The sequence below is a fragment of the Desulfosporosinus sp. BICA1-9 genome (assembly GCF_000802135.1).
This window is the reverse complement of the sequence record NZ_JUEE01000133.1, coordinates 1-54,500: the sequence shown is the minus strand read 5'-3', so window position 1 is coordinate 54,500 and position 54,500 is coordinate 1. Positions and strand designations below refer to the sequence as shown.

53 protein-coding genes, 2 pseudogenes and 1 riboswitch are annotated in these 54,500 nt (G+C 42.8%); of the genes and pseudogenes, 50 read left to right on the top strand and 5 right to left on the bottom strand.

Annotated elements, in window-relative coordinates; translation table 11 throughout:
• From JL57_RS16005 to JL57_RS15995, 3 genes are all read left to right on the top strand, one after another.
• A partial coding sequence (locus tag JL57_RS16005) for a C40 family peptidase (RefSeq protein ID WP_291300163.1) occupies window positions 1-605 on the top strand: 605 nt, incomplete at its 5' end.
• A gap of 348 nt (window positions 606-953) precedes the next feature.
• Window positions 954-1,217, top strand: a complete 264-nt coding sequence (locus JL57_RS16000) for a heavy-metal-associated domain-containing protein (protein WP_034142806.1) — start codon at window positions 954-956, stop codon at window positions 1,215-1,217.
• A 363-nt stretch (window positions 1,218-1,580) separates the two neighbouring features.
• Entirely contained in the window at window positions 1,581-2,057 is a 477-nt protein-coding gene (locus tag JL57_RS15995) for a hypothetical protein (protein WP_034142807.1), read from the top strand.
• 50 nt (window positions 2,058-2,107) lie between these two features.
• On the opposite strand, the gene JL57_RS15990 is transcribed toward JL57_RS15995, so the two are convergent.
• The 3 genes and pseudogenes from JL57_RS15990 to JL57_RS34620 form a co-directional block, all read right to left on the bottom strand.
• A complete protein-coding gene (locus JL57_RS15990) occupies window positions 2,108-3,514 on the bottom strand; it encodes a cell wall metabolism sensor histidine kinase WalK (RefSeq protein ID WP_034143010.1) in 1,407 nt (468 codons plus the stop codon).
• Window positions 3,515-3,516: 2 nt separating this feature from the next.
• Complete coding sequence (locus JL57_RS15985) at window positions 3,517-4,209, bottom strand: response regulator transcription factor (RefSeq protein WP_034143009.1); 693 nt, start codon at window positions 4,207-4,209, stop codon at window positions 3,517-3,519.
• Between the two features lie 407 nt (window positions 4,210-4,616).
• Window positions 4,617-4,892, bottom strand: a pseudogene (locus JL57_RS34620) (cytochrome c biogenesis protein CcdA); the annotation flags it as partial.
• Window positions 4,893-5,092: 200 nt separating this feature from the next.
• Between JL57_RS34620 and JL57_RS15980 the strand changes: the two are divergent.
• The 38 genes and pseudogenes from JL57_RS15980 to JL57_RS15815 all read left to right on the top strand — a co-directional run bounded on the left by JL57_RS15980 (window position 5,093) and on the right by JL57_RS15815 (window position 39,722).
• Complete coding sequence (locus JL57_RS15980) at window positions 5,093-6,454, top strand: sigma-54 dependent transcriptional regulator (RefSeq protein WP_034143008.1); 1,362 nt, start codon at window positions 5,093-5,095, stop codon at window positions 6,452-6,454.
• A gap of 59 nt (window positions 6,455-6,513) precedes the next feature.
• Window positions 6,514-6,759 (top strand): hypothetical protein, encoded by a 246-nt coding sequence (locus JL57_RS15975; protein ID WP_034143007.1) that lies wholly within the window; start codon window positions 6,514-6,516, stop codon window positions 6,757-6,759.
• A 5-nt stretch (window positions 6,760-6,764) separates the two neighbouring features.
• Window positions 6,765-7,286, top strand: coding sequence for a histidine kinase dimerization/phospho-acceptor domain-containing protein (locus JL57_RS34615; protein ID WP_291300162.1), 522 nt, complete (start codon window positions 6,765-6,767; stop codon window positions 7,284-7,286).
• 42 nt (window positions 7,287-7,328) lie between these two features.
• A complete protein-coding gene (locus JL57_RS34610) occupies window positions 7,329-7,766 on the top strand; it encodes an ATP-binding protein (RefSeq protein WP_291300161.1) in 438 nt (145 codons plus the stop codon).
• Window positions 7,767-7,867: 101 nt separating this feature from the next.
• On the top strand, window positions 7,868-9,205 hold the full coding sequence (locus JL57_RS15965) for a hypothetical protein (protein WP_034143006.1): 1,338 nt from the start codon (window positions 7,868-7,870) through the stop codon (window positions 9,203-9,205).
• Between the two features lie 567 nt (window positions 9,206-9,772).
• A pseudogene (locus JL57_RS34605) lies at window positions 9,773-9,964 on the top strand (BlaI/MecI/CopY family transcriptional regulator); the annotation flags it as partial.
• Between the two features lie 190 nt (window positions 9,965-10,154).
• The gene (locus JL57_RS15960; protein ID WP_034143005.1) at window positions 10,155-10,454 is read left to right on the top strand and encodes a hypothetical protein; all 300 of its coding nucleotides are present in this window, start codon (window positions 10,155-10,157) and stop codon (window positions 10,452-10,454) included.
• On the top strand, window positions 10,451-10,528 hold the full coding sequence (locus JL57_RS36465; RefSeq protein ID WP_366557040.1) for a hypothetical protein: 78 nt from the start codon (window positions 10,451-10,453) through the stop codon (window positions 10,526-10,528). Before JL57_RS15960 ends, JL57_RS36465 begins: the two co-directional genes overlap by 4 nt.
• Window positions 10,529-10,760: 232 nt before the next feature.
• Window positions 10,761-11,321, top strand: coding sequence for an RNA polymerase sigma factor (locus JL57_RS15955; RefSeq protein WP_034143004.1), 561 nt, complete (start codon window positions 10,761-10,763; stop codon window positions 11,319-11,321).
• The gene (locus JL57_RS15950; protein WP_034143003.1) at window positions 11,314-12,063 is read left to right on the top strand and encodes a DUF4367 domain-containing protein; all 750 of its coding nucleotides are present in this window, start codon (window positions 11,314-11,316) and stop codon (window positions 12,061-12,063) included. The genes JL57_RS15955 and JL57_RS15950 overlap by 8 nt, the downstream gene beginning before the upstream one ends.
• Before the next feature lie 86 nt (window positions 12,064-12,149).
• Window positions 12,150-12,578 (top strand): DUF6147 family protein, encoded by a 429-nt coding sequence (locus JL57_RS15945; protein WP_034143002.1) that lies wholly within the window; start codon window positions 12,150-12,152, stop codon window positions 12,576-12,578.
• A gap of 49 nt (window positions 12,579-12,627) precedes the next feature.
• A riboswitch (cyclic di-GMP riboswitch) is annotated at window positions 12,628-12,717 on the top strand.
• A gap of 512 nt (window positions 12,718-13,229) precedes the next feature.
• On the top strand, window positions 13,230-13,643 hold the full coding sequence (locus JL57_RS15940; protein ID WP_034143001.1) for an RNA polymerase sigma factor: 414 nt from the start codon (window positions 13,230-13,232) through the stop codon (window positions 13,641-13,643).
• Between the two features lie 574 nt (window positions 13,644-14,217).
• On the top strand, window positions 14,218-16,512 hold the full coding sequence (locus JL57_RS15935; RefSeq protein WP_034143000.1) for an ATP-dependent DNA helicase: 2,295 nt from the start codon (window positions 14,218-14,220) through the stop codon (window positions 16,510-16,512).
• A gap of 51 nt (window positions 16,513-16,563) precedes the next feature.
• Entirely contained in the window at window positions 16,564-17,283 is a 720-nt protein-coding gene (gene cpaB / locus JL57_RS15930; protein ID WP_034142999.1) for a Flp pilus assembly protein CpaB, read from the top strand.
• Window positions 17,273-18,007 carry a cobalamin biosynthesis protein CobQ gene (locus JL57_RS15925; RefSeq protein ID WP_034142998.1) on the top strand — a complete coding sequence of 245 codons (735 nt, stop codon included), beginning with the start codon at window positions 17,273-17,275 and terminating at the stop codon, window positions 18,005-18,007. Before cpaB ends, JL57_RS15925 begins: the two co-directional genes overlap by 11 nt.
• Entirely contained in the window at window positions 18,004-19,419 is a 1,416-nt protein-coding gene (locus tag JL57_RS15920; protein ID WP_291300160.1) for an ATPase, T2SS/T4P/T4SS family, read from the top strand. Before JL57_RS15925 ends, JL57_RS15920 begins: the two co-directional genes overlap by 4 nt.
• Complete coding sequence (locus JL57_RS15915) at window positions 19,412-20,326, top strand: hypothetical protein (protein WP_034142997.1); 915 nt, start codon at window positions 19,412-19,414, stop codon at window positions 20,324-20,326. Before JL57_RS15920 ends, JL57_RS15915 begins: the two co-directional genes overlap by 8 nt.
• Before the next feature lie 11 nt (window positions 20,327-20,337).
• Window positions 20,338-21,243, top strand: a complete 906-nt coding sequence (locus tag JL57_RS34600; RefSeq protein WP_242833766.1) for a hypothetical protein — start codon at window positions 20,338-20,340, stop codon at window positions 21,241-21,243.
• Window positions 21,244-21,431: 188 nt separating this feature from the next.
• Window positions 21,432-21,683: a hypothetical protein gene (locus tag JL57_RS15905; RefSeq protein WP_291300159.1), complete on the top strand. Its 252-nt coding sequence runs from the start codon at window positions 21,432-21,434 to the stop codon at window positions 21,681-21,683.
• Between the two features lie 104 nt (window positions 21,684-21,787).
• Window positions 21,788-21,997, top strand: a complete 210-nt coding sequence (locus tag JL57_RS15900) for a hypothetical protein (protein WP_034142996.1) — start codon at window positions 21,788-21,790, stop codon at window positions 21,995-21,997.
• A gap of 106 nt (window positions 21,998-22,103) precedes the next feature.
• Window positions 22,104-22,313 carry a hypothetical protein gene (locus JL57_RS15895; protein ID WP_034142996.1) on the top strand — a complete coding sequence of 70 codons (210 nt, stop codon included), beginning with the start codon at window positions 22,104-22,106 and terminating at the stop codon, window positions 22,311-22,313.
• 50 nt (window positions 22,314-22,363) lie between these two features.
• Window positions 22,364-22,840, top strand: coding sequence for a DUF4320 family protein (locus JL57_RS15890; RefSeq protein ID WP_034142995.1), 477 nt, complete (start codon window positions 22,364-22,366; stop codon window positions 22,838-22,840).
• A gap of 32 nt (window positions 22,841-22,872) precedes the next feature.
• On the top strand, window positions 22,873-23,343 hold the full coding sequence (locus tag JL57_RS15885) for a hypothetical protein (protein WP_034142994.1): 471 nt from the start codon (window positions 22,873-22,875) through the stop codon (window positions 23,341-23,343).
• Between the two features lie 11 nt (window positions 23,344-23,354).
• Window positions 23,355-26,519, top strand: coding sequence for a hypothetical protein (locus JL57_RS15880; protein WP_034142993.1), 3,165 nt, complete (start codon window positions 23,355-23,357; stop codon window positions 26,517-26,519).
• Window positions 26,519-26,929: an A24 family peptidase gene (locus JL57_RS15875; protein WP_291300158.1), complete on the top strand. Its 411-nt coding sequence runs from the start codon at window positions 26,519-26,521 to the stop codon at window positions 26,927-26,929. The genes JL57_RS15880 and JL57_RS15875 overlap by 1 nt, the downstream gene beginning before the upstream one ends.
• A gap of 61 nt (window positions 26,930-26,990) precedes the next feature.
• Complete coding sequence (locus tag JL57_RS15870) at window positions 26,991-27,431, top strand: DUF6075 family protein (RefSeq protein WP_034142991.1); 441 nt, start codon at window positions 26,991-26,993, stop codon at window positions 27,429-27,431.
• 67 nt (window positions 27,432-27,498) lie between these two features.
• Entirely contained in the window at window positions 27,499-27,756 is a 258-nt protein-coding gene (locus tag JL57_RS15865; RefSeq protein ID WP_034142990.1) for a DUF6870 family protein, read from the top strand.
• 166 nt (window positions 27,757-27,922) lie between these two features.
• Window positions 27,923-29,590, top strand: coding sequence for a recombinase family protein (locus tag JL57_RS15860; RefSeq protein WP_034142989.1), 1,668 nt, complete (start codon window positions 27,923-27,925; stop codon window positions 29,588-29,590).
• Window positions 29,591-31,285, top strand: coding sequence for a recombinase family protein (locus JL57_RS15855; RefSeq protein ID WP_034142988.1), 1,695 nt, complete (start codon window positions 29,591-29,593; stop codon window positions 31,283-31,285).
• The gene (locus JL57_RS15850; protein ID WP_034142987.1) at window positions 31,285-32,862 is read left to right on the top strand and encodes a recombinase family protein; all 1,578 of its coding nucleotides are present in this window, start codon (window positions 31,285-31,287) and stop codon (window positions 32,860-32,862) included. Before JL57_RS15855 ends, JL57_RS15850 begins: the two co-directional genes overlap by 1 nt.
• Before the next feature lie 31 nt (window positions 32,863-32,893).
• Window positions 32,894-33,283 carry a recombinase family protein gene (locus JL57_RS15845; protein ID WP_291300157.1) on the top strand — a complete coding sequence of 130 codons (390 nt, stop codon included), beginning with the start codon at window positions 32,894-32,896 and terminating at the stop codon, window positions 33,281-33,283.
• Window positions 33,284-33,503: 220 nt separating this feature from the next.
• Complete coding sequence (locus JL57_RS34595; protein WP_291300156.1) at window positions 33,504-33,665, top strand: DNA-binding protein; 162 nt, start codon at window positions 33,504-33,506, stop codon at window positions 33,663-33,665.
• 133 nt (window positions 33,666-33,798) lie between these two features.
• Window positions 33,799-33,999: a hypothetical protein gene (locus JL57_RS15840; protein ID WP_034142986.1), complete on the top strand. Its 201-nt coding sequence runs from the start codon at window positions 33,799-33,801 to the stop codon at window positions 33,997-33,999.
• A 7-nt stretch (window positions 34,000-34,006) separates the two neighbouring features.
• A complete protein-coding gene (locus JL57_RS15835; protein WP_034142985.1) occupies window positions 34,007-34,966 on the top strand; it encodes a hypothetical protein in 960 nt (319 codons plus the stop codon).
• A 5-nt stretch (window positions 34,967-34,971) separates the two neighbouring features.
• Window positions 34,972-35,451, top strand: a complete 480-nt coding sequence (locus tag JL57_RS15830) for a hypothetical protein (RefSeq protein WP_034142984.1) — start codon at window positions 34,972-34,974, stop codon at window positions 35,449-35,451.
• A complete protein-coding gene (locus JL57_RS15825) occupies window positions 35,444-37,501 on the top strand; it encodes a hypothetical protein (RefSeq protein WP_034142983.1) in 2,058 nt (685 codons plus the stop codon). The genes JL57_RS15830 and JL57_RS15825 overlap by 8 nt, the downstream gene beginning before the upstream one ends.
• A 424-nt stretch (window positions 37,502-37,925) precedes the next feature.
• Entirely contained in the window at window positions 37,926-39,176 is a 1,251-nt protein-coding gene (locus tag JL57_RS15820; protein ID WP_034142982.1) for a hypothetical protein, read from the top strand.
• A 3-nt stretch (window positions 39,177-39,179) separates the two neighbouring features.
• Window positions 39,180-39,722: a hypothetical protein gene (locus JL57_RS15815; protein WP_034142981.1), complete on the top strand. Its 543-nt coding sequence runs from the start codon at window positions 39,180-39,182 to the stop codon at window positions 39,720-39,722.
• An 81-nt stretch (window positions 39,723-39,803) separates the two neighbouring features.
• Here the strand turns inward: JL57_RS15815 and JL57_RS15810 are convergent, their stop codons facing one another.
• Together JL57_RS15810 and JL57_RS15805 are read right to left on the bottom strand one after the other, a co-directional pair.
• Window positions 39,804-40,358, bottom strand: a complete 555-nt coding sequence (locus tag JL57_RS15810) for a transposase (protein ID WP_291300155.1) — start codon at window positions 40,356-40,358, stop codon at window positions 39,804-39,806.
• Between the two features lie 38 nt (window positions 40,359-40,396).
• On the bottom strand, window positions 40,397-41,389 hold the full coding sequence (locus tag JL57_RS15805) for a transposase (RefSeq protein ID WP_034142980.1): 993 nt from the start codon (window positions 41,387-41,389) through the stop codon (window positions 40,397-40,399).
• Between the two features lie 288 nt (window positions 41,390-41,677).
• Between JL57_RS15805 and JL57_RS15800 the strand changes: the two genes are divergently transcribed.
• The 9 genes from JL57_RS15800 to JL57_RS15765 form a co-directional block, all read left to right on the top strand.
• Window positions 41,678-43,393: a phosphoadenosine phosphosulfate reductase family protein gene (locus tag JL57_RS15800; RefSeq protein WP_034142979.1), complete on the top strand. Its 1,716-nt coding sequence runs from the start codon at window positions 41,678-41,680 to the stop codon at window positions 43,391-43,393.
• Window positions 43,394-43,410: 17 nt separating this feature from the next.
• The gene (locus JL57_RS15795; RefSeq protein ID WP_034142978.1) at window positions 43,411-44,289 is read left to right on the top strand and encodes a DUF4007 family protein; all 879 of its coding nucleotides are present in this window, start codon (window positions 43,411-43,413) and stop codon (window positions 44,287-44,289) included.
• A gap of 31 nt (window positions 44,290-44,320) precedes the next feature.
• On the top strand, window positions 44,321-47,956 hold the full coding sequence (locus JL57_RS15790) for a hypothetical protein (RefSeq protein ID WP_034142977.1): 3,636 nt from the start codon (window positions 44,321-44,323) through the stop codon (window positions 47,954-47,956).
• 13 nt (window positions 47,957-47,969) lie between these two features.
• Window positions 47,970-49,127 carry an aminotransferase class V-fold PLP-dependent enzyme gene (locus tag JL57_RS15785; RefSeq protein WP_366557039.1) on the top strand — a complete coding sequence of 386 codons (1,158 nt, stop codon included), beginning with the start codon at window positions 47,970-47,972 and terminating at the stop codon, window positions 49,125-49,127.
• A gap of 12 nt (window positions 49,128-49,139) precedes the next feature.
• Window positions 49,140-50,177 carry a DUF262 domain-containing protein gene (locus JL57_RS15780; protein WP_045691812.1) on the top strand — a complete coding sequence of 346 codons (1,038 nt, stop codon included), beginning with the start codon at window positions 49,140-49,142 and terminating at the stop codon, window positions 50,175-50,177.
• Window positions 50,174-51,022, top strand: coding sequence for a protein kinase family protein (locus tag JL57_RS15775; protein WP_034142976.1), 849 nt, complete (start codon window positions 50,174-50,176; stop codon window positions 51,020-51,022). The genes JL57_RS15780 and JL57_RS15775 overlap by 4 nt, the downstream gene beginning before the upstream one ends.
• Window positions 51,023-51,173: 151 nt before the next feature.
• On the top strand, window positions 51,174-53,369 hold the full coding sequence (locus JL57_RS15770; protein ID WP_045691811.1) for a DEAD/DEAH box helicase family protein: 2,196 nt from the start codon (window positions 51,174-51,176) through the stop codon (window positions 53,367-53,369).
• 2 nt (window positions 53,370-53,371) lie between these two features.
• Window positions 53,372-53,533: a hypothetical protein gene (locus JL57_RS34590; RefSeq protein ID WP_291300154.1), complete on the top strand. Its 162-nt coding sequence runs from the start codon at window positions 53,372-53,374 to the stop codon at window positions 53,531-53,533.
• Window positions 53,524-54,500 (top strand): AAA family ATPase (locus JL57_RS15765; protein ID WP_034142975.1); only part of this gene is annotated, 977 nt, incomplete at its 3' end. The genes JL57_RS34590 and JL57_RS15765, both read left to right, overlap by 10 nt.

Here is a 54,500-nt window from a genome sequence, read left to right as displayed (position 1 = left end):
AGAGAATGCGTGAGGCATTTAATTGGACACCTAAGATCGAGGTCAAAACGAACGTGTCACAACCTGAAAGTAATAATCTTCCTGACGAAAAGCAAACGTCAACTCCTGTTGAAACGAAAACTCCAGCGACCGTGGACAAGACGACTCAAAAACCTCAGACCGTTAAAAAGCCTAGCGCTTCTTCGCTGAAGGTGGCCTCTGGGACTAAACAGGTTCCAGTATCCCAAGTGTCTAGGGGAAGTTTAGATGTTGACAAGCTCATTAGCCGTGCCCTAAGTTTACAAGGGATTCCTTATGTTTGGGGCGGAACGAGTCTAAAAGGATTTGATTGTTCCGGATTTGTGCAATATGTGTTCAAAGCTTCCGGGATTACTCTACCTCGAGTTGCCGCCGATCAGTACAAACTTGGCACACCTGTCAGCCGTAATGAGTTAAGACCTGGAGATCTCGTTTTTTTCCAAACCTATGCCCCTGGTGCTACGGATGTGAGGATATATATTGGTGGAGGGCGTACAATCGGAGCTGCTAGTAAAGGAGTAGATATTCAGAGCTTGTCGGATAGCTATTGGGCAAAACGTTATCTAGGCGCTCGACGGATTCGATAAGAAAATGTAGACTAGTAATGCCGGACAGTTGGATGCGTTGCATATAAGAAGGGATCCTGAACATCAATCAGGGTCCTTTCTTCATGAGAAATTTACGGTTTTTTTGAACATAATTTTATCAAACGTTAGCAAGAAGACCCCGACTTCAAGACTCCGTTGTGTTTAAGTTGGCAATGAATTGTGTTCCTTACAAAATTAAATTGTGTTAATTCAAGTTCTAACTTTAAATAAGGATATTTTGAGCTGATTTTTGGAATCATAACACCAGTTTGTACGATATATTTGGTTCATTGCAAAGGGAGATAACAAGCCAAAGATTTTACCTTTTAAAAAAGGAGAGATGTTGAAATGAGTGGTTGCTGTGGACATTCGAATAAAGGTCATTCTGGAGGGAATGCGTTGAATCCACAAGATGGTACTGTATTAAAAATTGAGGGAATGACTTGTGGTCACTGCAAGAGTTCAGTTGAAAAAGCGTTATCAAATGTACCTGGTGTTACTCAAGCAGAAGTCGATTTAGCTAGTAAACAAGCAGTAGTTTTAGGAACGACTGAACGTTCATTACTTATTAAGGCCGTAGAAGATGCTGGTTATAAAGTCATAAACAGTTAATAGACTAAACATCTGGAGTAACAATATGCTGAGATCCATATATATTCTAAGGCAGAATCAACTGAGGCGACAGATTTTTGTCCATGAGTTGGTGAATCTGATATCGCATATGTTCTAAATAAAAGTGGCTGAGGAGCTATTCCTCAGCCACTTTGATCTCTTATGGAAGCTGGACGATGAATTCAGTCTCATGCCTGACTTTTAAAAAATTTTTTCAACCTACCCCTTGATAATTAAACAGGTGTACGAATACTTTAGCGACTACAGGAGGTGACAGCCAGACTGAAGATCACAAATTGCTTCAAGTATTAGAGTTACAAAGTAAACACCAAGTTACGAATTATGAAAGGATTTGAATGAATTATGAAGAAGAGAGTTTTAATGGTTTCATTATCAATGGTTATGGTACTTGGATTGGCAGGGATCGTAAACGCTACTACAATTGGCAAAAATACCACGGATATGCAGCCAAAAGCTTCGACTGCACAGGCCTATATGAACAACAATGATGTCACAAGCACCGAAGTTGAGCAGGTAGAAACCACTCAGCCTGATCAAACAGTTCCATCCAAGACAGATGTCAACGATCAAATGAGGAGTTCCGCCGTGTCCATGAATGATCAAATGCAAAACATGCCAGTAAATACTCAGATGCAAAACATGCCGATAAATACTCAAATGCAAAATATGCCTATGAACACTCAAATGAATGACCAGATGAATAGTTCCCAACACACGCAAGGAATGACTGGAACGAACAAACCGAACAATTCTAACGCTTCTCAACAGCCAGCCCAAAAATCAAGCGGCAACAATATGATGGGATCCATGGGAAGATAAGTCCTAAGAAGTGGCATAAATGGAAACATAAAAGTAGTGGCTGAGGAAATCTAATCCTCAGCCACTACTTTTATCTCTTTAGGAAGCTGGACGATGAATTCAGTCTCATGCCCGACTTCACTCTGTACGGTGATCGTGCCTTGATGGAGGTCTATAATTTGGCGGACCAGCGCCAGACCAATTCCAGTTCCCCCTGTCTCACGGGTTCGAGATTTGTCAGCTCGGTAAAAACGCTCGAATATTAAAGGAAGGTCGTCTTCCGAGATGCCTATACCTGTGTTTGTAATCTTAATTTCAGCAAAATCCGGTGTTTCTGTAAGCACGACGGTAACCTGACCGCCTGCGTTAGAGTACCGATAAGCATTATGCACCAGATTGTAGAAGAGCCGGGTCAGAAGGCGCTCGTCTCCGGACGTAGTCACGGATTCTTCCGAGACGTTCCAATTTAGAGTTAATTCCTTTTCCTGGATGAGGGGATAAAGGCTGCGAATGATTTTTTCAAGAAGAAGCTTTAAGTCCACAGGTTCGAGGATTAGCTTTAAAGCACCGATTTCTGCTATATTTAAGTCTTTTAGATCGCTGGACAAGTCTACTAATCGGTCAATCTCCTCATGAATGGAGGAGAGATTTTCTTGATTAGCTGGAAGGACGTTATCTTGAAAGGCTTCAATATAGCTTTTGATCGAGGTCAAGGGAGTGCGCAGTTCGTGGGCGATATCGGCGGTAAACTGTTTGCGGAGGGTTTCTTGGCGATCCAAATTGTCGGCCATCATATTAAAAGCGTTCGCTAGTTGCCCTACCTCGTCTTTGGAGCGAACGGAAACGCGTTCGTCAAGGTGCCCATGACCAATACGATCAGCAGCTTTCGTTAATCGTTTGAGTGGAGCGACGAGTTGACGGCTTGTAAAGTAACTGAGAATAATCCCAAATAGAAGCGCCAATCCTCCAGCGAAGAGTAGAGAGCGAAAGACTGAGGATTGGAAGCGGACATCTTGGGGATTGAGAATTTGTGCGGTTGCAGGGTAGCGGACCTGTGCGATGGCTAAAGTCCCGAGGGGTCCTGACACCGTAAGGGTTTTTGTTTTCCAACTTGTCGTGGAATAGGAGGACATACCCATACCCATACCCATGCCCATGCCCATTTCGCCTTGTCCATGCATCATATCTTCCATGGTGTAGCTTAACGTGGCGATGAGCTTGCCGTTCGGATCTGTCAGAGTAACAACTGTACCCATTGGGAGGGAGTGAGTAACTTCGTCCAGAGACGTAGGATCCCAAGTACCCTTGGTCTGATAAAGGGCACTTAGACGAGAGGGTAACTGTTCTAAGATTGTTTCATTCGCCTGGGTTAAATAAACACTAAACTGTTGGTTGAAGACAAGTTTCACGGAAAGCATGCTAAAGGTTAGAGTAATTATCGCGATGATCAGGGTGGAAAGAAACAATTTAGTACGCATTCTTATCCCCCCGCACTTGGATAGAATTTGTAGCCGATACCGTAAACGGTCATAATAATTTGTGGGTTGCTGGGAGTCGTTTCGATCTTTTGCCGAATCTTCTTAATATGGGCATCAATCACGCGGTCATCTCCGTCAAAGTCGTGCCCTTGGACAATTTCCACCAATTGACCTCGAGATAACACCCGTCCAGGGTGTTTCGCTAAGGCACCAAGGATCTTAAACTCGGTTGGAGTTAACAAGATTTCTTGATCGTTAAGCCGGATTTCATGCTGTATGTTATCGATGGTGAGGCCATTATCATAGGAAATTACGTCAGCAAGGGGTGAAGTTTCGTTATTGGTCCGTCGTAGAACGGCCCGAACACGGGCAACCACTTCTCGTGGGCTAAAGGGTTTCGTAATGTAATCATCCGCACCGATACTTAATCCTTGGATGCGGTCCTCTTCTTCGACTTTTGCGGTGAGCATGATAATAGGAACAGAGGAAATTTTGCGAATCTCGCTACAAATTTTTGTCCCAGACATGCCTGGAAGCATTAGATCAAGGATGAGTAGATCAAAAGGATTTTCTTTAAACATGGTTAAAGCGATTAGGCCGTTAATGGCCGTACTTACCTGAAATCCTTCCTGTTGAAGATAGGCTTTGAGTACGGTCGTGATTTTTTTTTCATCATCGACTAGTAAAATTCTCATTAGTTTTCAAGCTCCCATCAAAAATGTATTTAGATCATTATACAAGAGGACGGCTATCTTCGGCAATTTCGCTGAGGCCCGTAATAGTTGGCTGAACTGTTTTTACCACGCTGATGCGCGACGTGTACCAATAGATTATCAAGATATGTTATTTATTAGCTCTGCGGCATTTTAGTCTCGAATTGCTTGACCAATATGTTTCTTATATCGTTAGCATAAACATTGTGGCTCTTGTTTGTCCTTTTAGCAATTCTGGACTAAGGAACTAAGTCTTGGAACATGATAGAGGTATGGAACACATACATTGCTCAAAATGGGTGTTTATAACATTCTTCATGAAGGTAAAAGAGTACGAAGCTAAGAAGGTTTTAGAATTCTTATACCGTCACAGGGGACGGATTTTCAAATTATTGAAAGGAAAAATGAATCTGTCCAGGGAAAGATCGATATCTTAAGAAGTATAAACCCAACACTATGAGTAGTCCAACGCTTAGATACGTAATATAGTGACCCCATTTTTGTAAGCGAGGAAGACTTTTTACAACGGCTGTAAAGGTACCCGCAATAATTAACGGTATTCCGTGGCTAAGCCCATAGACAAAGAGCAACAAAGCGCCATACCAAAGGACACCTTGACCTGTCACATAATTCATTAAAACCGCTAAAACTTGAGTGAATGAACATCACTTAATGTGTACATTCGAGTTATTCCATTCGAGAATAGTCCTAAACTTTGAATAAAACTTAAAATTTAATTTAAGGGAAATTTTCAATAAGAATATAGAGGGCTTATGATGAAATGAAATAAATTAGTTTTAGGTTAAAAAACTGCGGGATTTCCCGCACTATGGTGTAGGAAATCCCGCAATCGAGGAGAGTGACTATGCGAAAGGTTTTAATTGCGGATGATAAAGAGAATTTGCGCTGGGTTCTGGAACGGGCATTAAGTAAAGCCGGCTATGATGTGGAGACAGTGGAGGACGGGCAACTCGCCTTAGATCGGGCCTTGGCTGAACGACCAGATCTAGTTATTGTGGATTTGAAAATGCCAAAGGTGGATGGTCTAAGTCTTCTTAAGAAGCTGAAAGAGCATTATCCGGATTTAATGATTGTCATGATGACTGCGCTCGGAAGTACCGCAACCGTGGTCGAGGCCATGAAGGCCGGAGCCCACGATTATTTGATAAAACCCTTTGATATTGAAGAACTTCTCATTACAGTCTCTAAGGCCTTTGTAGTGGAAAGCCTACGTGAGCAGGTGGATTATTTAAAGGGAGAGGTTCAAAGTGATGGATGGCAACTGGTGAGGAGTAGTGAATCAATGCAAGAGGTTAAACACTTAGTGGAGCGAGTCGCCAATACTCCTGCAACGGTTATTATTCAAGGGGAATCGGGGACGGGAAAGGAATTGGTGGCTCACGCTATACATACCTTAAGTCCACGCGTTAATGGACCGTTTATTCGAGTGAATTGCGCTGCATTGACGGAAACATTGCTGGAAAGTGAACTGTTTGGACATGAAAAAGGAGCGTTTACAGGAGCTCATGCTCGAAAAACAGGCCGGTTCGAGTTAGCCGATGGTGGTACACTCTTTCTCGATGAGATCGGTGAACTGTCCTTTAACGTTCAAGCTAAGTTGTTAAGGGTTCTTCAAGAGCGGACGTTTGAGCGGGTAGGCGGTGAGAAAACCATCAAGGTGGACGTGCGGATTATTACGGCGACGAACAGGGATTTACTGAAAGAGGCCCAGGAAGGGCGCTTTCGGGAGGATCTTTACTATCGTCTCAGTGTCTTTCCTATTTCTATTCCTCCTTTACGGGAACGTCGGGAGGATATCCCTTACCTTACTGAACATTTCTTAAAGAAACTTAGAACGTATGGGCAAAGCAAGACTCTTGGTCCGGGAGTCCTTACTCAACTCATGGCGTATGACTGGCCGGGAAACGTGCGTGAACTGGAAAATGTGGTGGAACGTATGGTGATTATTTCCCAAGGAGCGGTGATTGGGTCGGATGGGTTGCCCGTTTTTAAAACCATCTCAAAAGAGGAGAAGGGCCGCCCCGGACTCTTTGAGCTACCTCCAGAGGGGGTTTCCCTCGAAGAACTAGAGAAATCCTTTCTCCAGCAGGCCATGGAACAAACGGGAGGTAACCAAAGCAAGGCTGCCAAACAGTTAGGACTATCTCGGCATGCCTTTATATACCGTTTAGAGAAATACGGAATAGATCCTCACTGGGGGATTTAGGGAAATATTCGAGAGAGTACATTTGGTTCAAGGAAACAAGGATAGGTGGAGGTTTTCTTTTGCTGAATCTCATGCTTGAGCCCCCGCCCCCTGCACAAAACCGTGCCCGGGCTCTCTTTGACCTCATTGCTATTGGGCTTGTCATCGCGGTTCTGACTACTATTCATTACACGAATTATCATTACGAAGTGGATTATCACATTCTTCTGCAATTCGCCTATTATCTCCCAGTGATTTATGTGGCAATGCGTTTTGGACCTGCAGGTGGGATCATATCAAGTTTTGTCATTACGCTGCTTTTCTAGCGCTCATGACGCATTTTCAACATACTTTAACGCCGGCCGCTAAGTATACACAGTGGTTAGAAGTCGGATTAATTAACGTTATCGGTTGGTTAACAGGCTTCTTGACTGAAGAGGAGCGGAAGGCGAAACGCAAATATCAGCTTTCTCTAACAGTTCAAAAAGAGTTGGTGGAGAAGCTAAAGCGAGAAGGGCAGGAACGCGAACGATTAGAAGGTGAAATCCGGCAGACGGAACGAGTAACGGCGCTTGGGCATATGAGTGCCGGGTTAGCTCATGAAATACGTAATCCCTTGGGGATTATGAAAGTGAGCATCCAAATGTTGGTCCAAGAAAAAAGCAACGATGGAGTTGTTTCGGAATACTGTCGGGTGCTTCTGGAAGAGTGTGAACGGTTAAATCGCTTAGTGAGTGAGTTCCTGAGCTTTGCTCGGCCCAAAGAACCAGTACGGGGAAGGATTACGTTGGGGAAACTTTTGGATGAAGGAGTCACGTTGATTCAGCCTGCTCTACGGCAAAGCCATATTTAGTTAGAACAAGCTCGAGATCCTATTAACGACCAAGAGGTTGAGGTGGACCCGGATCAAATTAAGCAAGTCTTTTTAAATATCTTACTTAATGCCATTGATGCTCAGGGTGAGGGCGGTGTGATTCATTTAGAGGGAGTTCAGCAAGACGGCTTTGTAGGCTTCGCCGTCAGTGACGAGGGACCTGGGATTTCGCCAGACGACCTGCCCTATATATATGATCCTTTTTTTACGCTGAAAGAGAAAGGGACTGGATTAGGATTATCCGTTGTCCACCGTATCCTTGATCAACACGGGGGGAGGATTTGGAAGTTAAGTATTTGTGTTATAAGTTCTCGATTATATTTAGAGTTTTTTGAAATAATCTTTATTATTAAAGGGATTCTGGAAACTTATATAGAAGGTTTTAAAAGAAAAACTTACCATTGGCATTGTTCTGGGCATAGTTTTATTTTTTATGGCGGTTTTGATTTTTTATATTAGTGGGTATAGATTTACACCATTGGATGCGGCTAAGGCGCATTTCGACGTTGGCGAAAATTCAGTGTCTTTCGAAGATGTTGATTTCGGTTGGGGTAAAGTAAATGGCAAATAAGAAGTCTAATATCAAAAGGGGAATTAGAATGATAACGATGTTCAGTAAAAATTCGTGGAAATGGTCTGCTGTCGCGATTATCTTATTTGTTGTGGTTGGCATTACAGGCCTAACGAGTTCTAAGGGAACTGTAAGCACTGCTAACCTCAACGAAGCAAATACAGATAACAGGGTTCAGCAACAACAAGGAGATTCACGTCCAATTGAGATAGATGAAGTAAGGCAGGTCATACCTGGAACTCTGGAAGTAACCAAAACTATTAGTGATTACGCCCATGGGCAACACATTATTTGGGTGGAAGGCCGATACAAACTGGCAGAAGGTGATTTGTACCTCTCGTTCCTCGACGATAAGGGGAACCAATTGGAACTAGGTGATAGAAAGGCTGACGAGGTAAAACCGATTGATGGCGATTGGTCAACTTTCCGTCATAAACTTATCGAAGAAACAGGCAAAATAATCGAAACTTCAACGGCAACTATTGTCTTCACTTTACAAGGGAAAGGCAAGGGACAAAAAGGCTTGCTAGCTGTACCTACATTAAAGCCTGGGGGAATTTTCAACCAGGATAAGTACAAATCACAGAACAACGTAAACGCAACCGGAAATACAGGCAACAAGAATTGGCAAGTGGTTGCCAGAACGCGGAGGGTGCAAGGTACTATACTTAAACTTGCGGTGACTTCGGATGAGCTGAAATCTATCGTTCTCCAAGTGACAAAAAATATCCAGCTACCGAATGACCCAGTAGATAGCTACTACGAGGCAGGACAAACCCTGGAAATCGTATTTAATGAATCCCTGAAAAACGCAGGCAGTTTCCAAGATAGGCTCAAGCAAGGCTCGGATTTCGTAGTTACCGTCGCTCAGTACGCTATCCCTCCTGACGGCAAGGTTGTACTTGGAGCCTATTTAAAAGATACACTTTATATGCAAAACGACAAGTACTACGATTCACAAGGCCAGGAACAGGACCTTCTGCCATCGTCAGACCTACAGTTCCTTACGAAACCACAAGATGTTGTTCCTGTTGACTTGGAAATCACCAAAAATGACCAAAATAGTGTTGACGAAGGGCATTCTCCCTGGCAACTAGACCCTGTCCAAGTAACGATGACATATGTCAGCTTAAGGATTTCTCCGAACGGAGTTAAAGGTGAATTTCCAGTCAAGTGGGAAAACCTGAGGGTTATCCAAAATACTCAGAAGGTAGCCATTGTTGAGGTGGTGGGAGATAGCACCCCAATACGAAAAGTGTACCTGAAACGTTTGGTGAAACAAGACAATACAGGTATTTGGTCGGTAGTAGGTTACGACCCAGCCTAAAGCGAGCAGATTTCGGTAAATAACTGCAACCAACCTGTCATTAACTCAATCCTGGGCTTTTCTTTTACGGCCTGGTTTTTTTTTTGTCAGCACTAGGCGTAGTGTAGATGTAAGGGTACGGCATTTCTTGCAACAGGGTGAGTAGTTTTTTAAAATTATGCCACAAACAAGAAGTAGTGGAGTAAACAGTTTAGACTCCTATCAATTATATCAATGACATTTAAACTGAATGATACCCGCAGCAGGGCATCAGTTATCCTGAACGGAGGATATTTCAGAGGACCTCATGAACTGGTAAAAAAGGAAGACAAATGGTATGTTACAGGATTTTCCACTTGGCCGGAAAGCAAAGAACGAAATGATGTTTGTTGATACAGTGCAGTAGGAAGAGCGGTCGGTGTTAAAGGGCTCACGTTCCCTTTGAGGTGGAAATTTAGGGACTAAAAGGTTGGGAGGGAGAAGTGTGAATAGAAAAAGTCTGCTTATATGGAGCATGTTCGTTATTCTTCTAGCTGGACCGCCTCAAAACCATGCCTTGGGCTGTTGGGTTAAAATGTACCCCCAAAGACCGCAAATGAGATCGTTAAGGCTTTAGAACAATCGACAGATTGGGAACCAAACACAATCAAGACTTTAATCGGGAGATTAGTGAAAAAGGGGGCACTCGGTTTCCAAGAAGAAGGAAGGGCTTTTCATTACGATGCGTTAGTGACAGAGGAAGAGTGTATCAAAGCAGAGAGTAAGTTCTTTCTTACTCGATCTTCATCGTCTTTCTGCTGAGAGTAAGGTGAAATTAAAGTATGAACCTGTTTGGAGGAGGTTTAGGAAAAGGACCAATGGTTATTTTTATCCTGGTGCTGGTCATGAGCTTCACTGTTCCCTTCATCCGGTGTAGAGTGTAGACAATGGCGAAAGCAATTCTCAGGGTGTAACACTGGCGGAAAATTGTTTGCCTTCAGCCAGCAATGCCGGAGCAAAGGGTATCCAGGTTCAATTTGACGCCCAGGTAAAGAATGAAGAAAGTATTATCAAAATCGAATCGGCCCAAACAAAGAAAGGAAGTTCGGAGTCTTTGAACCTGATCGTACCCAAAGAAGCAGAAGCGAAAAAGCCCGTTACAGATCTATTAAAGACAACACTGGATATAACCCCGGAAAATGATGCGCTCAAGCTGGATTTCTCGCTACAGAATATCGCAGAGCAAGACCTGTCCTATCCTTCAGTTCCAGTCAGAAATTCGATATCTTGATTACGAACCAAAATGGAGAAGAAGTGTACAGGTGGTCCCATGACAAAGCCTTTTATGGTCATTGTGGATGCTAAGTTAAAAAAATATGAAAAGGCTTTCATTTTCGGAAATCTGGGACTACAAGGATAATGAAGGCAACAGAGTTCTACCCGGGAAATACACCATTACCGGAAAATTCCGGCCAAACTTAAGGACATAGGAACCATTAACCTGGGTGAATTAAAGGCGGCAAGAGATATTGAAGTAAAAATGACAATGATATTCGCAACCGCTAATGTAAAGTAAATGGCAAGAGGAGAAAAGTGCATGTTAATTATTTTACTGCGAACACAAAAAATAGAAAACCGCAGCATCCTAGAAGCTTTGTATGAAGAACATGCTTCTAGGATGTATAAGGTAGCATATAGGATTTTAAATGATGAACATTTGGCTCAGGACGCTGTTCAGGAAGCTTTTATTAATATTTCCAATAATCTCGAAAAGATCATTGGAACTGACTGTAATAAAATAAAGGCTTTATTCGTTATTATTGTTAGAAACGTTTCCATTGATATCTATCGAGTGAGGAAAAAGCAATACAGCGTTTCAATTGAAGAGATTAAAGAAGATTTACCCGAATCGGGACCAAGTGTTGAAGAAATTCTCATGAATAATGAAACATTTACCAGAGTGGCAGAAAAAATTAAGGAATTACATCCGTCTTATGCCGATATTCTTTCGCTTAAATTTTTTTATCACTATAAAGATGAGGAAATATCCCGGATTATAAATATTACACCGGAAAACATCCGAACACGGCTTCACCGGGCCAGAAAGAGTCTGATCAAATTATTATCTCAGGAACAGGAGGCGACAAATCATGAGTGAACAAGAATCAGCGAAGGTGCAAGCAAAGGAAAAAATGCTGGAAGCACTCTTCGAATATGCTGCTGCCTGTCATGTCGAAAACATAATCGCTGAGAATCCGATTGAGGATGATTCTGCTCCTGATTTTGCCCTTCCGCCCGAATTTGACCGAAAAATGAAGAGGCTGATTGCCAGGCATGACAGAAAAGAAACTTTTAACAAAATAAGAAAAAGGACCGTCAGGTTCCTGCCAAAAGCAGCGATCTTCTTGCTGGTCTTGTTAGGGAGTTTTACTATAGTCGTGGCTAGTGTTCAAGCTTTAAGAGTGAAAGCATTAAATATCATTCTGAATATCCAGAATCAATACACCAGCATCCAAACGAAAGACGAAAATAACGGTCAAACAAAACAGGCTACCGAGCAAATCCCGCCGAACTGGAGTGGATATGTTCCCAACTACATTTCCCATGGTTTTAAAGTTGTTAAAACAGAAGAACGTGATATGTTAAATGCTATTTATTATTCAAATGAGCAAGGCCAAACCATTCGATTCACCCAGTATCGAAGTAGCGATATAGACCTAAGAGTAGATACAGAAGATGCCACTGTACAAAATATTTCGATACACAACAGCGATGCACTTTTAGCCGAGAAACAAGGACTTGTCAGTATTGTCTGGAAGGAAGAATTTCTGTTTTCTCTTATAGGAGAAGCAGATAAAGCAGAGATGATTAAAATGGCTGAAAGTATAAGTAAAAAATAATGGAAATTTTCCCAATAAAAGTGTAACAAAAAGCCACCTTCTTTCGTTTATTTGTATGAAGGGATAAATGAAGGGAGGTGATTTTTATGAGAAAGAGAGCAGCAGTACTCGTCCTGTCACTTTTAATTCTTTGCGTGGCTCCCATGCAGGCGTTTGCCCTCGGGACAAATCAAGTAACCAACTTAGAAATAGGACCATTATGGGTCAGCATTACGGAATTCACAAATTCCTTTGAAATTTCCGGCAGCGGACTAGCTCAATTTGATACAAGCCTCTATGCACGTAGCAATATAAACAAAGTAGTCATTAATGCCAGCATTCAACAATACATCAATGGAAGCTGGCAGACAGTCAATAGCTGGACAAGCACTTCTTACAGCAACAGCGGCTATCTGAATCAAAAGTGGTATGTAATGAGCGGTTATTATTACCGCCTAGTTTCAACCGGAGCAGTTTATCAGGATGATGTCCTGGTAGAACAGACTTCTTACACGGGTTCAAGTTATTGGTATTAGGTAAATTTACATGCTTCAATTTCATGCAAATAGCTTATAAATGAATTACCAGCGCTAAGGGCAAACCTGTTAAAAGACAGGGACGCAAAGCCATAGGGTCTAAGGTGCTTACCAGCACTATGATAGCCTGGCTACCGCAGAGACTACGTGTCTAAACCTGCCCTTAGTGGCAGGCTTTTTGCGTTTTAGACGCAACGAGGGAATTCCATAATTTGATGCCAGTAATACAATGACATATTTCAATAAAATATGACCGTTATAGCCTTATTTATCATTTCATGTGAGTGAGGTGCTGGCAAATGGCAAATGGAATTTTAATAATAATAGAAAGGCTAGAGTAGCTAAACTAAAAAGATATAAAGGCACTTATCATGCAGAGATTAATTTCTCCGACACGGATATGTACCTTAGACCTATGCGGAATTCCACGCAGACCCCAATAAGTTTACAATTCAATACACCTCATACAAGCCGTAAAACCGCAATTTGTAAGCCACAAATTGCGGTTTTTTATTTGACAAAAAATCTGAATTTTCGACCGCAGGTTGCAATTAAATACTTTGACACCCTTGTCAAGTCGGTAGGGTGCCGCTCTCCTCCCTCCATTTCTGATTTTGAGAAATTCAAAAATCAGAAACGGAGGGAATCAAAATGCAGGAGGACAAAACATACACCCTGCTTGTCAATAAGAAGCGAATCCCGGTAACCGAGGAAGTTTACAAGGCATATTATCACAATAAAGAACGCGAAATCTATCTGGACAAGCTTTCCGAGCGAAATAATCTATCCTATGAAGAATGCGAGGAAAAAGGCATTCAGATAGATTACTTATTATCGCAGACACAGGAATCCGCGGAGGACAAGCTTATCAAGGCCGAGATGCTTTCCCGGCTGTCCGCGGCGATGGAAAAGCTGACGGAGCAGGAACGGCTGCTGATCTATACGCTGTTTTTCAAGGGCAAAAGCGAAAGAGAACTGTGCGCTATGCTCGGAATTGCAAAGACGACCCTGCATGATAGAAAAACGAAGATACTCGGCAAGCTAAAAAAGATACTACAAACTTAAAAATAATTCCGACCACCCCCTCACTTTTTTCCTTAAAGAAGTGAGGGGTTATTTTCATTATCTCCCTCGCTGTTCCTTGACAAGTGCATATACGGTGTATCGGGAAAACCACCTTTCCCGCCGCTTAGAAGCGGCAAGCCACATAAGCGGGAACGCCATGACCATTCCGCATGGAATGCGAGCGATTACACCCGGCTTTGAATCAGTCTGTTGCGGGCTGAATGGCGATGACGGGGAAAGGGATACACAATGATACTTCTGCCTTGAACGCCTCACCGCATTGGGCAGCCTGCGATGAATGACGGGATCATGTTGGTTTGGGTTGGAAACTGATACCCATGCCGGCTGATATGTTGCTCTCTAGCAAGGAGCAGACCGGTACATACCCTTGTATCAGGGACGTTGTGAACAAGTATGATACATATACTTTTGCCATTTTTGTTTGACGGCAGAACTATTGCGCCGGGACACAAAGCGATTGACGCCTTTATGTTTTTCGAAACCGTTGGTGCTCCGGCGCACCATTCTGTCGTTAGGCATTTTCATATTTTCGTAAATTCAAGGGAGATAAAAAATGTTTGATATAACTACGAGAGACTATTCCATTCTGGAAAAGTACATCCTGGCCGGAAGGATAAAGGCTGACAGCAGTTATTTCTTTACCCTGGACGGCAGATATATTGTTTATTTCCGATTTTCGGGAAAAAGATTTACATACTCCGTGCTGAACTACGCCACCGAGAAGTCAGTCGTGCTGGCAATCAGCCGAACTGTGCTCTCCGAAGCAGACTATCCAGGCCTTGTTAAAAAGTTACTCCACTGCAAGGTATATCAGTTTGTGCTGCCACCACAGCCCCAAATTCTGATTGAAGCCATATTCAGGCAGCTCCTGCCGGAATACGGCTATGTGGTGCGGGACAAGCAGATCGAACTGTCGGTGATGATGTTCGAGAGCATGAGGCATAAAAAGGTCGCCCTGTGCGAAGCCGAGGTGGGTACGGGCAAAACCCTTGCCTACCTTGTGGCTGCCATTGTCTACGGTCTGTACGAGGGGAAGGAAAGACGGGCGAGCCCCTATGTTTTTGCCAGTCCGATGAACCCGACACCCATTATCATTACCACCTCCAGCATTGATTTACAGCAGTCCATCATAAGGAAGTTTATCCCGGATCTTTCAAGGATACTGATGGAGTATAAAATCATCACAAGCCCCGTTACCGCCGTACTTCGAAAGGGAAAGGAGCATTATCTTTGTGAGGAACGCTACGCGGATTTCATGGGCTATCTAGCAAACAGCGATATTTCAATGGATGTAAGGCTTTATCAAAAGTTAAAAGCAAAGACACTGGAGCAGTGCGATATTGACCTGGACGCCTACCCCGACATCAAACAGCATGTGGTCCGCAAAATCAACGTGCCCAGGGACTGCGACCGCAAGTGCCCCTACTACAAAAGGTGCCGGTATATCGACCATATCAGCCGCGCCAGATCAGACGGCTATACCTTTCAGGTGACAAACCACAATTACTATCTTGCCAATGTGCAACGGGAGTATTCGGGACTTGCACCTCTGATACCGAAATGCGGCGTTCATATCATAGACGAGGCACATAAACTCTTGGACGCCGCCTATCAGATATTGGGAGAAACCTTTTCAAGCAGTCTGACGGGTGAGTTTATCCGAATCCTCCACAACCACACCACCGGCAACAAGGCCTATCACAAAAAAGCCTATCTGTTAACCGATGACCTGGCCTTTCATAACCAAAGGCTGTTTATGGAGCTTGAGAAAACCCTGCCCACGGATGAAACGGAGGAAAACCGGCGGAAAAACGTGAAGTTCAATGCCGCCGTCAAACAAGCTATGCGGGATTTGCAGACCAGCCTTGACGAGATATATCGGACCTGCTTTCAGGATATCTGCTGTCGGCAGCTTGGGCACTTGCACCGGGAAATCAGCGGCGGAATTGAAACCTTTCTGGCGCCGAAGGATATCATCTACTGGCTGGAGAAGGGCGGAGACGGATTATGGCAGCTTGCCGCCATCCCCACCAACATGGAAGCTCTGCTCTATGAGGTGCTGTGGAAAGGCATGGCCTCCAAAATACTGACCTCGGCCACCCTGACCGACGACACAGGCTACGGCTTTTTCAAGGAGCAGACAGGCATCGGTAAACTGTCCTCCTGGCTGCTGGCGGAGATACGGACGCCTTCACCCTTTGACTATAAGAGCAACACAAGGCTCTATCTCTCCGAGAAAATACCCTTTCCGGATAAAAACGACGAGCGGTACATAGCCGCCGTTTCGGATGAAATTGAAAAGCTGGTGGAGGCCACCTACGGCCATACCGCCATTTTGTTCACCTCCTACAAATTGCTATCGGCTGTGCATGAGCTATTGAAGGACAGAATCACCCATTTCCCCCTTATTACCATGCACAAGGGGACAAAGAACACTGCCGAGGCGTTTAGAAAAAGCCGGAACGGTGTCCTTTTCGCTTCCGGCTCCTTCTGGGAGGGCGTGGACTTCCCCGGCGATATCCTGTCCTCAATCATCGTGATCAATCTGCCCTTTCCCGTACCGTCACCCATCATGGAGTACAAGAAGAAGGACTTTTCCTCTCTTTCCCAATTTATTGACAGGTATGCCTTCCCGGTGATGATTGCCAGGCTCCGGCAGGGTCTTGGACGGCTGATCCGCAGCGAAACCGATACGGGAGTGGTCGCCATTTTGGATTATCGCGCGAGCAGGTACGGCAAATACCATCGCAGGGTGCTGGCTTCCATCCTCGGATATACCCTGGTCGGGTCCATTGACGAGGTTGGGGAGTTTGTGAAAAGCGTCAAGGCTGCGGAGTATTTTGAATAAATAATTAAGCTTTTTACCTGCCACATACCTTTAGGAAAGGATGAAGATGACTTGAGAATTCTTAAAAACCGGATATTTTTAAGTGCCCTCTGCATTATCCTGGCAGCAGCCATTTCCTTTGTGCTGCTGCCAAAGCTTTACGCGGACAAGGGCGCGACCGTGACGGTGCTCCGGGCGGCGGAGGATATCCCCGCAGGAACCAGGATAGAGGACAAACAACTGGCTGCGGTGGAGGTGGGAAGCTTCGGCCTGCCCGACGGCATTGTCGAAGACAAGACCTTGATTGTGGGGAAGATCGCACAGACCGATATTGCTAAAGGGGATTACCTGTTTTTCCAAAAGCTCGGTGAGTTTATCGCGGATGAAAAGCTGGACCGTATTGCCGTGGAGAATAAGCGCCTGGTTACTGTGAGTGTGCCGAGTATTGCCGCAGGACTTTCCTCCCACCTGCAAAGCGGCGACATTGTGACGGTGGCCGTGTTTTCAAGCCAAAAGAATGAAGGGACTACAAGTCAAAGTGCTTCTTCACAGGTAATCCTTTACCCCGAACTGAAAGGGCTAGAGGTTTACAGCGTAGAAAATTCCCGCACGCAGAGCACTGCCCAGGTCCGGGAGCAGCAAGCAGAAAAACAGCAAGGCTCCAGTGACCCCATCCCCAAAGCCGTCACCCTGATTGTCACCGAAGCTCAGGCAACCAAGCTTATCGAAGCCGAGTACACCGGCAAGCTGCACTTAATCTTTGAAAAAAGGGGGATGAGCCATGAGCGGTAAAATCGTCACCGTATGGGGCGGTGACAACAGCGGGAAAAGCACCTTTGCGGTCAACCTGGCCTGCGCCCTTTCCAGCCGCGATTGTCTGGTGGGCCTCATTTCCTCCAGTCTGACCTATGGCAATCTTCAAATCTTTTTTGGACAAAGCGTCCCGCCGGAAAAGGGCCTGTTTCACGCGCTGCATGAGGATAATCCCAACATCGGCGAGAAATTTTCAGAATACGAGAAAAGCAAGAACCTGTTTTTCCTGTCCGCTCCCACGCACTACACCGGCCTTCTTTGCGACACAGTGACGCTTAAAGGCGTGGAGCGGATGATTACCGCTGCGTCCCTGGTGTTCGACATCCTGATCATTGATGGTGCCGGGGAGCTTGCAAACCCAGTATCCGGTGCAGGGCTCTGGATGGCCGAAAAGATTTACACCCTGCACAAGCCGTCTATAGCGGCGCAAATGTGGTATCAGGGCATAGAAGATTTTGTACGGGAGCTGCACATTGCCGGCAAGCAAATCCATGTCATGCAGGCTCCCAACGGCGAGTTTGACGACAAGGTCTTTCAAAGTATGATGGGACTTTCCTTTGCCTATGAGCTGCCCTTTGTAAAACGGGCGGGCGAGCTGGAAAACGCCGGGACGCCTATCTATCTCTTGCACGACAGAGTATGCAGGCGGTACGGCAGGGTGCTGGAGCAAATATCCGAGGAAATCTGCGGAGGCAAAGCATGATGAATAATAAGTTTTCAATCAATGAGCTGATTTACAGGGCCAACAAGCAGCGCTCCGACAGCGGAGAAAACAGCCTGGAGGCCCAGGACTATGGCGAAATCCTGGATAAGCTGCAGCGGATCATCGCCAAAAACCACTCCACCGAGCTGGCGCAGGTATTGTACTCGGAGGAAGCCGAGGAAAAGTTGAAAGATTTGATTATGCAGTATCTGAACAGTGAACATATGGTGGCGAAAGGAATTGCCAACATCTCCGAGCTGGTGGACGCCGTATATTTCGATATGGCTGGCATGGGGCTTTTATCCTCCTATCTCAAGGATGATGAAGTGGAAGAAGTGAACGTCAACGGCTATAACGGTATATGGATTTTATACAAGGACAAAAAGGTGCGGCTTTCATCCACCTTCGGCAGCCCGGAGGCTTGCGCCAACATCACCAGAAAAATGAGCCGGTTTGGGAACGTCATCCTGGACGGCTCCAAGCCCATCGGGGACAGTTTTATCGCACGGGGCATACGCATGTCGGGCGCCATCGCCCCCTGTGTGGACCCTGACGCCGGAGCCATTGCTTCGGTCCGAAAGCAAAAGCCCTCCTACATCACACGGGAAAACCTCATCGGCTGGAATACGGCCACGGCGGATGAACTGGATTTTCTCACCCTATGCATCAACAATGGCATATCGGTCGCCCTGGCCGGAGCCACTGGCAGCGGAAAAACCTCTGACATGGGATATGTTTTAAGCTGTGTATCCCAGGACAAAAGAATTGTGACCATAGAGGACACCCGCGAGCTGACCCTGACACAGTTTGATGAAAACGGGGTGATGACGAATGACGTGATTCACCTTCTCACGAAGGAGGAACCCAACCCCATCACTATGCTGGACCTTTTAAAACTGTCATTAAGGCTGCACCCTGAAATCCTTGTGCCGGCAGAAATGCGGGGCAAGGAAGCCCTGACGGTGCAGGAGGCCGGACGGACGGGGCACACCATCATCAGCACCCTCCACGCTAACAGTGCGCGGACGGCCTATGAAAGAATCCTCACCATGTGCCTAGAGGCTGGAACGTCCTTGTCGGAGGAACGATTGCTCAAAAACATCGTGGAAGCTTTCCCTATTATGGTATTTAAGATGCAGCTCCCCGACAAATCCCGCAAGTACATGGAGGTGTTTGAAGCCACCGGAGTAAAAGACGGCGGAGTCACAGGCAATACCCTTTTCAAATATCAAGTAGACCAATATGAAAGGGATGAAGCCGGAAGAATCGTAAAGGTCGTGGGAAACCACAAGCGTTTGGGCTGCATCTCCTCCACCCTTGCCGAACGGCTGCTGGTAGGTGGCGTTGAGTTAAAGGAAATCCGCCGTTTTGCAGGAAACGGGTTTATGTTGAGGGAGGCCGACCATGAATAATATTCAGCTATCTCTTGCTATTATTTTTGCATTGATTAGCCTGTCCCTTTTTCTCCTGTTGAAACTAAATCCTTTTGTGATGGAGAAAAACCCCCTGAAAAAGCGGCGGCTTTACCTGTCGGGGGCCAGGCTGAAGATATCCGAGCGGATCGACCACCGGTTCCAAACCCTGTTCCGGCAGACCGGCACCACGCTGAAAAAATTCATCCTGATGATGGCTGCGGCTTTTACTGCGGGGTTTCTGGCCGGAAGCTTGCTTTTTAGCAACTCCGGACTGGCAGCGGTTATGGCGGTCTGCCTCGTCCCCGCCCCTTACTTTTACCTGACCATAAAAAGTGCTAGGGCGGCAAGGGAAGAGATTGAAGGACTGGAGAACATCATGTCCGTTATTACCAATGCCTTTGCGGGATGTGACGACATCATCAAGGCGGTGGAAACCTATGTGCAGGAGAAAAACCGGTATATCCACGTGAATCTGCGCAGGCCGACACCCTTTGACGAGTTCGTCTCCGAAATCCGGCTCATCAACCCCAATGTGGAGCACGGACTGTACCGCCTGTCGGCAAAGGTAAAGAACCGGTATTTTGCCGAGTGGATTAAAATGCTCATCCTCTGCTACCATGACCGGCGGCTGAAATTCGCCCTGTTCCCCATCATCCAGTCCATGAACGACGCCAAAGCGATGCAAATCGAAAGCGACAGCATGATGGTGAGGGTCTGGAGGGATTACCTGATGACGGTAGGCATGATGTTCAGCATTATTCCCCTCATGCGTTTTTCCAATGCCGAATGGTTTGCCATCCTGACGGAAACCACCATCGGGAAGCTATTGATTGTGGTTATGCTGCTGACCGCCCTTGCGACTTCCTTCTACGTAATGAAGGTGACAAAACCAGCAAACAGATAGGAGGTTCAAATTTGCTATATAAAATCATTGTCTTTGTCCTGCTGACTGCGGCAGGCTTTCTTATTTGCCGACAGATACTCAAGATACCCAGGTCGAGTATGAAGAAAAACATCAAAAACGTACAGGCAGAAAAAGAACAGTCAGGAGCAAGGTTATTAAACCTCTTTGTCATGCCCCTGGTAAAGCCGGTATCCCGGCTTATACGAATCGACCCGGAGGAGGAAGCAAAAATGGCATCCATGTTGCGGCGCGGAGGGCTTGACCTGACACCGAAGGAATATCACGCGCGGGCTCTCATCTGTGCCGCCTTCACCCTGCCGCTTTTGCTTCTGCTCCTGGCAGCCGGGGCGACGAACATCGCCCCCGTAATCCTTATCTTTGCGGTGGTGGTGTATTTTCACTTTGTGACCGACCTTAAAGACAAGCTGAAAGAGAAAAAAAGATTGATTGAAATGGAGCTTCCCAGCTTTGTCCGTTCCATCCTCTACAAGCTGGACGACATCAGGGTAAACAACGAAAAAGCAGTTGTGCAGGTGGACCTGATCCAGATATTCGAGGATTACCTGAAGATATCCAGCGAAGTTTTTTACTATGATATTGCCGTCTTGGTGATGGAAATGAAGGCAAAAGACATAGAAACCGCCCTGCGGAACTTCAAAGAACGCGTCGGGCTTTCGGAGGTGTCCTTTTTGGTCAACGCCCTCATCGGCCTGTACCGCGGTGAGCATCAGGGCGAAGCGCTGATGTATCTTGCCAAGGATATGGACCTCAAGGCAAAGGAAGCCCTGCGGAAAAACCTCAACAGGCTGCCCGGCAAAATCAAACTTGCATCCATCCCCCTGGTGGCAGTGACCCTTGCCAGCCTTTTATATGTCATCGGCTCTCACTTGATTACGTCAATGGGGGGACTTTTTTAGTGCCAAAAGGCGATAAGCATCGAATTACAGCGTTGCACTGCGGTCGGAAAGTCCTCACATACAGGAAGTATGCTCCGGGCTTTCCGCCTTGTGCGCCTTGTACTTCTCGCTTCTAGCTTTTTGGAGGGCAAATAAGTGAAAACGGGGCAACCCTTTTCAAATACAACTATATTTTCAGGAGGTTAAGCATGAGCAACAGGACGAACCCAATCCAAACCACAGAGGAAAGGAGGTTAATACCCATGAGAAGCAGAATCATAAGCGCCTTTTTAAGGACAAAAGGGCTGCTGCGGAGCAGGTCCGGCGATCAGATGACGGGCTGGCTCATTGTCGTACTGGTCGTCGTAGTCGTGGGCGCAGTGTTTATGACGTTGTACCAGGGCTCGATTACCACCATTTGGAACAGCATTGTCAGCAAGATTACCGGCTTACTGAGCTAAAATCGTCAAAAACTCAAAAGACCATTGAGGCATGAGGGTAGAATCCCCCTTTTTCCTTTGAAACCCAAATTCAAAAAATAAATGTTTATGGAGGTATTTATATTATGTTGAGAACCTTGAAAAATAAAATGCAGTTGGCGAGCTTGAAGGCAAGGAAGGTATTGACTAATCCATCTGGTGACCAAATGACGGGCTGGCTGATTGTGGTGCTGATCGTCGTAGTCGTGGGCGCAGTGTTTATGACATTGTACCAGGGCTCGATTACCACTATCTGGAACAGCATTGTCAGCAAGATTACCGGCTTACTGAGCTAAAATCGTCAAAAACTCAAAAGACCATTGAGGCATGGGGGTAGAATTCCCCCTTTTTCCTTTGAAACTCATATCCCCAAAAATAAATGTTTATGGAGGTATTTATATTATGTTGAGAACCTTGAAAAACAAAATGCAGTTAGCGAGCTTGAAGGCAAGGAAGGTATTGACCAATCCATCCGGTGACCAAATGACGGGCTGGTTGATTGTGGTGCTGATCGTCGTGGTTGTGGGCGCGGTGTTTATGACATTGTACCAGGGTTCGATTACCACTATCTGGAACAGCATTGTCAGCAAGATTACCGGCTTATTGAGCTGATGGCAGACGCAACAGGTATATCCGCTCATGCGGGAGGTGTGAAAAGTCAGATGAACAGGCAGCACCGGGGCATAGGGGGGAGATTTTCTCCCCTCTTGCCTTTATCTGACAGAAGGGGCAGCTCTTACTACGACCTGATTATCAAGACCTTTGTAATTATCACGTTGCTGGCGACAGTGCTGTCCTTTCTGAGCATTTTCACCACGTATTTGAACCTTAACCATATCTGCCGCCGAGTGGTCCGGGTGGTTGAACTGGATGGGCAGGTATCAGATACGGTCTATGATGTGTTTTACAAGCTAAAAGAGCAGACTGGCCTGTCGCCGGAAATGATCATCGAAGATGTTGCTTACTGTGACGAGCAGAACCAAAGAATCCAGTTAAGGGATACCTTTACTGTGGATATGGAGTACAACCATGTATTCACCATTTTCAGACCTTCTTTCGCGCCACCCGTCCAGATTATCATACCCATGAAAGTGAGGATTGCAGGCATGTCGGAAAAATATTGGAAGGTTCCGGACTGACAACGAAAAATACAGGAGGGAGGCGTATTTGTGTGGCAAAAGCCCTGCGAATCCTAAAAAGTCAAAAAGGGGACACCCTATTTTTCATTTTTATCATCGTGTTTGTCATCCTGACCCTTTCAGCCATCATCATCGAATATTTTCGGCTCGAAAGCCTGTACCAGCAGGTGGAATATGAATTGCAGCGCGGGGTAAATTCAGCGGTGGAGTATGCCATCCTGGACGAATACCGCAGGGATGACACCGCAAAAATGGACACCGCCATCGCAGAGCAGGAGCTGTACGACTATTTTAACCAAAACATGAAGCTGGACCAGGAGCTTAACAAATACTCCGACAACAGGTTTGTGTACCAGCTTAAAATACGGACCTTCTCGGCTGCGGAAAGCCCGCCTCGCCTTACCATAGAGGGCTGGATTGGAACCCGCAGCATCTTCAACTTTTTAACGGGAGAAATACGGCTGCCCTTTACCATATCCAGCAGCAACAGCCGAATTGATTAAGGGGGGTCCCAATGAAACGAAAAGCATTATTTACCCTGCCCTTTATGTTGCTGTGCTTTATGCTGCTGTCGGTAAATGCCTATGCCATGACGGACAGCGACATAGAGATAACGGTAACGGCTCCGGTAGACAGCCTGGCCAGCGAAAACGGAGTGGTTGCCGTGGAACAATTTCCCGCCCAGGTGAAAATCGACACCATCGCAAAGGTGGGTACAATAACGGATGTTCAAGCAACATACAAGGGTAAAACCCAGGCGACTTCGTCAGCATGCATTTTAACAATAGAAGATAAAGCCGACTGCGGGGCGTACACCATCACCGCAAAAACGGACAAAGGTGCCGTCTTCACTGTTACGGCTAATGTGGTGTTTCAGGTAAGGGCCGTCTATGACATCCGTTACCGCACTACAGCCATGAATATTCAGGAAATCTATGAGGGCGACAAGCTGATAAAGTCTTTTCCCACGCCGCAGCGCATTCGGCTGGAAAACGCAAATACCGTTGCCGAGGATGAAAAGGAGCGAATAGCCGGCCTGATCGGCAGGAGCGACGGTAAAACCTATTCGCTAAAGGGCAGCCTGGTGGTGGAAATTCACAATTTTACAACGGGCAAAATTTATGGCTCCTATGACACGGACGAGAATTTTGACCGTCTCACCACCGGCTACGGCTGGACGCCCAAAGCCCTGATTGCCTTTGAAACTATGAGAAACACGGCGATTTCCTATCAGGCCCCCGTAAAGCTTGATATCGAAGCTGCTTGGTGCGATGAAAAAAAGCAGGAGATTTACGGAAAGCTGTCGGCACAGGACAAGGGAGTACCGGAAGTTCTCTACCCTTACCAGACCACCGCCGTAACCTTTTCAAAGGAGGACATCCCCCTGTCCCGCAATTTTATTTACCTGGGGCTGGAATGGGATTACACCCCGGAGGCTGCCGGGTATGCTGACGGAGAAAGCAAGACCCAAACCAGCATTACCCAACCAATCAACTACAAAATTCCGGCAGCAGACTTCTATTTTAAATTCAAAAAGCAGGATGCCGCCGACCTTTCGGTTGTGATTAACGCTCCTGCCACAGTGTACCGGGGTGACAGCTATTCCTTTAACGTGACCTTTACCAACAGTGGAATCCATCCGGCCTATGACGTACCACTCAAAGGCAAGGTGGATGACGACCTGATGAAAGAAATTCCTGAAATGCAAGACTTCTCACCCAATGAGAGCAAAACCTACACCATCCGGCACAAGGCCGACACCTCTGCCGATGTGATACACCTGTGGGCCAATATCGGTGTGCCGGAGGGCTTCATCGATGAAAATCTTTCCAACAACACGGCCACGACGGACATCCGGGTGGTTGAGAAACCTGCACCGGAGCGTTCAAAAACCCCTGAACCCAAAGACAACCCGCAGCAACCCGATAACCCCGTCCCACCGGAGGATACCCCTCCCGTCTCTCCAGAGCTGTGCGATCTATCCGCAAGTATTCTTACGCCGCCTACAGTGTATGAGCATGAGAGCTACAGCTTTACCGTAAGCTTTACCAACCAATCCGGCACGGAACTGAAAAATGCAGTATTGCAGGGGACAAACAACGAGGCCGCTTTGATGCAAATTCTCAAAACTTGTGACTTCAGACCCCAGGAAACAAAATCGTTCACTATCACAGCTACGGCGGGAAGCAAGGGTGAAGTATATAACTTGTGGGCCAATATTGGAGCGCCGGATGGCTTTCGGGATGAAAACCCGGTCAACAACACCGCCGTTTCAAAAATAACGGTGGTGGCAAAATCCTTCGGCGACCCGACAGACCCCGGCAATCCACCCGACAACCCCGATAACCCATCGGACAATCCCGATAATCCTAACAATCCACCGGACGGTCCTGTCACCCCTGATAATCCGCCCGACAATCCTGATAATCCAACTGACCCGGAGGTGCCTGCGAAAATGCCGTGTGACGTATGGACAAACCTTTCCAGTCCGCCTATGGTCTATGAGCAGGAGGAATACAGCTTTACCGTGTATTTTGCCAATTCCACGGACAAAGCGCTGTCAGGAGTGAGCTTAAACGCTTCCATCAACGGCAGCACGGTTTTAACTGTGCCGTCCCAGGCGGATTTTAAAGCCTATGAGAAAAAGGTGTTCCTTGTTAAAGCCACAGCGGGAGAAAAAGGGGCAACTATCCATCTGTCAGCGCAGATAATACCGCCTGCCGAATACAAGGATACCAACCCAGGCAACAATCTGGTTACAGCGGAGATTATGGTATTGGAACGTCCCTATGACCTGGATGTGCAGCGCATCACGCCCGACCAGTACAAGGAGCAGCAGACGGTCATTACGACCATCAAGGTATCCAACAAGGGAAGCCAGGACTTTACACCCGGAAAACAGGTCATTGTCCTGTTGGAAATCCCCGAACTTGCTTTGTCGAAGCGTGTGGATGCCGTTGTTATGGAACAAGACACCTGGAACGTTGTGGCGGTTAAATGGGATACTCCGAGCGTTCAGGCCGATAAAAACATTACCCTGATTGCCACCATCAACCCTGACCGGACTTTGAACAATGAAAGCTCCACCAACAACAATACTTATACCCAACGGGCTGTTATCAAAAACGTGACCTATGATGAGCCGGAAGAAAGCAGAACCATCCCGGTGCCGCCACAAAGAAGCGACCAGCCGAAAGTCACCTGGTGGGAGCAGCGCTATGAAAGCGGTCAATTTGTATGGCAGCAGTTTTACGCAGAGCTGAAAGTCACTGCCACGCTGGACTACGACACGAAAGCAAAGGGCTATCTCAAGTCGGGCTATGGCTTTTCAATCAACGTCACGACCACCGTGGACACCGATTATGACAGGCCGGAGCTGATTACTGTGCCACAGACCGCGGAGGTATACCTGCCGCAGTACCGCTATGAAACGGCCATTCCCTTAATGGCCGACGGTACAAACCATTTTACCTTCAGGGAAAACCCGACCTCACCCTTTAAATATAAGAAGCAGTACGTGCCGGTGTGGTTCCCTGACAACAAGGACTACATTGTGCAGCTTCTTGTCACCGACGTGCATTCGCCTGGAGGAACGCTGTCCAAATGGATTACCGGAGGGGAGCTTAAAATATTCGTGGTTGACAGCATGTATTCCGATGATGTAACTACAGGGAGTTGATGAATATGCTGCTTTGCGCCGTTCCCATCCTGTGGGCGGCAGTATCGGATTATAGGAAGCGGATCATCCCCGATTGGACATGGATTGCAGTCCTTCTGATCGGCGGTGTATCCGCTTCTCTTTTTAATACGCCGTATATTCCCTTGCTTGAAAGGATTTTAGGGTTTCTGCTGCCCGGTGTGAGCCTGTTATTTTTTGCCGTCAAATATGGCGGCGTCGGAGGCGGCGATATCAAGCTGACGGCGGCAATGGGCTTTAGTTTCGGGCTGTGTGGTCTTGTAGTCATCCTCTTTTTCGCGCTTCTTCCCGCCTGCATCTACGCAAAAGCGACAAAGCAAAAGAGCGTACCCCTGGCCGTATTTTTGTGCGTCGGCTTTTTCGCCTATGTCGGTCTTTCCCGTTTTTCATAAAACAATGTTTTTCAAAGTATGATGGGTGTTGACGATAGCGGCATTCAAGGAGGAATCGTTTATGACGTTTTTTCACGATGAAGCCCACCGCCAGAATGTTTTGTACTGCCTGCGGAAGAAAAACCGGATTTATCCCGACGGAAAGGCTGACAACTATTACCTGTCAGCCTTATATATTTTGCTCTCCACTAAGAACGACCTGTATAAAAAGACCCGCCGCTTTATTAATGGGGAGGGCATCGACTTTGAAAAAATGCTGTCCGCCCAGGATTTTCCCAGCAGCGAAATAAAGCTCATCAAGCTGGCGGCCAACCTTTTTAACGGTTCTATGGAGGTTTCTCCTTCGGAACTGATAAATACGCTGGATGATGAAAACTTTGAGATGGCGCTGCAAGCCATTTTTTTAAGACGTACCGGCTGCCATGTCCGGGATTTGCTTCCTGCGGTGGAGGCGGTTCCTGAACTGGAACAGGAAGACGACGAAGAAATGGAGAGGTACTAAGCCTTAATGTCCAAATTGCCAATAGAAAAGACGAACGACTTTTACGTTGAAAAGAAAGGGGTAAGCAATGGACAATGCATCGAAGCTTGATCTGGAAGCTATGCGAAATGTTGATATACGCACGGTTGATCCGGCTACGCTGGTGGATATCTGCGCTGTGAAAATAGACAAAAATCTGCCCCAATCCGAAAGGATCAGGGACTTTATCCGTCAAATCAAAAATCCTTACTGCTACAAATGCGGCAAGGCGATTGTCAAGGTAAGCTTTTCGGAAACAACTGCGACATTGGAAGACCGGCTGGAGCATTATTTAAAATCATTGTAGGAGCCTGAAATGAAAATTTGCAATTTGATGGCAAAGCTTTTGGAATTCAATCTGGACGCGTGGTTAGATTTATGCTATCATCAAGCATAAATAGGCACTTAAATCGGTGGCGCCCGGTTGTTGAAAGTTTTTGCTGATGAACTTCAACAATCAGGAGGCTGCCATTATGGAAAACTTAACAGGCAATAAGATTTTCAATGCTGCGATCTACGTCCGCCTTTCCAAAGAGGACGGTGACAAGGTTGAGAGCGACAGCATTGTAAACCAAAAAGATTTGATCCGGGATTACCTGAAAGGTATGCCGGATATTTGTGTTTGCTCGGAACGGGTGGACGATGGTTATTCCGGTGTGAATTTTGAACGTCCCGACTTTCATAAAATGATGGAAGAAGTAAGGGCAGGAAAAATCAACTGCATCATCGTCAAGGACCTGTCCCGTTTCGGCAGGAACTTTGTGGAGGCCGGGCGGTATATCGATCAGATATTCCCGTTCCTCGGTGTGCGTTTTATCGCCATCAACGATGGCTATGACAGCTTTTGCGGCAAGTCGTCCTCCGACAAGATACTCATCCCGTTTAAGAATTTGGTAAACGACGCCTATTGCCGCGACATATCGGTCAAAATCAGGAGCCAGCTTGAAATCAAACGCAAAAAAGGCGATTTCATCGGCTCCTTTGCCGTATACGGATACCTGAAGGCGCCGGACGACCGGCACAGGCTGATGGTGGATGAATATGCTTCTACGGTTGTGCAGGATATTTTCAAATGGAAGCTGCAAGGTATCAGCCAGCTGCGTATAGCCGACAGACTCAATGAAATGGGGATACTGTCCCCTATGGAATACAAACGCTCCTGCGGGATGAACTACAAAAGTGGATTTCAAACCAACCCCAAGGCTAAATGGACTGCCGTTTCGGTGGGGCGCATCCTTCGCAATGAATTTTATATTGGAACACTGGTGCAGGGCAAACGGAGCACCCCCAACCACAAAATCCGGACCCAGATACTAAAGCCCCAGGAAGATTGGATACGGGTGGAAAACAGCCACGAGGCCATCATTGCCCCGGAGGATTTTCGGGCAGTCAACCGCCTGCTCCTGCGGGATACGCGGGTCGCACCCGCCGAGGAAACGGTCTATCTGTTCAGCGGCCTGATTTTTTGTGGGGACTGTCGCCGGAATATGGTGCGCAACGGCGTTTGCCAAAACGGGAAAACCTACACCTATTATATGTGCGGAAGCAACCGGACATCAAAAGAATGTACTGCCCATCGCATCAGAGAAAAAACGGTGGAACAGGCTGTATTCCAATCCCTGAAAACCCATATTGAAAACATCATCAATGTAGAGCGTATTCTGCACTATATCAATACCCTGCCCTTTCAGCAGAACGAAGTCAAAAAGATCGACGCCCAGCTTGTCAAAAACCGTGAAGAAATCGAACGCTGCAATTTACTTAAGGCAAGCCTGTATGAATCCATGATCAGCGGTATACACAGCAAGGCCGAGTATCTGGAAATGAAAGAAATGTACGAAGGCAGACGGAAGGACGCCTTAGCCGCCGAAGCACGTCTCCAGAAGGAAATCGACGCCATCCTGGGTTTTCAGAGCGACAAATGCCAATGGATCGAGCGGTTTAAACAGTACAGGGACATTACTGAGCTGACAAGGGTAATCGTCGTAACACTCATTGACAAAATCCTGGTCCATGAGGGGATGCGCGTTGATATTCACTTCAAGTATCAGTATGATTTTGACCGGATGGTGGAAACCATCGGGAATGTAAACCGGATCCAGCCCATTCCCATGCTCCTGCCGACAAGGGAGGCGATGTAAATGGCGAGAAAAAGCAGAGTATCCGCCATTGCCGCCGACACCATGCCTGTGCAGCAGCCTGAAAAAGTCTATAGCACGGGGATTTACGCGCGTCTTTCGGTTGAGGACAACAACCGCAAAGAGGACAGCGATTCCATCGAAATGCAGAAGTATATGCTGCAAAAGTATGTTAATGGGCAGCCGGACATGCGTATATACTCCCTTTACTGCGATAACGGACGAACCGGAACCAACTTTGAACGCCCCGAATTTGAACGGCTGATGGACGACGTGAGAGCCGGAAAAGTGGATTGTATTGTGGTGAAGGACCTGTCCCGCCTCGGCAGGAATTACATTGAAACCGGCCACTATATGGAAAAGATATTCCCGTTTCTCGGTGTGCGCTTCATTGCCGTGAACGACGGCTACGACAGCCTGACCGGTCAAAACGGGAACGACCTTATCGTTTCGCTGAAAAACCTGATCAACGATATTTATGCCAAGGACATTTCCAAAAAATCCGGTTCAGCGTTAGCGGTAAAGCAAAGAAACGGCGAATTTATCGGGGCCTATCCTCCCTATGGCTACCTGAAAGACAAGGATGACAAGCACAGGCTGGTGCCCGACCCCAATACGGCCCACATAGCCCGTCAGATATTCCTCTGGAAAGCGGAAGGCCTAGGAATCAACATCATTGCCCGAAGGCTCAACCAAATGGGTGCGCCATCCCCGGCAAAATATCGTTATCTATCGGGTGTTTTAAAGAAAGAACCTACCGGGAGCGGCGCCATCTGGCAGGGACAGAGCATCAAGCTGATAACCTCCAATTTGATGTATGCGGGGCATATGGCGCAGGGGAAAAGCAGAAAATCCCTGTACGATGGGCAGCCGATCACCATGATTGCGCAGTCTGATTGGGTCGTTGTAAGGGATACCCATGAGCCGATCATTGACGAGGACACCTTTAGCAAAGTGCAAAAAATCAAAGAAGAGCAGAACCGCCTGCGCGTTTCCCTGAACGGGAAATATGCAGCCATCTCCAATAAAGAAAACGTGTTCAGGGGCCTTCTTTACTGTGACGACTGCAAAACCAAAATGGTTCGGTACAAGGATGTTTCCAAGGCCGGCTCGGTATGCTACCGCTTTATCTGCCGGGTGTATGCCCAAAACCTTTCCCTGATCTGTACCAATAAATCGGTGCGGGAGGATAAGCTGTTTGAATCGGTACATGCCGCCATTCAAAGCCAGATCGACCTATCGATAGATATGGAAAGGATGCTGGAAAGGCTCAACCGGCAGGAGGATTTTCAAACGTCGCAAAAAGAAGTTGAAGAAAAAATCAGCGTCACGCGTCGAAAGCTGAAACGCATCACCTTCCTGAAAGGTTCGCTGTTTGAATCCTACACAGACCATCTGCTGTCGGAGGATGAATACTTGTATTCTAAAAAAAGCTACGATGAGGATATCGAACGTCTGCAAACCGAGCTTAATGCTTTGGAACGGGAAAGCCTGAACTACGAAAAAACCCTGACCCCTCAAAACGAGTGGATTCAGGCGTTTCAAAAATACAAGGACAAAACGTCCATTACAAGAGAAATGGCCTTGGAGCTGATCCGGTGCATTTGGGTATCTGACTACAACAGTATCGAAATCGTATGGAACTACGGCGACGAATATAAGAAAATCCTTCCTTATAAAGAGGGGGCGTGTCTGTAATGTCTAAAAAAGTCGCCCTCTATATTCGCCTTTCCTCAGAGGATGAAAACAAAGGCGAAAGCAACAGCATCAAGAACCAAAGGGATTTGCTCCACAGCTACCTTGCTGACCATGTGGAATTTGCGCAGGATGAGATCCTCGAATTTTGCGACGACGGATTTTCCGGCACCAATTTTGACCGTCCTGCCATAAAGCGGCTTCTTGACAGGGTAAAACGAAAGGAAATCCACTGCATACTTGTTAAGGATTTTTCCCGTTTCGGCAGAAATTTTCTTGAGGTATGCGACTACCTGGATCAGATATTCCCTTTTCTCCGTGTCCGGTTTATCGCGGTGAACGAAAATTACGACAGCATCAAGAGCAACGGGAGTTCTATTGGAATGGATGTGGCGTTTAAAACGCTGATCTATGAGCTTTACAGCCGGGATATCTCCGAGAAAATCCGCAGCGTTCAGCAGGCGAAATTCAAAAAAGGTGAATACCTGTGCGCCATTGCCTTTTACGGCTATGCAAGGTCAGAAGAGAAGAAAAACAGCCTTGTAGTGGACGAACCTGCCGCCGCTGTGGTCAGAAGGATTTTTCATATGGCATATGAAGGTATCTCTTTCATGCAGATTGCCATCACTCTGAATAAGGAGAAGATTCCTTCTCCCCTGATGTACCGCAGGGAAAACCATACCGACAAAGACCGGGGCTGGAAGGTCGCGGGAGACCAGACGGTATGGACGTCGGTGGCCATTAGGCGGATACTATACGATGAACGATACACCGGAAAGCTGGTCAGCCGCAAGCGGACAAAGGTGGACATTTCCCTTAAAAAAACCGTGACACTGCCGAAAAGCGAGTGGATAATCGTGCCAGGCACCCATGAGGCCATTGTATCCGAGGAAATGTTCCAAAAGGTGCAGTCTAAATCCAAAACAAGAATCATACCTGGCTGGACAAATCAGCCGAAGCATATTTTTTACGGGAAACTGAAATGCGCTCAGTGCAATCATAGCCTGCAAAGAAACCTGCTTCGCAAGGAATATTTCTATCGTTGTGAAGCAGGAATGGCTGCTCAGAACGAGCAATGCCAAACGGTAAAGCTCTCCGAGCAGACACTTAAGCAAACACTGCTGTCGGCCATAGACGCACAAATCCGGCTTATCCAGTGCATCCTTTCCAAAGAAGGCCGTTTGAAAAAAGCCGGCGATGCCATCACTAAGCTGCAAAAGCAGGTCAAAGAACAGCGTGCCATGCTGGACAAATGGAAGCTGGCTAAGATACTGGCTTATGAGGAATTCTGCGACGGGAAAATCCCGAAGGACAAATACCTGAAACGAAAAGAGGAATATTCGGAAAGCATATCGTCAGCGGAGGCTTCAATCCTCCGCTGGGAGAAGGCGGTTAATCAGGAAAACCTTCAAACCCAGGAAGATACTGAACTGCAAAGCTGTCAAAGGTTTGCGTCTGCAAAAGAGCTGACCAGGGAAATGCTGGAGGAATTTATTCAAGTCATTCGCGTCTACAACAATGGGGCGATAGAGATTGTTTGGAATTTTAAAGATTATAACAACACCTGTATCCCGCAATGAAAGCGGGATACAGGATAAAGGAGAAGATGATATGATGAAAAATAAGATAAATAAACAGGGCAATCGGGTTTGGATATATTGCAGAGTAGCTAACCCGGATGACATGGCTTTGAAGTTTCAACAGGAGCAGATGGTAGAATATGCGAGGAAACAAGGTTGGGAGGTCGTTAGCATTACTGCCGAACAAGGAAGCGGCTTGGATTTTAACCGTAAAGGCTTAAAAGAGGTTATGGAAGTGGTTGAAGCTAAGCAGATAGACATAGTGCTGGCAAAAAGTATTTGCCGGATTGGACGCGATGTATATAAGACCATGGAATGTGTGGAGTGGATGAACCACTATGGAGTGAACCTGATTACCGCCGACAATGGGGTGAATTTTAAACCGGCTAATGACATTATAGGTTTCATGATGACAGTGTAAGAATTTCAGTAATGAACATTTGTGTAGAAAAGCTCCAATATAAGCATGCTCTATCGCTTATGTTGGAGCTTTTCTGCATAAAAGCTTTGCCTACAAATTTATATGTGACTTTAATCTGTAATTTCCGAGAGATATTTTGCTTTTTCGGTGAATGCATTGTTTTATTCATTTTTCGATATATAATAAAATATACAGGATTTTCCTCCGGAAGGTTGTTTTTGTGGACTATATTATTGTGAAAAAGGCAGCCGAAAAATGGGGAATCATCGCAGGCCGGGCGCAGGTGTTATGTGCTCAAGATAAGATTTCAGGTGCTATCCGTTTTGACAACACCTGGGCAATACCAAAAGATGCTGTAAAACCTGAATCAAAATGCAACTAAGAACTAAGAACAGGGTACACACGAATATAATTTTCTGTAGCCATATGTCTTGGTCCACAATGATCAAAGCTTGAAGAAATGAAAATCTTCTAATGATTTTCATGTGCGACGACAAGCTACAGGAGGTATCAATGTGTGTGAAAGAAAATGTTTATTTATTGGCGAAAAGCTATTCTTTATAAATAAAGAAGCTGTACTGTTGAAAATTTACAATCAATTGAGTCTGGCTAAAATTCAGTTAACCTCGGACAGTTCAGAAATGATAGTTGATATAAAATGTCTGCAAAATGAGCCGGATTTGACAAACTCAATTCCTTTAGGCATTTGGAGGTAGCTAAAGCATGATTTTGAATTTTATTAAAACTCCACTTACTGGAGATGCTTGGGAAGAATGGTGCGATGCATGCTATCGCATACGTTACCAAAGTGATAACTATCAAAAAATACCTGCTACATACAGGGGTGATGCTGGTATCGAAGGTTATACCCAAACAGGCATCGTGTATCAATGCTATTGCCCTGAGCGTGAGTACAATGATGATGAGCTGTATGAGCATCAGCGCGATAAACTTACAAAAGATATAAACAAATTGGTAGATCAAACCTATAAACAGAGACTGAAAGACCTTGGAGTACCCATAATAAAACAGTGGCATTATGTGGTTCCTTTCTATAAGGATAATCGACTATTGCAACATGCCACAGCTAAGCGGAATGAAATTTTTCGAGGGAAATCTGGCAAACCAAAAGAATATGATCATCTGGATGACAACTTTGTGATTGTGATTAAAGTAGCAGAAGATTTCAAAGTTGAGTTTTCTAAGATTATACGAGAGACAATAACGGATACAAAGCTAAATGTTGTTGTCAAAAGCTTTGACACTATACCTTGGGATAAATGCCCTTCTGAAAAAGTACATAACATACAACGGAAAATCAAAGCTGTGATGAATCCAGTGAACGATGATGATGAAGACTTTAAGGATGTAGTTGGAGCATATGTCGCGTATTATATTAAGGGTATAGAGGTTTTGCGGATGCTGCAGGCTGATTTTCCGGAAATATATGAGCACATTTATACGCTAGAGCGGGCATGTAAAAATGAGGTTAGTTTAAGGACAAAAATGAATCAAGATCGCTCACTCAACATGAGTATCTTTAATGAGATTTTAGGCGAATTTGAGCAAAAACTGAGTCGTGAATTTGACAAGTATTTTACTACATCATCGATAATGGAATTAAAACATGATATGGTTGGCGCGTGGTTAGCGGATTGTCCAATGGAATTTAGAAGAGGGTGATTTATATGGATAAGTTGCTTGACTCAGTTGATAAAATTCTATTTACTGATAGACCTGAGGCAGTACCTTATAATTATCGAATAAGTTATAAGGTTGCGCAGTTGTGCTTAATTCTAGCAAAGTCATGTGGACGTGGTGGATGCTCCATTCTGAAGCTGCACATGATCTCTTTAGCATTAACGTTTGAAAGTGACATGAATATACTAATCGACTTCGCAAATGATAGAACCCATGAATATACGCCTATTCGATTCGATCCCGCAGTAAACAGAGCTTTGAACTATGCATTGGCAGACAGTATGTTTGCACAACAGGCAAATGGATTATATCGCTTGACGGACAAAGGCAAAAAATTCGTTAGCGAAATTGACAAAGATACTGATTTGATGGCGCGAGAAAAAGAGCGACTCTATACGCTTTCAAACAAACTTACAGAGGCTAAAATAAAGGACATAATGTCTTTGTGGAGGTATTCAAATGCTTAAAATTGATCGATTAAAAATTACGATACGCACTGCGGAACAAGATTTTGGCTTTGACCATACCTTCATGCAAGGCATTAATTTTATTGCCAGCGACGACAATACTTGTGGAAAGAGTTCAGTGATTGAGGGGATATACTATGCTCTCGGTTTTGAAGAGATAATAGGCGGCAGGGGCGAAAAGGTTCTGACTTCAGCGTATAAGAACTCCATTGAGTACAACTCAAAGACCTTTAACACCCTTGAATCTGAAGTATACTTGGAAGTATATAACGGAACGGATATCATTACCTTGTATCGTACTGCAAAAATGGAAAATAGAGATTCGCGCCTAGTTACAGTATTTTATGGCTGCCTTGCTGATCTGGAAACAGGTTCTGTGGATTATGATGATATGTATGTACATATGCCCAATTCTGCAATTCGAGAAAAGGGGTTTCACACATTTTTAGAACGGTATTTGGGTTTAGAATTACCTTACGTTAATAATTACAGTGATTCGGAAAGCAAATTGTACTTACAACTGCTTTTTTCAAGTATGTTTATTGAACAAAAGCGTGGATGGGCAGACATATTTTCAGGAATGCCTAATTTAGGGATAAAAGAGGCCAAGCAGCGCACTGTTGAGTACATACTTAATCTAGATACTATTGAAAATGAAAAGACAAAGATAAGGTTAACAGATGAAAAAAATGAGATTGAAAAGTCTTGGAATAATATCGTACAGGCTCTCATTGCTGACAGCAGGTCTGCGCAATGCATAATTTCAGGGTTTCCCAGCTCACCACGAATTCTTGAAGAAGCTGTACGGGGTAAGGTTTCCATAGAGTACATTAATAGACAAGAGATAAACTCGTACATCTCAAACCTGAGAGATGAATTGAGTCGTCTTTCTTCCCTAAAGCCTAAAATTGTAGATAATTTTGATGAGCTGCAAGTTGAGCTTGATGAAACAGAGAAGCAAATCGATTTAATATCTAACAAAGTTAATGAAGCTAGAAGAAAGCTAAGCATGGAAGATGCAAGTATAAAAAGCCTTAGAGAGAGTTTAGATACTATCAAGATTGACATAGCTAATAATAAAGACGCCGCAAGGCTAAAGAACCTTGGAGCAGACATCGGGTCTGAAATAATAAAGGGTATTTGCCCTGTTTGCAATCAGGCCATTTCTGATACACTTTTACCTTTGGCCAATGAATTTCATATAATGAGCATTGATGAAAATATAAAGCATCTAGTTGCTCAGAAAGAAATGTTTGAATTTGCACTGAACGGTCATTCCAAAGCTAAAGAGGAATTAAAGAATTCAATTTCTTATTTTGAGGCGAGTTTGTTTACCCTCAGAAGATTAGCTCTTTCTTTAAGAAGCGATCTTTATGCGGTAGACGAAGAACTATCGGAATCTATTGTCTATAAAAAACTTAAATTAGCTAATGAGATACAAGAATTAGAGAAATTCAAGAATACAGTTGATAATTCTCTGGAAAAACTTACGGAGCTTTCAAAACGTTGGAAAAAATACTTAGACCAGAAGGAGCAACTTCCTAAAGAAAAATTTACATTAGAAGACAAGAAAAAGTTAAGTTCTTTTGAGAGTAATTTCAAGAATGATCTTAGAACATATGGATATAAAAGTGTCTCAAATATAGATGATATATCTATTTCACGAGATACTTATTTGCCTGTAATCAATAATTTCGATATGAAATTTGATTCATCAGCTAGTGATAATATTCGAGCTATTTGGGCCTTTACGATGGCTTTGCTTCAAACATCAAATACTCATCTTGGAAATCATCCAGGCATCTTGATATTTGATGAGCCTGATCAGCACAGTATCGTGATATCGAATATGAAGGCATTCTTCAAAGGAATAATTGACGTTGAGGGTTGGAAACAGGTCATTATCGGAATAACAATTAAGGATACGGATACGAGAATTGCGATCGAAAGTTTGGATGCCAAAAGTTACAATATGATAAAAATAAACGAAAAGGCATTTACTCCAATAATCAAGGTTCCTCCTTTAAATGACGCTGATGATCAATCGTAGCTATTGCTAATTTTATAATTGAAAGTAATGCTTAGATAAGCATGCTATAAAGATAACTGGCTGCTGTTTCAGCCAATCTTGCTTGTCCGCTTTCGACTTCAAGAATGTTCTTGACATTCTTGTTATTACTTTCTGATATTCAAATTTTGACAGGAATATTTAGGGAACTTTTAGAATTCTAAACGAGAGCAATTTAGGCATCGCAAACCACTTAACCGTATGCAAAAAGCCACGCTTCCATGCGCGGATTGTTGGAGGAATGGCTTTGTAGCCATTTTGTCTATTTGCGGAAGTTCAAAAGAATTTGATGTAACCTGGCCTTAATCTATAGATAAAAGTTAAGCTAAACATTGTGTAATTCATTTGCTTATGAAAAAAGACAAAATGTGGAAAGTTCCTAATTAGAACTAAAGGAGGAATTATTATGAGAATAGATTTTGTAGACTTTAAATCAGAATACAATGATAATTCTAAAATCATACAAGAAATAAATGGATTTTCAGAGAGGTTTAATCCTTTAGAAAAGGAACAAATTAATATTTTGCAGGACAAAATGACTAAGGCCATTTTCTGGGAATGTCATATCAGGGCTGAAAAACTTACCCAATTAGGAACAATAGATGCACCCTTAGATCCTGACCTGCAACCAGAATATCGTGCTAATAGAGACTTAACTGAAGATAACGTTGCTTTTACACAAATGAAACAAGATGCTAAAGACCATCGTGTTTTTAGCAATATTGTTGCAGAATATAATATAACTTTTGACAAAGAACACCCGTTAAAGATCATTGGAGGACAGCACAGGTTTATAGCAATTTCAGAAGCATTTGCAGAGAACATCAATGAATTGCACGGGGTCAAAGTGTATTTTGATTTGGATACTGAACAAAGGCTTGACGTTCAGTTGATTTCTAATACTAATATTGCTGTCTCATTTGATTTATTAGATCGGATGTTTGAAACTGTTAAAGGCCCTGAACTAAGAGATTGGTGCCAAAAAGTCCGGTTATTAGATGAACACTGTGATTTTGCAGATAAGAAACAGCGTGGTAGCAAAATTACAGTTCGAGGTGCACGTACTTTTATTATGAACTATTATCTGGGTCAAAAAGTTAATGCTGATAATTTTGACAAAGAACGAACAATGCCGGTAATTGCTAAAACAGGTGGACTTGAAACCGAGTGGGAAGAACTTAAACAAAGTAAGCCCGATATGTGGGTTGATAAAGAATTAGCTGAGGCTGGAGAAGAATTTGCAAAATTAATCGAAAGCCAAAACGCATATTTTGTTTCAGAAGGCAAAAAAACCAATAGAGAGTACGCTGATAAAGCTTTAAACCACGCAATTTTAGCTGCATGGGCATATATTTCAGGAGTCTTAAGCAAAAACAGAGTACGACTAGATAGACATTATAGTTTAGCCCTTACTAATCGTAAAGATCCTTTAAATGCTCCTCGGCTTGCAAAGGCACGTCATAAAACAGACCCGGCAAACTATCGCGGTTTAGGATCTCGAACAGATGCAAAAGAAAGGGGCAGATTATCAGAGCTGTTTTTTTTACAAGCAGAAAAGGGACAAGGAATTAGTATGCCTGTTGTCGATTTAGCTATAATGAAATATCATGCAAAACAGGCGACGCTTGATGTAATTGAGGCGGAAAAGAGGATATGAGAAATGCAGGAATTTGATGAATTTGCGGTTGATCTTTTTGAAGAAGCAACTAGGTTTTTTGAAAAGGCCAACGAATCAAAAAGTGATGAGGAAAAAAAAGCTTATTTGCATGCATCAATCCTTCTAGGCATGAGTTCCCTGGAAGCTTTTCTCAATGCTATTGCTGAAGAATTACTAGTCCGACCTGATTTACCATTACAAGAGCAAGCAATATTAGCCGAAAAAGACATTAAGTTTAATAAAGGGAAATTTGAACTAGGAAATCAGTTAAAAATATACAGAGTTATTGATCGAATTGAGTTTCTTTATTGTAAATTTTCTGGAAAAATTATTACAAATGCAGATTTATGGCATCAAAATATTAAACAAAGTATAAGTTTAAGAAACAGTTTAATTCACCCCAAGAATTTAGTCGCAATTAATGAAAAACAAGCTGAGAATGTACTAAAATCTATATTAGATACAGTTAACCAGCTATATTTATCAATTTATCGCAAAGGATTGCCAATATATTTAAAAGGATTACAGTCGAAATTGTCGTTTTGAACATACCTTTACAAAAAAATCTGGTAAGATGTACCACTCTGAAAATAAAAACAAAGATTCGTTAAGTTTTATATACAGGAGTTATGCAGTTCCAGGATAATATTCCCAAATCCATAACCTGAGTTCCAAAGATCGTGGCCAAAATTTATCAATATGACTTGAAAAACGCTCGGTTGCCGTGTCAAAATAGACTTGGATCAACTGCTCGCTACAGTGGATCCGACAGCCGGCGTTGAAAAAGTACCTGACCACTTTGCAGAGGGATGGGGCTTGTTCGGCGCCTTCTTTATTGCACTCCCAAGCAGCGTAACAAAGAAGGTTTTTTGCCGTGAACAAGAGCTCCACATGTGCGAAATGGGCGGCTTCCGACTGAGCATAACACGAGGTTAATCCAAGATACTGTTTAGCCATACGGTAAAAAACTTCGATTCTCCATCTCCTAGCATAGGCAGTTGCAGCTTCTTCCCGTGCATCGACTCGGTTACTTATCAAGAGATACGCATCCTTGAAGGTTGCCGGGTATTCTGCCTCCTGAAGAATTACGCTGCCCTCGGCTGCCTGCTTCTCATAAGTGGATGCAATGGCGGCTATGGGTAGAAAACGTTGACTAGTGATGGGTTTTCCCTTTCGGGTCAAGGTCCCATAGGGAATTTTGATATAAATGTCTGGAATACTTAGGATGGAGCCTTTGCCAATAACCCGAATCCGGGGATAAACTTAACGAAGCATTTGCTTGGATTAAGCTTGACGTAATGTTCCTTGCCGAGCACGGGGTCGTAGATTTTCCTGAATAACACCGTATTACGTTTGGCTTTGGTAACCCAGTCAAACTTCTGATCCATAAGCCATCTTAGGAATTTCTTGCTAAGAAACCAGCGATCCATGACAACCCACAGTCTGGCACTGTTCAGCTCACGTACCTCTAAGAGCATTTGCTTAGAAAGATCAAGTTTGCTTTGTTTTTCATTCTCCTGACTGGCTTTGACCCAAAAGCGCCACAGCATGGGGTATTCAAGGCCATTCTTTAAGGCAGCTAGGGTTGACACAAGATTAATGCTCCATACATGGCGCTTATCCGAACTGTCGAAGAGCCAACAGAGAAAGAGGATCTTTTTACCGTGAGGATGCTCAACCTTGGTATCGTCTAAGGCGATGATATCTCCATCAGTCAGTCTACTATCCGAATTTTCCTGTAATCGATCAAAGCCTGCCCAAGGAAAACCGGAGCCACTGAAAAGGCTTGGAAAGAAATCTACTAAAGGCACTTTGGGAGATGATCTCTCCGGAAAGAATCTGTCGTAAAAAGGGTGCTTCGGTGAAAACTTAGCATTTTGACTGACGGAATCTGAATGATTAATTAGGCCGCAGAGGTAGGCAAACGCCAGAGGCCACGCTGAAATTCCCGAGTGTTTACGGATTCCAGATTGTGAAAACAACAAAGATAGGTCAAATAAGTCCCAGATTGTCTTGAGTACCGGAATTCCAGCACCTTGACCATAATCCTTTTTCTCAAACGACGGTTTACAGAGATTTTTCAACGAAATCACCCGAATCGCCTTAAGCCCCTTGCTGCCGCCCCTCTCCTCCGAATCGTTCTCATGGTGTAGCCCCCGCCGAGGTGGCGTCTCGGCGTACAGGGGCGTTAGAATATTTGTTAGGTCGATCACAAAAAAATTCGCCAGATCGTTTTATTGGACGGTCTGTTTTTTTGTTTTCTATTGACTCTTCTAATATTTGTTAATTTAGGAGGAGTATTCGGGGAACGTGTTGAATCTTAGATAAGAATTGTTTATGATGGGGAACATGTGATGACTTTGCCGAGAAACCATTTTATTCGAAAATGGTTTCTGGTAAGTGTGTGTTTAAGAAATTTGATTAACAAAAAAGCTGCTGTCATATTTTTGTCCAGTTTATATTGTATAATGAATTTGACTTGGAATTGGTGGTGAGATGTTTTGTGGTGTAAAAAATGTAATAGAGAGGCTTTTGATGAGGTTTGCGATCTGTGTGGAGGCACTACAGAACAAGACATCCCTATTGAGATATATTGGTGTAAAGAATGTAGAACTCCGATTATTAAGTTAGCGAATGAATTAAGTAAAACTACATGCCCAGTTTGTGGCAGCACTACGGCTTATCTAAGTGTGGACTTACGGCCAGTATTTCCTGAAGAACGATTATTGCTTGAGATACTTATTGACAAGCCGTTAGCTTATATAGAGAGATCAGTCTGGTGTTCAGGTAACCGATATTATATAGATGGGGAGTCAAAGGTAATTCCTTTATCCCTATTTCATCAAGTTGACGTAAATGAGGTCATTCAGCAATTAGAAAAATATAAAGATCATAATAGCTATAAGTATTATAATTTTTTCATTAACAGATTTACTTGTGCAAATCAAGAACGGCTAAATAGTCTTAAAGACGAAGCGTATTCATTTATTCAAACTGCTGCAAGTAACTATTCTCCTGAAAGCATAGTTATTTCATTCTCAGGCGGTAAGGATTCAACGGTTACAGCAGATTTGTCAAAGAGAGCCTTGAGCGATCCGAGACTTGTGCATATTTTTGGAGATACAACTTTAGAATTTCCGCTTACGTTGGAGTATGCAGATCGATTTCGAAAGAACAATCCAAAAGCAATTTTCAAGGTGGCTAAAAATAGAGAACAGGATTTTTACAAAGTATGTGAAGACATAGGTCCTCCAGCTCGTATGCTTCGCTGGTGTTGTTCTATGTTTAAGACGGGTCCAATAACCCGTGTTTTAAACAATATGTATCGTAATAGAAGTATTTTGACCTTTTACGGCATCCGCAAGTGTGAATCTGTAAGCCGAAGTAAGTATAAGCGGATTGAAGATAACGCAGAAGCAGTTAAAATACAGAAACAAAAGGTTGCGTCCCCTATTTTCTATTGGAAAGACATTGAAATATGGCTTTACATATTGGGAGAACAGTTAGACTTTAACGATGCATACCGGTTAGGCTATGATCGCGTGGGTTGTTGGTGTTGTCCGAATAATAACGATAGAGCAAAGTTTCTTTCACAGATCTATATGTCTGAGCAGGCCGAGAGATGGAGGAACTTCTTGGTTGACTTTGCAAAGAAAATTGGAAAGCCAGATCCAGAAGTTTATGTTGATTCAGGTAAATGGAAAGCCCGACAAGGCGGCAATGGTGTTATTGCAGCTCAGGACGTCAAGATAAAATTCACCAACTGTACTGTAGAAGAAAACGCTAAGGTTTATAAGCTAAACAAGCCGATAAACGATAACTTTATTCAACTTTTTAATCCTTTCGGCATAATTGCACCGGAATTAGGCAGAAAGCTCATCAATGAAACCATTGTTATAGATATTAAAACTAATGTACCCATACTATCTATTCAGCCGTTTTCGCAGGCTGGATATGATTATGCGGTAAAAATCAAGACCTTGAACGTAGCAAAGCACGATGATTTACAACGTATGGTTGGCTATCAGGTTAAGAAATTCAACGCCTGCAGAAAATGCTTAAAATGTGAATCCCTTTGCAAGTATGGCGCTATCTCGATCCATGGCGATACCTATTTTATTAATAAGCAAAAATGCAAGCGGTGTAAGATGTGTGTTTCAGCGAAGTATTTAGAGGGCGGCTGTTCAATGGAAAAATATTTGAGAACTAAAGATTGAGGCTTAGGAGTGAAATAATGAAGTTTAGAGCGCATGATACCTTTTTTATCAGAAAAGGTTGGCTTAATAAAGGTATGAAAAATGTCCGAAATGACCCACAGGTTTTCATGGGTGCTAATGGAAACCCTATGGATATTTTAGGTATAGGGGCCAATATGGTAAAGGCGTTGCGTTATTGGTTACAGGCAGTAGGACTTACGGAGGAACCAGCTAATGGACGAAAGGTGCAGAATTTCACTGATTTTGGTATAGTTGTTTATGAAAACGATCCTTATATGGAAGAAATAGGTACATTATGGCTTCTCCACTATAAACTTGCCACTAACAAAACGGAAGCCACTGCTTGGTACTATTTCTTTAACGAATTTAAACTGTCTGAGTTTACAAGAGATGATTTTGTAGTGCAATTAAATAACTATATTCGCATAAATGATGATGAGGTATCAGAGCGTTCATTAGAGGATGATTACAATTGTATTGTTAACACCTATGTTCCACGCTTCAAATCTAATCCTGAAAAGGTACAGCCAGAGAGCAATATCGACTGTCCTTTAGGTGAGCTTGGGCTTATCGACATTGTTAACAAAAAAGAAAAGATATACAAAAAAGCCACCCCGAAAAAGGATACCTTGCATCCACTGATATTGCTTGCGGTTATTTTGGATCAGGCTGGGGGACAAGGTGAAATAAAAATTTCAGCGATTCAAAACAATTCTTATAACGCTGGTAAGGTATTTAACTTGGATATAATCACATTAACCAATCTACTTTATAAAATTGAACTTATGGGGTACATCAAGGTGGTTCGCACCGCTGGACTTGATGTTGTACGGATCGAAAAAGAAATAGACTTTTTGGGGTGTATTAGAGAATATTACCGAGCAATTAACAACTAAAATATCGCACAAGCTAGGAGATAATATATTTATGTTTAACGAAAAGATTGATGTTGCCAAAGGCTTTCAAACCTCTGTCAACATTGCCTATGATTTACATGATGACGAAAAAGTAAAAAACTTTATTCCAACTATGTCGTCCTTTGATGTTTTGGAAGATGTGCTTCTTAGTACAACCCAAAATGTAGCTCAAAGGGCAAGAATATTGATTGGGGCTTACGGTAAGGGCAAATCGCATATAATTCTTATGCTTATGTCACTTCTTTTTAAGAAAAATATGGCTTTGTTTGAAATGCTCCTAAGGAAAATGAAAATACACAATCCAAATCTTTATGAATTTGCGGTTGATTATATAAACAGTGATAAAAAACTGCTCCCCATCATTGTCAGTGGAAGCAGCGCAAGTCTTACACAGTCTTTTCTTAATGCTTTGCAACAGGCCTTAAAATCAGAAAACTTAGTAGATTTGATGCCGGAAACTAACTTTAAGGCTTCTATCAATACTATAGAGCATCTTTGGAAGGAAGAATATCCTGAAACTTTCGAGAAATTTGCACAGAATTTGAGTGAACCAGTGGATAATTTTATTCTAGCACTGAAAGAGTATGATGTTAATGCTTATGAACGTTTTGAAAAATTATATCCTTCCCTTACTTCCGGTAGCACCTTTAATCCGTTTCTCGGATTTGATGTTGTAGAACTTTATGAAAAAGTAGTAGAAAAGCTTCAAACGAAAGGTTATGACGGCGTCTACATTATCTATGACGAGTTTAGCAAATACTTGGAGTCAAGCATTGCGAATGCAACCATTAGTGACATTAAGCTATTACAGGACTTTGCTGAAAAGTGTGACCGTAGCGGAAATAAACAGATTCATTTGATGCTCATTTGCCATAAGGATATTTCTAATTACATCGACAACAACTTGCCAAAAGAAAAGGTAGACGGATGGCGTGGTGTGTCCGGCAGATTTAAGCATATCAATCTTCACAACAACTTTTCACAGATGTACGAGATTATTACTGCTGTTATCAAGAAAGACGAGACATTTTGGAATGCATTTTGTGAGAAAAACCAAAATAGATTTAATGATTTGACCCAACGTTTTACTGCAAATGGAATGTTGGATAAAAAAGACGAGAATATGGTGCAGACAGCAATCATGGGATGTTATCCTCTGCATCCTATCTCAACATTTATATTGCCCAGATTGTCTGAGAAGGTTGCTCAGAATGAGCGAACCTTATTTACTTTTCTGTCATCGGATCAGAAATACACCCTGCCTATGTTTTTGAAAATAGCTGAGGGTGATTTTCCCATGCTTACCCCCGATTACATTTATGACTATTTTGAGCCACTACTTAGAAAAGAGCCCTATACAAGCGAAACGCATAAGCTGTATAAGCTCACTTCTAACGTACTTTTAAAGGTTGAGCCAGACTCTCTTGGGGCAAAGATAATTAAGACGATTTCACTTATTTATATCATTGAGCAGTTTGAAAAACTGCCACCTATTTTTAATATTATTTCCGATACTTTCCAAGACTGTGTTGGAAACACAAAAGCAATTAGCAACGTGTTGTCTGAACTGATTGACAAAGAGTGTATTATTTATTTAAAGCGAAGCAATAACTATTTAAAATTGAAAGAAAGTAGTGGCGTAGATATCCCTGGAGAAATAACAAAAACTATTGAGAAAAATAAAAGCATATTAAGCGTAAAGGAGATATTGAATAAATCTACTTTTGACAGCTTTATGTATCCAACTCGTTATAACGATGAGAAGGAAATTACCCGTTATTTTGACTTTGTTTTTATCGACAGTTCTGACTTTTGGTCTGTGGAGAATTGGGAAAGAAAAATTGAAGATACTGATGCAACCGGAGTGATTTATGCGATAATCCCTAAAAGCGAAGAAGAAATAGACCTTATTAAAAAGGCGATTTTGAGCAGTCAGCACAACCACAATAGAATTGTTTTTGTTGTACCGAAAAGATATACCGAAATTGGAAAGATCGCATATGAGTATAGTGCAGTAAAGCAACTTAAATCCCTTGTCATAGATGATGATTTGCTTGCCGATGAGTATGAAATCTATATTGAAGATTTAGAGGAAGTTATAGGAAGCTTCATATTCTCTTACGCAAGACCTGAAACAGGTGGCGCGGAATATTTTTATATGGGTGAAAAACAGAGTTTGTACCGAAAAGCACAGATTTCCGCTCTACTTTCCCAAATTTGTGAGAACATCTATCCTTATACTCCGGTTATTAACAACGAATCTATCAACAAGAATGTACTCCCGACGGTTGCCATCAACAGCCGTACAAAGTTGATTATAGGTCTTTTGGAAAATGAACTGGATATTAACTTAGGGCTGACCGGTACAGGACAAGATGTATCCATTATGCGAAGTACCCTAATTCAGACAGGTGTTTTGCAGAACGCCGACAGTGTTCCAGTTATCAACTTAAACCCTGATGATGAAAATATGCTGAATATGTTGACTACCATACAAAACTTTTTTACAGGCGCTAATGTGGCCGGTGGTCAGAGTTTCCGTGCGCTGTATAATACCTTGATTCTTCCTCAAAATGGTATTGGATTGAAAAAAGGTGTTATCCCGATTTATATTGCCGCAGTGTTGCATCATTGTAAAAAGTACCTGGTTATAAAAAATAACCACAACGAGGTAAAAATCACAGCCGATCTCTTAAACAGCATCAATGAAAACCCTGATGAATATTCGGTTTTCTTAGAGGACTGGAACGAGGATAAAGCACAGTACATGACGGAACTTGAAAACATCTTTAGTGAATATATCCTTGAGAAAGAAAAGGCATATAACAGCTTTTCCTTTATTGTGCTTGCAATGAACCGTTGGTATATGTCGCTACCAAAGTACGCTAAAGAAATGAGCACAATCTATTGTGGTATCAATAGCAAGGAGCCCATTAAACCCGTTCCGAGAGAACAAAAAAAGTTTATAAACAGTTTGAAACAGATTAATAACAATTCCAGAGAATATCTTTTTGAAGAAATTTTCAAATTCTTTGGTATGAATGAGTTTAATCTAATGGTTCTTGATAATATCAGAGCGACTAAACAAGTTTTTGATTTGGCAAAGGGCAGCCTTATCAATGCGCTGATTAAAGATGCCAAAACCATATTTGGAAAACAAAACACCAATAATGCAAGTCTTACATCTGTTATTAAGGATTGGTATGAATCTTTCGATGAGAATACCATTAATTTTTTGTTTGCTAATAACGAGAGTAAAATCCTTGAACTTATGAAGTCAATTACTAATGATCAAGTAATCTTTATGGAACGATTAGGTAAAGCTGTCACAGCTTTACGAATTGACGATTGGAATTCAAACACAATAGAAATGTTCCTAAGAGATTTAACTGCCTTTAAGGAAACTGTAGAGGACTTTGATAATAATTACACAGAGGGTAATGAAAATGATTCCGAAATGTACAAGATTGTTTTTATGGACAAAGCTGGTAGCCAGGTCGTTAAGACGTTCAGTAAGACAGAATATAGTGACAGAGCAAAATTGCTCTTAAACGAAATCACAACGTCACTTGAAGAAATGGGGCAGGCAATTTCTCAACAGGAAAAGCGCCAGGTGCTCATGGAATTGCTTGAAAAGATGTGTTAGGAGGGCTTTGCTGTTGAATAGAATCGCTTATTTTGATAATGCTGCCACAACATTTCCAAAGCCTGAGGAAGTTTATTTATTTACCGATAAATTTTATCGAGAGTGTGGAGTTAATGTAGGTAGAGGGCAGCACAAGCTGGCCCTTACTGCAAGTAGTCTTGTAACAGATACAAGGACACTTTTACTAAATTTGTTTCATTGTCCCAATAAAAAGGTGGTCTTTACTCATACAGCAACAGAGGCTCTTAACATCATTTTACAAGGGTTATCCATCGGCGATTACTATAACATTTATATATCGCCTTTTGAACATAACGCCGTTACAAGGGTAATTAACCATCTGCAAAGCATTTATAAGCTGAACATCTATACTTTGGCGGTGGATAAAAACACCTTCACTTATGATCTAGAAAAGATCAAATATCAGTTTGCAGAGAATAGGCCAAATATAGTTGTGGTAAGCCACGCAAGCAATGTATGTGGTGTGGTGGCTCCTATTGATAAGATTTGTGTCTTATCAAAGGCTTATGATGCTATCAATGTGATTGATATGTGTCAAACTGCGGGACTGGTAGACACCGATTTAAGTAGTGGGGCTATTGACTTTGCAGTATTTGCCGGTCATAAAACTTTATATGGTCCGTTGGGTGTTGCTGGCTTTATTTTCTCAAGTGCAGTAAAACCATTGCCTTTGCTATATGGTGGGACTGGGGTGGATTCTGCAAACCAAAGCCTACCAGAGACCATTCCGGAGAGGTATGAGGTTGCAAGTCCGAATATAATGGCGATTTCAGGATTAAATGCAGCCTTAAAATGGATTGAGAAAATTGGTATCAAATCACTTTTTGAAAAAGAAAAGGAAAATCATAAAAGGTTGTTAGAAGTGTTAAAGATTTTCGGCAATATTAAAATCGTGAGTCCGATAGATGAAGAAATAGGCATAGGTGTAGTATCTTGTGTATTTGATGGTTACAGCAGTGACAGTATCGGGCAGATTTTAAACGAACACAATATTGCAGTTAGAACAGGACTACATTGCGCCCCATATGCTCATGAGTTTTTAGGCACTTTTCCTTCTGGTACGGTTCGGTTTAGTGTCAGTTATTTTAACGATGATAGTGATTTTGAAAAGCTACAAGAAGTGTTAGAGATTATTGAAATAAACAGTTAGGAGTGAATGTCAATGGAATGGCAATCATATGTTCATCCGATATCTGATGTAAGAGATTGGAATAAGAGTAGTCGGTTGGAATTAAGACCTGATTTTCAAAGAAATGAGGTCTGGACAAGAGCTGCGCAAATTATGTTAATTGACACAATACTGCGAAATATCCCAATTCCTAAAATGTATATTAAATCTACTATTAAGAATGGTGATACATATAGAATTGTGATTGATGGGCAACAGCGATTAACATCTATTTTGAAATTTGTAAAGAATGAGTTGGAACTAGATAAGCCATATGTTGGAGAATTTGCAGGTTATAAATTTAATGATTTACCATTAGAAGTTCAAAACTCTATTTTAAGATATAAAGTTGATATTAATGAAATATTTAATCCATCAGATGAAGAAATACGAGATTTATATGCAAGAGTTAATAAATACACAGTTCAACTGAATAAGCAAGAATTACGTAAAGCTGATTTTCCTGGCGATTTCATAAAGGTCTCAGAAAATCTTGCTGAACTCCAGTTCTTTACTGATGCTAAAGTATTTACGGTTAAGCAAAGACGAAGAATGCTTGATATAGAGTATATCGAAGAATTATTAGCAATTATTGTAGATGGTATTCAGGATAAAAAAGATAAATTAGATACTCTATGTGAAAATTACATGGAAATGGGTGAGTCAAAAGACAAGTATATTGCTTACTTCAAAATAGTATTAAGAGATATAGGGGTAATTTTCGACAAAGATGTTTTTCCAATTAGCGAAACCAGATTTAATCAAAAAGCAGATTTTTATTCTTTATTTAGTTGTATTTTACATTTGAACCAAGATCAAAAAGAACTAAAAGTTGAAAAACTAGAGTCGGTCAGAAAATCTTTAAAGAAACTTGATGAAAGAATTGAGCCTCATAGTGAGGAAGAAGTGTATAGAGAATATGCTATGAGGTGTCTTAGTGATGCTAATTCAATTAATAGTCGAAAGTGGAGAGAGAATTTCTTGAAAGATTATATTTTGCAAGCGTATGTTACGGAAGAGGAAGAATTATGATTATATCCTTGGGAAGGAGACACAACACATATTTAATCAATAATGATATTATTACAAACTCAGGAGCAAGTTATGAAATTGGCGAACAAATTAGCCGTGGAGGTAATGCAACAGTTCATGAGTGTATAAGCAGTGATGGAAGTATCTTTGCAATTAAATTTATGTTGCAGTTGACTCCCAAAATGATAAACCGATTCGAGCAAGAGATAAGAGCGTTAAAAGAAATTGAGCATCCGCATATTATCAAATACGTCGATGATGGTTTGGTAATGCTCGAAAACAGCTTGAGGGAAACTAAGGAGATAAGGTTATTAATTATGGAGAAAGCAGATGGGAATTTGCTTGACTACATGAAGGAACATGAAAAGATAGGTTATGAGACGTATGCTCCTCAATTTAGAGGGTTAAGCGAGGCCTTAGGTAGATTACATAATTATGCTATTCATAGAGATATTAAGCCTGAAAATATCTTGGTTAAGGGAGAAACTTGGTTGATTAGTGATTTAGGATTATGTTCATATTCGGATGAATCCGAACACTTAGATTTAACTACAGATCATGAAAAAATCGGACCAAAATACTGGCTATCTCCAGAAGCTGTTAATAAGTTTTACTTCAATACCGAAGCTATTCGTGAATATTCAGATGTTTATCAACTATGTGCTGTTTTTTGGTTTATTGTAACATATCGCCATCCAACGGGGATTTTATGTTTAGATGATTGGAAGAATAATGATCAGAATCTTTTCGATGTAATTAAGAATTCTTTGGCTCATGATTATTCAAAAAGACCACAGAATGGTAATGAACTTTTCAGATTCATTAGTAAAGCTACAACAGGTTGATTACGAGGTTGAAATAATTCAAGGCTTAGAGTGAAGTATAACTCCTTATAAAAATCAAAACATTTAAACTTCATTTGTGTTAAAGTTTATCAAGTTCTTAAGATCATTATTTGATATTTGGATTCTTAGAAAAAATTACAGAGGTGAAACCATGAGCTTGCAGGATAGAGAAATCAAAAGTGAATATCGCTCACTGCTTGACAATATGGCTAAGGATTTTTATATTCCTTTATTACAACAAGCAGTGTCATATAAAAGAGCCGTTGGATTTTTTTCGTCCTCAGCGCTTGTTGAAATATCTAAAGGCATAGCAGCACTTGTGGAAAATGGCGGCAATATGCTATTAGTAGCTTCTCCATATTTATCAGCGGAAGATGTGGAAGCAATACGCAAAGGATATGAATTGAGAGATAACATAATTAAAAAAGCTGTAGTGCGTGAACTCAGAGAAGCAAAAGATGTGTATGAGCAGGACCGGCTTAATCTTTTAGCAAATCTTATTTCGGATGGCGTGTTAGACATCAAAATAGCCTTTATCGAAGATGAGGATAAAATGGGAATGTACCATGAAAAGATGGGCATTATCTGTGACGAGTCTGGCAACAAGGTTGCCTTTTCCGGTTCGATGAATGAGTCTGCAACGGCTATGAAAATAAATTATGAAACTATAGATGTGTTTTGCTCTTGGAAAGGTGAACAAGACCGTGTAGCCTCAAAGGAAAATGCGTTTGCAGCGATTTGGAATGATTGTGAACCTAATATACGCATCGTTGACTTCCCAAACCTAAAGCAAGAAATTATTGATAGATATAAAAAAGCAACCCCCAATTACGATATAGATAAGCATGAGTTTGGAGAAAGAATATTCGTATTAGAGAAAACAGCAAAATATCGTTTAGGACCTGATATTCCACAGAATGTTGAGTTACATGATTACCAAATTGAGGCCATAGATGAATGGGAAAGGCGTGATTATAGAGGTATCTTTGATATGGCTACCGGAACAGGCAAGACCTTTACAGGGCTTGGCGCTATTGCAAGGCTTTGTAAAGCGACTCAAAACCAAATTGGAGTTGTCATTGTTTGCCCGTTTCAGCATCTTGTTGAGCAATGGGTGCAGGATATAAAACTGTTTGGCATGTCACCTATAATTGGGTACAGTAGGTCGGCACAAAAGGATTGGAAGAGGCTATTAGAAAACGCCATTCGTGACCAAAAACTAAAAGTAGCAGGGAAGCAATTCTTTTGTTTTATTTGCACTAACGCCACATTTTCATCAACAGCAGTGCAAACCATACTTTCCAAGGTGAAGGGCGAATTACTGTTGATGGTTGATGAAGCTCATAACTTTGGAGCCGCTAACCTTAGCAAATTGCTATCTGAAAGATTTACCTATCGACTTGCGCTATCAGCTACTTTGGAAAGACATAATGATGAAGAGGGTACGGATAAACTACTTTCATATTTTGGAGATAAATGCATTGAGTATACGCTTGAAAGAGCCATTGCGGAGAAAAAGCTAACGCCTTATAAATACCACCCGGTTGTTATCTGTCTAACCGATGATGAACTGAGGCGGTACGAACAGCTCTCTTTTGAAATGGTACATAATCTAATTAAAGGGAAAGATGGCAAGTTAAAGCTTAGTAAATACGGTGAGATTTTAGCCCTAAAAAGGGCAAGGATTGTGGCGGGTGCCTCAGAGAAAATTAGTATGTTACGGGAGAAAATTCTACCATATAGGAAGGAGAGTTTTTTGTTGGTATATTGTGGTGCAACCAAGGTTCTTAATGATGACTACAATTTTACCGAGGTGGATGACGAAGATATGCGGCAAATAGACGTTATAACACAACTTCTAGGCAATGAATTGAGTATGAAAGTTTCACAATTTACCTCGAAGGAAGATGTTGAGGAAAGAGCCATCCTTAAACTTCAATTTGAGCAGGGAGAAAATTTGCAGGCGCTCATAGCCATAAAATGCTTAGACGAGGGCGTTAATATTCCGAAGATAAAGACTGCCTTTATTCTTGCTAGCACAACCAATCCTAAGGAATATATACAGAGGCGCGGACGTGTTCTGAGATTAGCAAGCGGTAAGGAATTTGCAGAGATATATGATTTTGTAACGTTACCCCGACCTCTTTGCGATGTGTCTTCATTAACTGCCGAACAGACCAAGCGTGATTTATCCATCGTTCGCAATGAGCTGAACCGTATGGAGGAATTTTCACGAATTTCGCTTAATCCCATGCAGGCAAGCAATATCATTGGAGAGATAAAAGAAACATATCACCTTTACGAAAGTAGTACCAACTTTGTATTTGATGGAAAAGGAGCAAATTAGACATGAAGGAAGTCAATGGGATTGAAATAGATGAACAAAAAGCAAAACGTATACTACGGAAGATCATTCTAATGGAAACTGAAAACAGGGCTAGACAAACCAGTCCAACAGAAATGGCAAAGAAGATAAAGAAGTTAATTGAGGAGGAAGTTCAATGCTATTAAAATCGTTGATACTTGAAAACTTTCGCCAGTTTAGCTTTGCGGAGGTTGCCTTTTCGACGGATAAAGAACGTAACGTAACGGTAATAAGAGGGGATAATGGTGCAGGAAAGACGGCGTTTGCACAAGCATTTACTTGGTGTTTGTATGGTGATACTTCTTTCGTGGATAAATCTATGCTCAATAAGATTGTTATATCGCGGATGACTCCAAACCAAGAAGAAACTGTACGTGTTTGCCTTACATTAATACATAATGGAACTGAGTATGCAGTCATCCGCCAGCAATTATATAAAATGTCTGGAAACGGGTCTGTGCGTTCTAATAATTCTGTACTATCAGTGGCATATAAGAAGGATGGCCAACAGGAATTTATTAAGCCATTAGATTGTGAATTGCGCATTAAACAAATTTTACCCAAAGAACTTTCAGGCTACTTTTTCTTTGATGGTGAGCGTATAGAAAACATGAGTAAGGAAATTCAACGTGGCCGTAGTCAAACCTTTGCCGAGGCGGTACAGGGCTTATTAGGGCTGAGCGCATACCAAGATGCCATGAGAGACTTAAAGCCCACCACACAGAATAGTGTAATAGGCCTGCTAAACAAAGATTATGACGCACAAAGCGATGCCAAAATAACCACTTATACCCAACAGATTGAGCAATATCAACGGAAACTTGATAAAATTGACGAACGGCTCAATGAAATAGAATCTGAGCGCATCCTAGCATTAGAGCGATGTGAGGTGTTAAAAGAAAAGATCAGGCTAAATGCCGATGGAGATAGACTTCAAAAAGAGAAAGAAAAATTACTTCGTAAAATTGAAGCAATTAAAAATTCGCAAAAGACGGCATTAGCGGCAATGATCCGCCAATTCAATGTTCAAGGGGCTTCCTATTTTTCGAGAATTATGATGCGAGATACTATTAATGTACTTAAAACTGCAGATTTTACCAATAAAGATATCCC

What these genes read in the sequence shown, in the direction of transcription:
- JL57_RS16000 (WP_034142806.1), top strand. Translation starts at nt 954, where the DNA reads ATGAGTGGTTGCTGTGGACATTCGAATAAAGGTCATTCTGGAGGGAAT.
- JL57_RS15995 (WP_034142807.1), top strand. Translation starts at nt 1,581, where the DNA reads ATGAAGAAGAGAGTTTTAATGGTTTCATTATCAATGGTTATGGTACTT.
- JL57_RS15990 (WP_034143010.1), bottom strand. Translation starts at nt 3,514, where the DNA reads ATGCGTACTAAATTGTTTCTTTCCACCCTGATCATCGCGATAATTACT.
- JL57_RS15985 (WP_034143009.1), bottom strand. Translation starts at nt 4,209, where the DNA reads ATGAGAATTTTACTAGTCGATGATGAAAAAAAAATCACGACCGTACTC.
- JL57_RS15980 (WP_034143008.1), top strand. Translation starts at nt 5,093, where the DNA reads ATGCGAAAGGTTTTAATTGCGGATGATAAAGAGAATTTGCGCTGGGTT.
- JL57_RS34615 (WP_291300162.1), top strand. Translation starts at nt 6,765, where the DNA reads ATGACGCATTTTCAACATACTTTAACGCCGGCCGCTAAGTATACACAG.
- JL57_RS15965 (WP_034143006.1), top strand. Translation starts at nt 7,868, where the DNA reads ATGGCAAATAAGAAGTCTAATATCAAAAGGGGAATTAGAATGATAACG.
- JL57_RS15955 (WP_034143004.1), top strand. Translation starts at nt 10,761, where the DNA reads ATGTTAATTATTTTACTGCGAACACAAAAAATAGAAAACCGCAGCATC.
- JL57_RS15950 (WP_034143003.1), top strand. Translation starts at nt 11,314, where the DNA reads ATGAGTGAACAAGAATCAGCGAAGGTGCAAGCAAAGGAAAAAATGCTG.
- JL57_RS15945 (WP_034143002.1), top strand. Translation starts at nt 12,150, where the DNA reads ATGAGAAAGAGAGCAGCAGTACTCGTCCTGTCACTTTTAATTCTTTGC.
- JL57_RS15940 (WP_034143001.1), top strand. Translation starts at nt 13,230, where the DNA reads ATGCAGGAGGACAAAACATACACCCTGCTTGTCAATAAGAAGCGAATC.
- JL57_RS15935 (WP_034143000.1), top strand. Translation starts at nt 14,218, where the DNA reads ATGTTTGATATAACTACGAGAGACTATTCCATTCTGGAAAAGTACATC.
- JL57_RS15925 (WP_034142998.1), top strand. Translation starts at nt 17,273, where the DNA reads ATGAGCGGTAAAATCGTCACCGTATGGGGCGGTGACAACAGCGGGAAA.
- JL57_RS15920 (WP_291300160.1), top strand. Translation starts at nt 18,004, where the DNA reads ATGATGAATAATAAGTTTTCAATCAATGAGCTGATTTACAGGGCCAAC.
- JL57_RS15915 (WP_034142997.1), top strand. Translation starts at nt 19,412, where the DNA reads ATGAATAATATTCAGCTATCTCTTGCTATTATTTTTGCATTGATTAGC.
- JL57_RS15905 (WP_291300159.1), top strand. Translation starts at nt 21,432, where the DNA reads ATGAGCAACAGGACGAACCCAATCCAAACCACAGAGGAAAGGAGGTTA.
- JL57_RS15900 (WP_034142996.1), top strand. Translation starts at nt 21,788, where the DNA reads ATGTTGAGAACCTTGAAAAATAAAATGCAGTTGGCGAGCTTGAAGGCA.
- JL57_RS15895 (WP_034142996.1), top strand. Translation starts at nt 22,104, where the DNA reads ATGTTGAGAACCTTGAAAAACAAAATGCAGTTAGCGAGCTTGAAGGCA.
- JL57_RS15890 (WP_034142995.1), top strand. Translation starts at nt 22,364, where the DNA reads ATGAACAGGCAGCACCGGGGCATAGGGGGGAGATTTTCTCCCCTCTTG.
- JL57_RS15880 (WP_034142993.1), top strand. Translation starts at nt 23,355, where the DNA reads ATGAAACGAAAAGCATTATTTACCCTGCCCTTTATGTTGCTGTGCTTT.
- JL57_RS15875 (WP_291300158.1), top strand. Translation starts at nt 26,519, where the DNA reads ATGAATATGCTGCTTTGCGCCGTTCCCATCCTGTGGGCGGCAGTATCG.
- JL57_RS15870 (WP_034142991.1), top strand. Translation starts at nt 26,991, where the DNA reads ATGACGTTTTTTCACGATGAAGCCCACCGCCAGAATGTTTTGTACTGC.
- JL57_RS15865 (WP_034142990.1), top strand. Translation starts at nt 27,499, where the DNA reads ATGGACAATGCATCGAAGCTTGATCTGGAAGCTATGCGAAATGTTGAT.
- JL57_RS15860 (WP_034142989.1), top strand. Translation starts at nt 27,923, where the DNA reads ATGGAAAACTTAACAGGCAATAAGATTTTCAATGCTGCGATCTACGTC.
- JL57_RS15855 (WP_034142988.1), top strand. Translation starts at nt 29,591, where the DNA reads ATGGCGAGAAAAAGCAGAGTATCCGCCATTGCCGCCGACACCATGCCT.
- JL57_RS15850 (WP_034142987.1), top strand. Translation starts at nt 31,285, where the DNA reads ATGTCTAAAAAAGTCGCCCTCTATATTCGCCTTTCCTCAGAGGATGAA.
- JL57_RS15845 (WP_291300157.1), top strand. Translation starts at nt 32,894, where the DNA reads ATGATGAAAAATAAGATAAATAAACAGGGCAATCGGGTTTGGATATAT.
- JL57_RS15835 (WP_034142985.1), top strand. Translation starts at nt 34,007, where the DNA reads ATGATTTTGAATTTTATTAAAACTCCACTTACTGGAGATGCTTGGGAA.
- JL57_RS15830 (WP_034142984.1), top strand. Translation starts at nt 34,972, where the DNA reads ATGGATAAGTTGCTTGACTCAGTTGATAAAATTCTATTTACTGATAGA.
- JL57_RS15825 (WP_034142983.1), top strand. Translation starts at nt 35,444, where the DNA reads ATGCTTAAAATTGATCGATTAAAAATTACGATACGCACTGCGGAACAA.
- JL57_RS15820 (WP_034142982.1), top strand. Translation starts at nt 37,926, where the DNA reads ATGAGAATAGATTTTGTAGACTTTAAATCAGAATACAATGATAATTCT.
- JL57_RS15815 (WP_034142981.1), top strand. Translation starts at nt 39,180, where the DNA reads ATGCAGGAATTTGATGAATTTGCGGTTGATCTTTTTGAAGAAGCAACT.
- JL57_RS15795 (WP_034142978.1), top strand. Translation starts at nt 43,411, where the DNA reads ATGAAGTTTAGAGCGCATGATACCTTTTTTATCAGAAAAGGTTGGCTT.
- JL57_RS15790 (WP_034142977.1), top strand. Translation starts at nt 44,321, where the DNA reads ATGTTTAACGAAAAGATTGATGTTGCCAAAGGCTTTCAAACCTCTGTC.
- JL57_RS15780 (WP_045691812.1), top strand. Translation starts at nt 49,140, where the DNA reads ATGGAATGGCAATCATATGTTCATCCGATATCTGATGTAAGAGATTGG.
- JL57_RS15775 (WP_034142976.1), top strand. Translation starts at nt 50,174, where the DNA reads ATGATTATATCCTTGGGAAGGAGACACAACACATATTTAATCAATAAT.
- JL57_RS15770 (WP_045691811.1), top strand. Translation starts at nt 51,174, where the DNA reads ATGAGCTTGCAGGATAGAGAAATCAAAAGTGAATATCGCTCACTGCTT.
- JL57_RS34590 (WP_291300154.1), top strand. Translation starts at nt 53,372, where the DNA reads ATGAAGGAAGTCAATGGGATTGAAATAGATGAACAAAAAGCAAAACGT.